The sequence below is a fragment of the Geobacillus sp. CAMR5420 genome, assembly GCF_000691465.1.
Taxonomy (GTDB): Bacteria; Bacillota; Bacilli; order Bacillales; family Anoxybacillaceae; genus Geobacillus; species Geobacillus thermoleovorans.
The window spans coordinates 1-57290 of the sequence record NZ_JHUS01000029.1; the positions used below are offsets into that span (position 1 = coordinate 1).

The 57290-nt window shown below is 53.4% G+C and carries 62 protein-coding genes, 1 pseudogene and 1 other annotated feature (1 of these 64 running past the window's edge); of the genes and pseudogenes, 58 read left to right on the plus strand and 5 right to left on the minus strand.

Annotation, left to right across the window (positions count from 1 at the left end):
* Positions 1 to 125 precede the first annotated feature (125 nt).
* Positions 126 to 1079 carry a heme A synthase gene (locus DI44_RS11025; protein ID WP_011230580.1) on the minus strand — a complete coding sequence of 318 codons (954 nt, stop codon included), beginning with the start codon at positions 1077 to 1079 and terminating at the stop codon, positions 126 to 128.
* Positions 1080 to 1459: 380 nt separating this feature from the next.
* Here DI44_RS11025 and cyoE point away from each other — a divergent pair, with 380 nt between their 5' ends.
* The 8 genes from cyoE (at position 1460) to DI44_RS10985 (ending at position 8296) form a co-directional block, all read left to right on the plus strand.
* Positions 1460 to 2389, plus strand: coding sequence for a heme o synthase (gene cyoE, locus DI44_RS11020; protein WP_011230581.1), 930 nt, complete (start codon positions 1460 to 1462; stop codon positions 2387 to 2389).
* Positions 2390 to 2466: 77 nt separating this feature from the next.
* Positions 2467 to 3537, plus strand: coding sequence for a cytochrome c oxidase subunit II (coxB, locus tag DI44_RS11015; RefSeq protein WP_033025030.1), 1071 nt, complete (start codon positions 2467 to 2469; stop codon positions 3535 to 3537).
* 22 nt (positions 3538 to 3559) lie between these two features.
* Entirely contained in the window at positions 3560 to 5431 is a 1872-nt protein-coding gene (gene ctaD, locus DI44_RS11010) for a cytochrome c oxidase subunit I (RefSeq protein WP_033025031.1), read from the plus strand.
* Positions 5431 to 6051: a cytochrome c oxidase subunit III gene (gene ctaE / locus DI44_RS11005; protein ID WP_011230584.1), complete on the plus strand. Its 621-nt coding sequence runs from the start codon at positions 5431 to 5433 to the stop codon at positions 6049 to 6051. Before ctaD ends, ctaE begins: the two co-directional genes overlap by 1 nt.
* A 4-nt stretch (positions 6052 to 6055) precedes the next feature.
* A complete protein-coding gene (gene ctaF, locus DI44_RS11000) occupies positions 6056 to 6388 on the plus strand; it encodes a cytochrome c oxidase subunit IVB (RefSeq protein ID WP_011230585.1) in 333 nt (110 codons plus the stop codon).
* A gap of 102 nt (positions 6389 to 6490) precedes the next feature.
* On the plus strand, positions 6491 to 7393 hold the full coding sequence (gene ctaG / locus DI44_RS10995; protein ID WP_033025032.1) for a cytochrome c oxidase assembly factor CtaG: 903 nt from the start codon (positions 6491 to 6493) through the stop codon (positions 7391 to 7393).
* Between the two features lie 48 nt (positions 7394 to 7441).
* Positions 7442 to 7897 (plus strand): DUF420 domain-containing protein, encoded by a 456-nt coding sequence (locus tag DI44_RS10990; RefSeq protein ID WP_033025033.1) that lies wholly within the window; start codon positions 7442 to 7444, stop codon positions 7895 to 7897.
* Between the two features lie 93 nt (positions 7898 to 7990).
* On the plus strand, positions 7991 to 8296 hold the full coding sequence (locus DI44_RS10985) for an Asp23/Gls24 family envelope stress response protein (RefSeq protein WP_011230588.1): 306 nt from the start codon (positions 7991 to 7993) through the stop codon (positions 8294 to 8296).
* Between the two features lie 26 nt (positions 8297 to 8322).
* Here DI44_RS10985 and DI44_RS10980 read toward each other — a convergent pair whose 3' ends face one another.
* Complete coding sequence (locus DI44_RS10980) at positions 8323 to 8682, minus strand: YugN family protein (protein WP_011230589.1); 360 nt, start codon at positions 8680 to 8682, stop codon at positions 8323 to 8325.
* A 175-nt stretch (positions 8683 to 8857) separates the two neighbouring features.
* Between DI44_RS10980 and DI44_RS10975 the strand changes: the two genes are divergently transcribed.
* From DI44_RS10975 to DI44_RS10945, 7 genes are all read left to right on the plus strand, one after another.
* On the plus strand, positions 8858 to 9283 hold the full coding sequence (locus DI44_RS10975; RefSeq protein WP_023634054.1) for a CBS domain-containing protein: 426 nt from the start codon (positions 8858 to 8860) through the stop codon (positions 9281 to 9283).
* Between the two features lie 123 nt (positions 9284 to 9406).
* Entirely contained in the window at positions 9407 to 10414 is a 1008-nt protein-coding gene (locus DI44_RS10970; RefSeq protein ID WP_011230591.1) for a CAP domain-containing protein, read from the plus strand.
* Between the two features lie 80 nt (positions 10415 to 10494).
* Complete coding sequence (locus tag DI44_RS10965) at positions 10495 to 10878, plus strand: YlbD family protein (RefSeq protein ID WP_014195361.1); 384 nt, start codon at positions 10495 to 10497, stop codon at positions 10876 to 10878.
* A gap of 12 nt (positions 10879 to 10890) precedes the next feature.
* Positions 10891 to 11124 carry a YlbE-like family protein gene (locus tag DI44_RS10960; RefSeq protein WP_011230593.1) on the plus strand — a complete coding sequence of 78 codons (234 nt, stop codon included), beginning with the start codon at positions 10891 to 10893 and terminating at the stop codon, positions 11122 to 11124.
* Between the two features lie 40 nt (positions 11125 to 11164).
* Positions 11165 to 11533, plus strand: coding sequence for a hypothetical protein (locus DI44_RS10955; RefSeq protein ID WP_031205768.1), 369 nt, complete (start codon positions 11165 to 11167; stop codon positions 11531 to 11533).
* 140 nt (positions 11534 to 11673) lie between these two features.
* Positions 11674 to 12120 (plus strand): YlbF family regulator, encoded by a 447-nt coding sequence (locus DI44_RS10950; protein ID WP_011230595.1) that lies wholly within the window; start codon positions 11674 to 11676, stop codon positions 12118 to 12120.
* 16 nt (positions 12121 to 12136) lie between these two features.
* Positions 12137 to 12406: a YlbG family protein gene (locus tag DI44_RS10945; RefSeq protein WP_011230596.1), complete on the plus strand. Its 270-nt coding sequence runs from the start codon at positions 12137 to 12139 to the stop codon at positions 12404 to 12406.
* A 59-nt stretch (positions 12407 to 12465) separates the two neighbouring features.
* On the opposite strand, the gene DI44_RS10940 is transcribed toward DI44_RS10945, so the two are convergent.
* Entirely contained in the window at positions 12466 to 12855 is a 390-nt protein-coding gene (locus DI44_RS10940; protein WP_011230597.1) for a hypothetical protein, read from the minus strand.
* Positions 12856 to 13251: 396 nt separating this feature from the next.
* Between DI44_RS10940 and rsmD the strand changes: the two genes are divergently transcribed.
* On the plus strand, positions 13252 to 13848 hold the full coding sequence (gene rsmD / locus DI44_RS10935; RefSeq protein WP_011230598.1) for a 16S rRNA (guanine(966)-N(2))-methyltransferase RsmD: 597 nt from the start codon (positions 13252 to 13254) through the stop codon (positions 13846 to 13848).
* Positions 13814 to 14308 carry a pantetheine-phosphate adenylyltransferase gene (gene coaD / locus DI44_RS10930; RefSeq protein WP_011230599.1) on the plus strand — a complete coding sequence of 165 codons (495 nt, stop codon included), beginning with the start codon at positions 13814 to 13816 and terminating at the stop codon, positions 14306 to 14308. Before rsmD ends, coaD begins: the two co-directional genes overlap by 35 nt.
* A 139-nt stretch (positions 14309 to 14447) precedes the next feature.
* Here the strand turns inward: coaD and ylbJ are convergent, their stop codons facing one another.
* A complete protein-coding gene (gene ylbJ / locus DI44_RS10925) occupies positions 14448 to 15683 on the minus strand; it encodes a sporulation integral membrane protein YlbJ (protein ID WP_011230600.1) in 1236 nt (411 codons plus the stop codon).
* Between the two features lie 133 nt (positions 15684 to 15816).
* Here ylbJ and DI44_RS10920 point away from each other — a divergent pair, with 133 nt between their 5' ends.
* Both DI44_RS10920 and DI44_RS10915 read left to right on the plus strand, forming a co-directional pair.
* On the plus strand, positions 15817 to 16605 hold the full coding sequence (locus tag DI44_RS10920; RefSeq protein ID WP_011230601.1) for a patatin-like phospholipase family protein: 789 nt from the start codon (positions 15817 to 15819) through the stop codon (positions 16603 to 16605).
* Positions 16602 to 17621 carry a SepM family pheromone-processing serine protease gene (locus DI44_RS10915; protein ID WP_015374352.1) on the plus strand — a complete coding sequence of 340 codons (1020 nt, stop codon included), beginning with the start codon at positions 16602 to 16604 and terminating at the stop codon, positions 17619 to 17621. The genes DI44_RS10920 and DI44_RS10915 overlap by 4 nt, the downstream gene beginning before the upstream one ends.
* On the opposite strand, the gene DI44_RS10910 is transcribed toward DI44_RS10915, so the two are convergent.
* Positions 17594 to 18814: a nucleotidyltransferase gene (locus DI44_RS10910; RefSeq protein WP_014195366.1), complete on the minus strand. Its 1221-nt coding sequence runs from the start codon at positions 18812 to 18814 to the stop codon at positions 17594 to 17596. The two genes, DI44_RS10915 and DI44_RS10910, sit on opposite strands and share 28 nt — an antisense overlap.
* A gap of 309 nt (positions 18815 to 19123) precedes the next feature.
* On the opposite strand from DI44_RS10910, the gene DI44_RS10905 reads away from it, so the two are divergent.
* From DI44_RS10905 to DI44_RS10725, 39 genes and pseudogenes are all read left to right on the plus strand, one after another.
* A complete protein-coding gene (locus DI44_RS10905; RefSeq protein WP_011230604.1) occupies positions 19124 to 19663 on the plus strand; it encodes a YceD family protein in 540 nt (179 codons plus the stop codon).
* 145 nt (positions 19664 to 19808) lie between these two features.
* Entirely contained in the window at positions 19809 to 19982 is a 174-nt protein-coding gene (gene rpmF / locus DI44_RS10900) for a 50S ribosomal protein L32 (protein WP_011230605.1), read from the plus strand.
* Positions 19983 to 20148: 166 nt separating this feature from the next.
* Entirely contained in the window at positions 20149 to 20904 is a 756-nt protein-coding gene (locus DI44_RS10895; RefSeq protein ID WP_033025035.1) for an enoyl-CoA hydratase/isomerase family protein, read from the plus strand.
* A 69-nt stretch (positions 20905 to 20973) separates the two neighbouring features.
* Positions 20974 to 21552, plus strand: a complete 579-nt coding sequence (locus tag DI44_RS10890; protein WP_011230607.1) for an RsfA family transcriptional regulator — start codon at positions 20974 to 20976, stop codon at positions 21550 to 21552.
* Positions 21553 to 21621: 69 nt separating this feature from the next.
* Entirely contained in the window at positions 21622 to 22542 is a 921-nt protein-coding gene (locus DI44_RS10885; RefSeq protein WP_014195370.1) for a 2-dehydropantoate 2-reductase, read from the plus strand.
* Positions 22535 to 22921: a DUF3397 domain-containing protein gene (locus DI44_RS10880; protein WP_011230609.1), complete on the plus strand. Its 387-nt coding sequence runs from the start codon at positions 22535 to 22537 to the stop codon at positions 22919 to 22921. The genes DI44_RS10885 and DI44_RS10880 overlap by 8 nt, the downstream gene beginning before the upstream one ends.
* An 82-nt stretch (positions 22922 to 23003) precedes the next feature.
* Positions 23004 to 24632 carry a bacillithiol biosynthesis cysteine-adding enzyme BshC gene (gene bshC, locus DI44_RS10875; RefSeq protein ID WP_011230610.1) on the plus strand — a complete coding sequence of 543 codons (1629 nt, stop codon included), beginning with the start codon at positions 23004 to 23006 and terminating at the stop codon, positions 24630 to 24632.
* Positions 24633 to 24910: 278 nt separating this feature from the next.
* Positions 24911 to 25843: a 16S rRNA (cytosine(1402)-N(4))-methyltransferase RsmH gene (rsmH, locus tag DI44_RS10870; protein ID WP_011230611.1), complete on the plus strand. Its 933-nt coding sequence runs from the start codon at positions 24911 to 24913 to the stop codon at positions 25841 to 25843.
* A gap of 95 nt (positions 25844 to 25938) precedes the next feature.
* Positions 25939 to 26295, plus strand: a complete 357-nt coding sequence (gene ftsL / locus DI44_RS10865) for a cell division protein FtsL (protein WP_011230612.1) — start codon at positions 25939 to 25941, stop codon at positions 26293 to 26295.
* Between the two features lie 6 nt (positions 26296 to 26301).
* Positions 26302 to 28512, plus strand: coding sequence for a penicillin-binding protein (locus DI44_RS10860; RefSeq protein WP_011230613.1), 2211 nt, complete (start codon positions 26302 to 26304; stop codon positions 28510 to 28512).
* 71 nt (positions 28513 to 28583) lie between these two features.
* On the plus strand, positions 28584 to 30518 hold the full coding sequence (locus DI44_RS10855; RefSeq protein ID WP_011230614.1) for a stage V sporulation protein D: 1935 nt from the start codon (positions 28584 to 28586) through the stop codon (positions 30516 to 30518).
* 113 nt (positions 30519 to 30631) lie between these two features.
* Positions 30632 to 32101: a UDP-N-acetylmuramoyl-L-alanyl-D-glutamate--2,6-diaminopimelate ligase gene (locus tag DI44_RS10850; protein WP_014195372.1), complete on the plus strand. Its 1470-nt coding sequence runs from the start codon at positions 30632 to 30634 to the stop codon at positions 32099 to 32101.
* A complete protein-coding gene (locus DI44_RS10845; RefSeq protein ID WP_011230616.1) occupies positions 32098 to 32559 on the plus strand; it encodes a hypothetical protein in 462 nt (153 codons plus the stop codon). The genes DI44_RS10850 and DI44_RS10845 overlap by 4 nt, the downstream gene beginning before the upstream one ends.
* A complete protein-coding gene (mraY, locus tag DI44_RS10840) occupies positions 32538 to 33512 on the plus strand; it encodes a phospho-N-acetylmuramoyl-pentapeptide-transferase (protein ID WP_011230617.1) in 975 nt (324 codons plus the stop codon). Before DI44_RS10845 ends, mraY begins: the two co-directional genes overlap by 22 nt.
* A complete protein-coding gene (gene murD, locus DI44_RS10835; RefSeq protein ID WP_013145847.1) occupies positions 33513 to 34868 on the plus strand; it encodes a UDP-N-acetylmuramoyl-L-alanine--D-glutamate ligase in 1356 nt (451 codons plus the stop codon). It begins immediately after the preceding gene.
* A 53-nt stretch (positions 34869 to 34921) separates the two neighbouring features.
* Positions 34922 to 36022 carry a stage V sporulation protein E gene (gene spoVE, locus DI44_RS10830; RefSeq protein ID WP_011230619.1) on the plus strand — a complete coding sequence of 367 codons (1101 nt, stop codon included), beginning with the start codon at positions 34922 to 34924 and terminating at the stop codon, positions 36020 to 36022.
* 212 nt (positions 36023 to 36234) lie between these two features.
* Positions 36235 to 37020 carry a cell division protein DivIB gene (gene divIB / locus DI44_RS10825; protein ID WP_011230620.1) on the plus strand — a complete coding sequence of 262 codons (786 nt, stop codon included), beginning with the start codon at positions 36235 to 36237 and terminating at the stop codon, positions 37018 to 37020.
* Positions 37001 to 37705: a DUF881 domain-containing protein gene (locus tag DI44_RS10820; RefSeq protein ID WP_011230621.1), complete on the plus strand. Its 705-nt coding sequence runs from the start codon at positions 37001 to 37003 to the stop codon at positions 37703 to 37705. The genes divIB and DI44_RS10820 overlap by 20 nt, the downstream gene beginning before the upstream one ends.
* 28 nt (positions 37706 to 37733) lie before the next feature.
* The gene (locus DI44_RS10815) at positions 37734 to 38450 is read left to right on the plus strand and encodes a DUF881 domain-containing protein (RefSeq protein ID WP_015374360.1); all 717 of its coding nucleotides are present in this window, start codon (positions 37734 to 37736) and stop codon (positions 38448 to 38450) included.
* A gap of 1 nt (position 38451) precedes the next feature.
* Entirely contained in the window at positions 38452 to 38814 is a 363-nt protein-coding gene (locus DI44_RS10810) for a small basic family protein (RefSeq protein ID WP_011230623.1), read from the plus strand.
* A gap of 195 nt (positions 38815 to 39009) precedes the next feature.
* Positions 39010 to 40278 (plus strand): cell division protein FtsA, encoded by a 1269-nt coding sequence (ftsA, locus tag DI44_RS10805; protein ID WP_031205778.1) that lies wholly within the window; start codon positions 39010 to 39012, stop codon positions 40276 to 40278.
* Between the two features lie 27 nt (positions 40279 to 40305).
* Positions 40306 to 41439 carry a cell division protein FtsZ gene (ftsZ, locus tag DI44_RS10800; RefSeq protein ID WP_011230625.1) on the plus strand — a complete coding sequence of 378 codons (1134 nt, stop codon included), beginning with the start codon at positions 40306 to 40308 and terminating at the stop codon, positions 41437 to 41439.
* Between the two features lie 377 nt (positions 41440 to 41816).
* Positions 41817 to 42731 carry a sigma-E processing peptidase SpoIIGA gene (gene spoIIGA, locus DI44_RS10795; protein WP_014195377.1) on the plus strand — a complete coding sequence of 305 codons (915 nt, stop codon included), beginning with the start codon at positions 41817 to 41819 and terminating at the stop codon, positions 42729 to 42731.
* Positions 42732 to 42783: 52 nt separating this feature from the next.
* Complete coding sequence (gene sigE, locus DI44_RS10790; protein ID WP_011230627.1) at positions 42784 to 43503, plus strand: RNA polymerase sporulation sigma factor SigE; 720 nt, start codon at positions 42784 to 42786, stop codon at positions 43501 to 43503.
* A gap of 120 nt (positions 43504 to 43623) precedes the next feature.
* The gene (sigG, locus tag DI44_RS10785; RefSeq protein ID WP_011230628.1) at positions 43624 to 44403 is read left to right on the plus strand and encodes an RNA polymerase sporulation sigma factor SigG; all 780 of its coding nucleotides are present in this window, start codon (positions 43624 to 43626) and stop codon (positions 44401 to 44403) included.
* A gap of 97 nt (positions 44404 to 44500) precedes the next feature.
* The gene (locus DI44_RS10780) at positions 44501 to 44743 is read left to right on the plus strand and encodes a YlmC/YmxH family sporulation protein (RefSeq protein WP_025039063.1); all 243 of its coding nucleotides are present in this window, start codon (positions 44501 to 44503) and stop codon (positions 44741 to 44743) included.
* A gap of 247 nt (positions 44744 to 44990) precedes the next feature.
* Positions 44991 to 45815, plus strand: coding sequence for a peptidoglycan editing factor PgeF (pgeF, locus tag DI44_RS10775; protein WP_011230630.1), 825 nt, complete (start codon positions 44991 to 44993; stop codon positions 45813 to 45815).
* Positions 45812 to 46486, plus strand: coding sequence for a YggS family pyridoxal phosphate-dependent enzyme (locus tag DI44_RS10770; RefSeq protein WP_033025036.1), 675 nt, complete (start codon positions 45812 to 45814; stop codon positions 46484 to 46486). The genes pgeF and DI44_RS10770 overlap by 4 nt, the downstream gene beginning before the upstream one ends.
* A gap of 13 nt (positions 46487 to 46499) precedes the next feature.
* Positions 46500 to 46928, plus strand: coding sequence for a cell division protein SepF (locus DI44_RS10765; protein WP_011230632.1), 429 nt, complete (start codon positions 46500 to 46502; stop codon positions 46926 to 46928).
* A 3-nt stretch (positions 46929 to 46931) separates the two neighbouring features.
* The gene (locus DI44_RS10760; RefSeq protein ID WP_011230633.1) at positions 46932 to 47204 is read left to right on the plus strand and encodes a YggT family protein; all 273 of its coding nucleotides are present in this window, start codon (positions 46932 to 46934) and stop codon (positions 47202 to 47204) included.
* A gap of 122 nt (positions 47205 to 47326) precedes the next feature.
* Positions 47327 to 48100 (plus strand): RNA-binding protein, encoded by a 774-nt coding sequence (locus tag DI44_RS10755; RefSeq protein WP_033025037.1) that lies wholly within the window; start codon positions 47327 to 47329, stop codon positions 48098 to 48100.
* Positions 48101 to 48178: 78 nt separating this feature from the next.
* Positions 48179 to 48691, plus strand: coding sequence for a DivIVA domain-containing protein (locus DI44_RS10750; protein ID WP_011230635.1), 513 nt, complete (start codon positions 48179 to 48181; stop codon positions 48689 to 48691).
* A 97-nt stretch (positions 48692 to 48788) separates the two neighbouring features.
* Positions 48789 to 49009, plus strand: a binding site (T-box leader).
* A 53-nt stretch (positions 49010 to 49062) separates the two neighbouring features.
* Positions 49063 to 51837 carry an isoleucine--tRNA ligase gene (gene ileS / locus DI44_RS10745; protein WP_033025040.1) on the plus strand — a complete coding sequence of 925 codons (2775 nt, stop codon included), beginning with the start codon at positions 49063 to 49065 and terminating at the stop codon, positions 51835 to 51837.
* A 560-nt stretch (positions 51838 to 52397) separates the two neighbouring features.
* Positions 52398 to 53572 (plus strand): annotated as a pseudogene (locus DI44_RS0117030) (hypothetical protein).
* Positions 53572 to 53718, plus strand: coding sequence for a hypothetical protein (locus DI44_RS18980; RefSeq protein WP_198527191.1), 147 nt, complete (start codon positions 53572 to 53574; stop codon positions 53716 to 53718). Before DI44_RS0117030 ends, DI44_RS18980 begins: the two are co-directional and overlap by 1 nt.
* Before the next feature lie 45 nt (positions 53719 to 53763).
* Positions 53764 to 54159 (plus strand): hypothetical protein, encoded by a 396-nt coding sequence (locus tag DI44_RS10740; protein ID WP_011230640.1) that lies wholly within the window; start codon positions 53764 to 53766, stop codon positions 54157 to 54159.
* A 112-nt stretch (positions 54160 to 54271) separates the two neighbouring features.
* Complete coding sequence (locus DI44_RS10735) at positions 54272 to 56290, plus strand: ABC transporter permease (RefSeq protein WP_033025043.1); 2019 nt, start codon at positions 54272 to 54274, stop codon at positions 56288 to 56290.
* Positions 56274 to 57140 carry an ATP-binding cassette domain-containing protein gene (locus DI44_RS10730; RefSeq protein ID WP_011230642.1) on the plus strand — a complete coding sequence of 289 codons (867 nt, stop codon included), beginning with the start codon at positions 56274 to 56276 and terminating at the stop codon, positions 57138 to 57140. Before DI44_RS10735 ends, DI44_RS10730 begins: the two co-directional genes overlap by 17 nt.
* On the plus strand, positions 57133 to 57290 hold the 5' portion of the coding sequence (locus tag DI44_RS10725) for a hypothetical protein (protein ID WP_033025045.1). 475 nt of this gene lie beyond the right edge of the window; only the first 158 of its 633 coding nucleotides appear in the window; the start codon lies at positions 57133 to 57135; its stop codon lies off the right edge, out of view. Before DI44_RS10730 ends, DI44_RS10725 begins: the two co-directional genes overlap by 8 nt.

Sequence of the window (57290 nt, forward strand, 5' to 3'; positions counted from 1 at the left end):
TCACCCTCTCCTACTCGATTGCTCTATATACGTGCTGACTGCTTCTGCTGCACGATAGGTTGTGCCTATCTTGAAGACAGACAACCTTTTGGGTCAGCCCCTTTTGGTTTGCTGACCGACGAACGTCATTTCAACGTCGCCGGCGCCGCTTCCCCAGCTGAATGGTCGGCGGCTTTTACCGGCGCGCGGCGGGTGCGGAGCGCCAAAAGCAATAAATAGCTGAGCACACCGAACAGGCAGGAAATGAAAAAGGCATGCGCCAAGGCAATGTATAAATTCAGCTGCGTAAAAACGACAAGCGCTCCAGTCGTCATTTGCGCGAGCACGAGCAAAAGGGCGATGAGCCATCCGTAGTAGATGACCGGCTGCCTGCGGTAATGGCGGACGGCATGTATCGCGGCGGCGGCGATCCAAATGATGATGACAGCAGCGGCCAATCGATGGCCCATCTGCACCCATTCATGAAACTGAACCGGGAGGAGGCGCGTTTTCGCGCAAAGCGGCCAGCTCGGACAAGCGAGGCTGGCGTTCGTATGGCGCACGAGCGCTCCGGTGTAGACGACGATGTATGAGTATATGGTGATGCCGTAAATATGAAACCGCATTTTGCCGTCAAGCGAAAGCGAAGCGGCGGAAAACGTTTTGTCGATTTCAAAAATCAATAGCGTCAATAGCAGCACAGCGGCAAACGAAATGAGCGAAATGCCGAAATGCAAGGCGAGGACGAAATCGGACTGCCCCCACACGACCGCGGCGGCGCCGATCAGCCCTTGCAAGACGAGAAAGACAAACGATATGACCGCTAAAAACTTCGTCTCCTGCACATGGCCAATGGCTCTCCATGCCCAGATGGAAAGGATGAGCACCATGATGCCGGCAAGGCCGGAAACGAGTCGATGGCTCAGCTCGATGATGAGCTCAGGCGTAATGTGATCCGGCACCCATTGGCCGTTGCACAGCGGCCATGATCGGCCGCATCCCATGCCGGAGCCGGTTTTGGTCACAAGCGCTCCGCCAATTAAAACAAACAACATTGCCAACGTGGTTGCCGAGGCAAACCATTTCAGTGAACGTTGCAAAATCTTCACCTTCTTGTATTGAGAAATTGTGATTTTGTCCATATTAGTAAAGTGATGGATTTTATTGCAGCCAACCGTGTCGCTAAGCCAAGTCTATTTTACACGATGGCGCCGGGAAACACAAAATGACGTTTGCATATTGAATAAGTCGATTAAGTTTGCTAGAAATATTAATGGGACAAGCGAATGAACCGTTTGGGGCATACGGATTCAAAAATTTGACACAAATTATTCAAAAAAAGTTCACATGATGAGGAAAAAATGTGATTTAATATAAAGAGGAAACAGCCCGTTTTTGCTATTTGGCGTTGGAAAGAATTTCAGGCAACATCACGGCGCCGGCCGGGCAAGGAGCGGCGCAGCGAGGAGGAACAGGAGACATGGCCGAATTGAAAGCGGTGCACCAGGATGCGGCCGATGCCGGGCATCGCTCGCATGTGAGCGTCAAGGCAGTTTGGAGAGAGTTGTCGTCTGTTGTGAAAATCGGAATCGTCAATTCCAATTTGATTACGACGTTCGCCGGAATGTGGCTGGCGTTTTATTTTACTGGGGAACACTTTTTGGAGAACCTGCATCTTGTCTTTTTCACACTGTTTGGAGCAGCGCTTGTCATTGCGGGTTCATGCGCCATCAACAACTACATTGACCGCGACATTGATCAATATATGGAGCGGACGAAAGCACGCCCGACCGTCACCGGGACGATGGATCCGCGGCGGGTGCTTTGGCTTGGGATTGGTCTTGTCGCAATCGGCGAGATGGGCCTGCTTATGACAACGGTTACGGCTGCCGTCGTTGGATTGATCGGTATGGCGACGTACGTCTTTTTATACACCCTTTGGACGAAGCGCCATTACACGATCAACACCGTTGTCGGCAGCATTTCCGGCGCGGTGCCGCCGGTTATCGGCTGGACGGCGGTCGATCCGGAGTTTCATATTGTTCCGCTCATCTTGTTTTTGATCATGTTTTTATGGCAGCCGCCGCACTTTTTGGCGTTGGCGATGAAGCGATGCGAAGAATACCGTGCAGCCGGCATCCCGATGCTGCCGGTCGTCCATGGATTCGCCATGACGAAGCGGCAAATCATCGTTTGGGTGGCATGTTTGCTGCCGTTGCCGTTTTACTTGTTCTCGCTTGGCGTTCCATTTTTAATCGTGGCCACGCTGCTCAATGTCGGCTGGCTGCTGCTGGGATTGGCAGGTTTGAAAATGAAAGATGACATCAAATGGGCGAAGTGGATGTTCGTCTATTCGCTCAATTACTTGACGATTTTGTTCGTGGCGATGATCATCGCGACGCTTTGGTGAATTAAGATAAAATTCTTTCTTTAGTGAAAGAATTTATATACATTTATCCATCAAAGAAAGAGGGGTTTGATTAGGCTATGAACAAGGGGCTCTGTAACTGGCGCTTATTTTCCCTGTTCGGGATGATGGCGCTGTTGCTCGCCGGTTGCGGCAAACCGTTTTTATCGACGCTCCAGCCCGCCGGTGAAGTAGCGGACATGCAGTATTCGCTCATGTTGTTGAGCACATCGATCATGGTGCTCGTCATTGTCGTCGTGGCGATCATCTTCGTTTACGTTGTCATCCGCTTCCGGCGGCGCAAGGGGGAAGAAAATAAAATCCCGAAGCAAGTGGAAGGAAGCCATAAACTGGAAATTATCTGGACTGTCATTCCGATCATCCTCTTGCTCATTTTGGCCGTGCCGACGGTATCAACCACGTTTAAACTGGCCGATGTCAAGGCGATGAACGACAAAAAACGAGATAAGGATACAGTTGTCGTCAATGTTCGCGCCAACCAATACTGGTGGGAGTTTGAATATCCGGATTACGGCATTATCACGAGCCAAGATTTGGTCGTGCCGACGAATGAAAAAGTGTATTTCAACTTGATTGCGTCGGATGTCAAACATTCGTTCTGGATTCCGGCGGTCGGCGGCAAAATGGATACGAACACCGACAACAAAAACCAATTTTGGCTTGTTTTTGATCAAAAAGCGACCGATAAGGCCGGCGGCGTCTTTTACGGCAAATGTGCGGAGCTTTGCGGTCCGTCCCATGCGCTGATGGATTTTAAAGTTCGGCCGTTGCCGCGCGACCAATTTGACGCCTGGGTGAAAAAGATGCAAAATGCGAAAAAACCGGTTGTCACCGATCCGGTTGCCAAAGAAGGGGAAGCGATTTTCAATAAAAGCTGTATTGGCTGCCATGCGGTGACGCCTGTGGACAAGCGTCCGGTGCAAGCGCGCACGGCGCCGAACTTGGCGAACTTTGGCGATCGCGAACGAATCGCCGGTATTTTGGAGCATAACGAAGAAAATCTGAAAAAATGGCTGAGAGACCCGAACAGCGTGAAGCCTGGAAATAAAATGGCGGGTACATATGGCCACTTGACGGAAGAGCAAATTGATGCATTGACGAAATATTTGATGAGCTTAAAAGTGGAATAAAGCATGAGAAGGAGGTTTCACCGTGAGTACAATCGCGCGCAAAAAGGGTGTTGGCGCCGTTTTGTGGGATTATTTGACAACGGTCGACCATAAAAAAATCGCCCATCTGTACTTGATTGCCGGCGGGTTTTTCTTCCTGCTCGGCGGTCTCGAGGCGTTGTTCATCCGCATTCAGCTCGCCAAGCCGAACAACGATTTCCTTGTCGGCGGGTTGTATAACGAAGTGTTGACGATGCATGGGACGACGATGATTTTCTTGGCTGCGATGCCGCTTGTTTTCGCCTTTATGAACGCAGTCGTGCCGCTGCAGATCGGCGCGCGCGACGTCGCGTTCCCGTTTTTGAACGCTCTTGGATTCTGGATGTTTTTCTTCGGTGGTTTGTTTTTGAACTGTTCATGGTTTTTAGGCGGCGCACCGGACGCTGGTTGGACGTCGTATGCGTCGCTGTCGCTTGACTCAAAAGCGCATCATGGCATCGACTTTTATACGCTCGGGCTGCAAATTTCCGGCTTCGGAACGATCATGGGTGCCATTAACTTTCTTGTGACGATCATCAACATGCGCGCTCCGGGCATGACGTTTATGCGCATGCCGATGTTCACATGGGCGACGTTTGTGACGTCGGCGCTCATCTTGTTTGCGTTTCCGCCGCTTACGGTCGGCTTGATTTTCATGATGATGGATCGATTGTTTGGCGGCAACTTCTTTAACCCCGCTGCCGGCGGCAATACGATCATCTGGGAGCACTTGTTCTGGGTGTTCGGCCATCCGGAAGTATACATCCTTGTCTTGCCGGCGTTCGGCATTTTCTCGGAAATTTTCGCGACGTTCTCGCGCAAACGCCTATTCGGTTATTCGTCAATGGTGTTTGCGACGGTGCTTATTGCTTTCTTAGGGTTCATGGTATGGGCGCACCATATGTTCACGGTCGGGATGGGGCCGATTGCGAACGCCATCTTTGCCGTCGCGACGATGACGATCGCCGTTCCGACAGGAGTCAAAATTTTCAACTGGTTGTTTACCATGTGGGGCGGAAGCATCAAGTTTACGACGCCGATGTATTATGCGGTCGCCTTCATTCCGTCGTTCGTCATGGGCGGGGTGACCGGGGTCATGTTGGCGTCGGCGGCGGCGGACTATCAATACCATGACAGCTATTTCGTCGTTGCGCACTTCCATTACGTCATCGTCGGCGGGGTTGTGTTCGCTTTGCTCGCGGGCACGCATTATTGGTGGCCGAAAATGTTTGGCCGCATGCTGAATGAAACGCTCGGCAAAATTACGTTCTGGCTGTTCTTTATCGGGTTCCATTTAACGTTCTTTATTCAGCACTTCCTTGGTTTGACAGGGATGCCGCGGCGCGTGTTTACGTATTTGCCGCATCAAGGATGGGAGACTGGCAACTTGATCAGTACGATCGGCGCGTTCTTTATGGCGGCCGCCACGGTCATTTTGCTCATTAACATCGTGATTACAACCGCAAAAGGAGAAAAAGTGGCGGGCGATGCGTGGGGCGACGGCCGCACGCTCGAATGGGCGATCGCTTCGCCGCCGCCGGTGTACAATTTTGCCCAACTGCCGCTCGTCCGCGGGCTGGACGCTTTCTGGCTCGAAAAAATGGAAGGCAAAAACGAATTGACGCCAGCCGAACCGCTTGGCGACATCCATATGCCGAATTCGTCGTTCCTGCCGTTTGTCATTGCGTTCGGTCTGTTTGTCGCCGCCTTCGGCTTTACGTATCATAACGATGCTGGATGGGGCTTGCCGGTCGGCATTCTCGGCCTGCTCATTACGCTCGGTTCGATGTTCTTGCGCTCGGTGATCGATGATCACGGCTTCCACATCCATAAAGAAGAAGTGCTTGAACTTGAGAAGAAGGGGGCGAACGCCTGATGCATGCAGAGGAAAAATTGACGGCCGAGACGTTTCCGGCCGCGCCGGAACGCGCCACCCTTGAGGGGAAAAATAAGTTTCTTGGCTTCTGGCTCTTTTTAGGCGGAGAGACGGTGCTGTTCGCCTCTCTCTTCGCCACCTATTTGGCGCTCAAAGATAAAACGAACGGCGGCCCTTCGGCGGAAGAACTGTTCCAAATGCCGGTCGTGTTCATGGCGACGATGCTGCTGCTAACCAGCAGCTTGACGAGCGTGTATGCCATTTATCATATGAAAAACTTTGACTTTAAAAAGATGCAGCTCTGGTTTGGCATTACCGTTTTGCTTGGCGCCGGCTTTTTGGGCTTGGAAATTTACGAGTTCAATGAATATGTGCATGAAGGCCATAAGTTTACGACCAGCGCTTTCGCTTCAGCGTTCTACACGCTCGTTGGCACGCACGGAAGCCACGTCGCGTTCGGGTTGCTTTGGATTTTGACGCTCATGATTCGCAACGCTAAGCGTGGGTTGAATTTATACAACGCCCCGAAGTTTTACGTCGCGAGCCTTTATTGGCACTTCATCGATGTTGTCTGGGTGTTCATTTTTACCGTTGTATACTTGATGGGAATGGTGGGGTGAACGTATGGCGAACCAAACGAATTCAGGAAATGAGCGCATCGACTTAGCGTATCGCCGCCGGAAAAATGCGGAAGAAATGCGCCATCAAATGATTGCATTCGTTTTGATGATTTTGTTGACGCTCATTGCCTTCGCCGCCGTTGGTTACGAAGAGTTTTCCCATTGGTTTGTCGTTCCGTTTATTTTGCTTTTAGCCGCCGTGCAGGTCGCATTTCAGCTGTATTATTTCATGCACATGAGCCATAAAGGCCACGAATTCCCGGCGATGTTTATTTACGGCGGTGTGGCGGTTATGCTTCTACTTGTTTGGGCGTTTACAACAGTCGTTTGGTGGTAAGAAAAGGGGGAATCGGTTTTTGCACCGGTTTCCCCTTTTTCAATAGCCTTGGCGCGGCGTCGTATAGTATAATGGGAAAGGACAAATCAGGAGGGGATTCGTATGTTTCAATCGCTGCAAATGTTTGGCCCCGTTGCCCTTTGGAGTCCGTTTTTTTTGCTTATGTTAGCGGCGGTTGCGTTGCTGTACATGGGGATCACCGGGCCATGGCGGCAGCGTTTCGGCCTCGGTGATGCCGTTTCGGAGAAGCAGAAAGCGTATTTTTTGACCGGGATTGCGCTTCTTTATATATGCAAAGGGTCTCCGTTGGATTTGATGGGCCATTTGACGTTCACCGCCCATATGGTGCAAATGGCAGTGCTGTATTTGATCGTGCCGCAATGTTTTATTTTAGGCATTCCGGCGCCGCTTTATGAGCGAGCGTTCCGTTTCGCAGCAGTGCGCCGCGTGTTTCGGCTGTTGACAAAGCCAATTGTGGCGTTGCTGCTGTTTAACGGCTTGTTTTCGCTTTATCACGTTCCATTCATTTTTGACGCTGTGAAAATGAATATGTGGCTGCATGCGTTTGTTACCTCGGTCATTTTCGTTGCCGCGTTTTGCATGTGGTGGCCGCTTGTCAACAAGCTGCCCGATTGGCAAACGTTGTCCGGCCTAAAAAAAATGGGTTACATTTTCGCTGACGGCATGCTGTTGACCCCGGCTTGCGCGCTCATCATTTTTACCGATACGCCGCTTTATGCGACGTATACTGACCCGAAAGCATGGATGGCCGCGCTGGCTCTATGCGTTCCTCAAGGGACGCTGGCTTCGCTTGATTTGACCGGGCCGCAAATGTTTTTATCGATGTCGCCGCTCCATGATCAGCAGCTCGGCGGAGTGTTGATGAAAATCATCCAGGAAATCGTGTACGGGACGATGCTGTTCTTCATCTTCACCGAATGGTATCGGAAGGAGCGGGAGAAAGAGCCAAGCATGGATATGGAGCCGCGGCCGACCAAACTGTAAAGCGCGGTTGGCCGCCAACGATGAACAAAGAAGAAAGGGAGAGAAGCGATGGCCGTTTTACCGACAATCAGCACGAGCTGCATCGTGATCAGCGCTTTGCTTGTTGCTTATGGGTGGTATTTGATCAGCCGCAGGCGGATCGAAGCGCATAAAAAGGTGATGCTGACGGCAGCGGTGTTTGCTTTGCTGTTTTTCACCATTTACATGTCGCGGACGTTGTTTATCGGCAATACGAGCTTTGGCGGGCCGGAGAATGTCAAAGTCTATTATACGGTGTTTCTTATTTTCCATATCATGTTGGCGACAGTGGGCGCCGTATTTGGCCTTGTGACGATCTGGACGGGGCTGAAAGACAGCCACTCCCGCCATCGCCGGCTTGGGCCGATCACCAGCATCATTTGGTTTGGCAGCGCCTCAACCGGGGTCGTCGTCTATTGGCTGCTTTATGTCCTCTATCCAGGGGGCCAAACGACGTCGCTCATCAAGGCGGTGCTCGGTTTTTAACCGGCGGGCAAGGAGCAAGGGCAGCGGCGGTTGCATAGCATAGAATACAACACGCCTATATAGACGTGATTTTGTGCAGCGGGGGGGAAGGCGGTGAACACGTTTCGCTATCGGAAACGGAGCGCCGTAGAGGCGACGCTATTGACAATTGTCATGATGTGTGTGCGCGGCCAGACGGAGGTCGCCCTTGACGATTGTGAGGTGTTCATCACCGTTGCTCAAGGCGGGCGGTGCCGCGTCACGGTAAAGATGTCCATTCGATATGGGGCGCCGGTGATGGAAGTTTGCCGCCAGCTGCAACAGCATATTGCCGAGGAGATCGCCGCGATGACGCCATATGTCGCCGAGGCGGTCGACATTGTTGTCAAACGGCTTGTCATGCCGGAAAAAAACGCATGAGAACCGCGCTCTCATGCGTTTTTTGATTATTCTTTGATTTTTTCAAGCTCGCTTTTGACCTGCGCCAACACGTTTTGGCATTGGCTGACAAGAGAGGACGGAAAATGCTCATCATCGCCGTATTCGACGCCGTGTGGATAGTAATGTTTCCCTAAAATCGGCGTGAGCAGCTTAATGAGTGCATAGCGCGAATCGACGTTTCCCTCAATGGCGTATCCTTGAACGCGCAAATAGTAGGTGCCTTCTTTCACGACGTATTTCCGGTCGTATGTGACCCGTTCATAATCCCATTGCGCCGCGCGTACAAAGCCGAGGCGCTCCATAATGTCATCAAGGCGGGATAGTTCGACCGTCTGATTTTCCAGTCCGGTATTTTCAAACTTCATCCTTCTTCCTCCTAACAACACAGTATGTAAAAGCGCCAAACAGGAAATCATCCCCTCATTTATAATAGTACGAAAACGGTTTGCTTTTCAACGAATTGTTTGCCGTTGTTTCCGTTTCGCTCGCATTTTTTTGTGTGATCCGGCGCACAATACGGGTAGAAAGGAGAGACGAAGAATGCAAACGGTACGGGACGTCATGTCAACGGATGTGCAATATTGCACCCCCCTTGACAATCTCTACGAAGCGGCGGTAAAAATGCGCGATTTCAACGTTGGGGCGATTCCGATTGTCGATGACGGCCGCCTTGTCGGAATGATTACCGACCGCGATATTGTCGTGCGCGGCATGGCTGAAAAACGTCCTGGTTCGACTGCGGTGACGGAAGTGATGAGCCGCGATCTCGTCACGCTTTCTCCGGACGATTCGGTGCAAAAGGCAGCAGATATGATGGCACGTCACCAAATTCGCCGCCTCCCGGTCGTAGAAAACGGGCGTTTGGTCGGCATCATCTCGCTCGGCGATTTGGCGACGAACCGCTATTCTGATGAACGCGCGGGTCGTGCGTTAAGCGAGATTTCCGAACAAGACGCCATCCATTGACAAATGCAACGGACACGGCTTCTTTCGAGGAGGAGCGCTCTTTTTGGGTGTCCTCTTTTTTTTGCCTCTAAAAAACGGCTATAATGGCAATAAGGAGATTGCGCAGAAAGCGGGAGTTGCCGTGTGAAATGGTTTTTCCTTTTTTTGTTTTTCTTGATTGGATTGTATTATTTTGTGCCGAGTCCGCCGCCCCCGAGCCCCCCGGAGCAGCCAGAGACGAATCGATACATGTTGAAAGAGCCGAAGGCGACGGCCGGCATCGTTGCGTTGATCGGGCAATCGGCGCAAGAGGCGAAAAAACTGTTTGGCGCCCCAGACCGAATCGACCCGTCAGCTTACGGATATGACTGGTGGGTGTACAGCCGTCGACCCGAGTCGTACGTGCAGATTGGCATCTTGCGCGGTCGCGTCGTCACCGCCCTTGTCGGCGGAGAGAAGGTGAACGTTGAACCGTTTGCGGTCGGCCAGCGGTTGCAGACGATTTTTCAAACGATGCCGGTGCTATCGAACATTGAGATTAAGCTAGGCAACGGGACATACCGGTTTGAGCTGTCTGAACAAGATTACTCATCAAGGCCGGTTGTCAAAGTTGGCAGCGTCTACGCTCAGCTGTATGTTGACCGCTTTACCGGCGAGGTGGCGGCGATCCGCCTGATGGATGCAGAAACGTTCGTCAAGTTGCGGCCGTACGAGCTCGTTTACCGCGGCAGCCTGCCGGCGGCCGCGCCGCTGTCGGAAGAAAAGCGACAGGCTGTTGATGCGGCCAACGCGAAGCAAATTTTTGACTGGACGAATTTGATCCGCCGTCGCCATGGGCTTTCCTCTCTCATGTGGGATGACAAGGCCGCTGCCGCTGCGGAAAAACATAGCCGAGATATGCATGATCACCAGTTTTTCTCCCACGAGTCGCCGCAGTATGGCGATTTATCGAGGCGGCTTGGCGCGCTTCACATTCCGTTCCAGCTTGCCGGGGAAAATATCGCCGCCCATCAAGTCGATGGCGTTGAGGCGACCATCGGATGGCTGAACAGCCAAAACCATCGGAAAATTATGTTGAACGAAGAGTTCACCCGCTTGGGCGTTGGCGTCTACGCCGATTACTATACGCAAAACTTCTTTACGCCGCTCTAAAAATTGGGCGCACCTCTCTTTGTTGGATGCGATATGATATGGCAGATAGGCATGAGTGGACGAAAGGGATGAGAACCGCCATGGTCAAGCCTCTGCATCCTTCCGTTGAACAGTTTAAACAGTTTGTGAAAAAACATCCAAAAATCATCCAAGAGGTGCGCAGTGGCAAAAAGACGTGGAAACAAGTGTATGAGGATTGGTATTTGTTCGGGGAAGACGATGACATATGGGAGCCGTATCGGGAAACAAACGGTGCGGCAAAAGAGGAGGAAAAAGGAACGAACAAATGGCTCGATAAGCTCGCGTCTATGCTTGGACAGATCGATGCAGCCGATGTGCAAAAACATTTGGCGAACGTCCAGCAGGCGATCGCGGCGATCCAAAGCATTCTTTCCGAATTTCAAGGGGCCGGTCAAGAACAAAGAAACAAAGAAGCGCATCCGTTTTCGTTCCGCAAAGATTAAAGGGTGGTGGCGATGAGGAAAGATGTATGGCAATATGTACAAGGAACACCGATGTTGCGCGCGTTTTTGCGCGAACAGCCGCGCTGGTACCGGCTCCTTGCCCGCCGTCCGCATGAACTGTCGACGTTCCAATTGGCCGCCTTGCGCCACTATGAGCTGACGATCCCTGACAAAGTGGAAAGAATCTCCCAATCGTTGCAAATGGCGTCGCTTATGTGGCAAATGTTTAAAGCCATGCGCGACTAATCGGGCGGCCAATGGCAAAGACTAGTTTCGAAAGGGAGTGATGTCTTTGCCAAAGTGGTTTGCATGGTTTGCGGCTGTCATATTGCTTGCGGCGTATGCCTTCTTTGAGCCGGCGCCGTCGTCCTCCGCTCACGCCGAAGCAGTGGGCGGTTCGCTTCAGGTGAAGCATGAAGTGAAAGGAAGCGACGTATTCATTGAATGTGTTGCCGTCCACTTTCCGTTCCGCAAAGGGAGCGGCGGCGGACACATTAATGTCTATGTCAACGGGCAAAAAATGACGGAAGTATACACGGCCGCCTTTATCGTGCGCGGTTTGCCGAGCGGGAAACATACCATCCGTCTTGAGCTCGTCTACAATGATGGGAAAGCAACCGGCATGACGCACGAATTTGACGTCGCCATCCGATAGAGATGACGACGATCGTTTAAAAGGCGAACAGAGGCGATTCGGCACAGTCTGGATCGCCTTTTTTGTTTGCTTCTTTGCTATCTCTTTCCTTTTCATTTTCTTTTCGTTCATGGTATGATGGATAATGGAGGTGCCATTTGGTGAAGATTGCGACTCTCGAGCGCATCGAGATTTTAGATAAAGCAGAAGCGTTGGCCAAAATGATTGTCGAGTCGGACGTGGCGGACGAATACCGCCGCGCCTTTTGGCGGCTGAAGCAAGACCGCCGCGCCCAGCAGCTGATCGCTCGCTTTGTCAAGCTGAAGGAGCGCTACGAAGAAGTGCAGCGCTTCGGAAAATACCATCCTGATTACCGCGACGTGATGAAAGAAGTGCGCGAAGCGAAGCGGGAGCTCGATTTGCATGAGACGGTCGCCGCCTTTAAGGAGGCGGAGAAGGCGATGCAAGAGTTGCTTGATGAGATCAGCGTGCTGATCGGCAAAGCGGTGTCCGAACATGTGAAAGTGCCGACCGGAAATCCGTACTTTTTGTCGGCGGGCTGTTCCGGTGGCTGCGGGGCGGGCGGAAGCTGCGGCTGCCGCACATAAAAAAGGGGAAGGGACTATGTTTCCAAAACGGCAAGGGATTATCGTTTGGCTTCATTCGCTGAAATATGGGAAACAGTTGCGCAAGTTCGGCAACATTCATTACATTTCCAAACGGCTGAAGTATGCTGTTCTGTATTGTGATATGGAGCAAGTCGACCATGTAATGAAAAAGCTCGCCTCGCTTCCGTTCGTCAAGCGGGTCGAGCCGTCGTACCGCCCATTTTTAAAACTGGAATTTGAATCGAAAGGGGAGAAGGAAAAAGACTCCCCGTATCCGCTTGGATGAAGGAAAACAGCGGGTCGAAAAAAAGCCGGCACCGGCTTTTCGACCCGCTGTTTCTTTGTTTACTGCAGCGGCGGGATGAAGCGATTCATCCGCATAATGCCGATCAAATGTTGGTAATATAAATCGGGTTCAGCGAACATCGTCGATGGCTTAACATCAAGGTGAATGACGTCCATGCCCAGTTCCTTTGCGGTTTCCATAAATAGTTCGTACCGTTTGTTTGGCTTGACGGACGGATCGGGAATGCCTTCACGGCAAATGTAAAGTGGTTGGAAATCGCCGGGATCCGTCGGATGAAGGACAACGGCCAAGGAGACGACCGCCTGGCCTTTTTTCACCGTATGAAAGACAAAGAATCCGGACAAACGATGGCGGTTGGCCTTCGCCAATGCAATCAGCTCATATATATCGGAATATCCTTCGCCAAGTTCGATAAATCGTTGGATCATGAATCGTTCCCCCTTGCAAGCATCGTCCACCCTTAACTTTACCGGCCATCTTCGCGAATTGCAATCAAAAAAAAACCTTGCGGAAATGAATCCGCAAGGCCCTTTCCAGTTCCTTGCCTCCGCGCAGGGCGGAACAAGGATCGGAAAGAATAAAGAAAAGGGAGAGGAGAAACCGGAGGAAGAACTTATGGGGAAACGTAAGTCTTCTCCGTCACTGGCAACAACGCGTCAAGCGTGTTGCCATTACTCATTATGGACCGTTTGCCGATTTCTATACATGAATGGCGAAAAAATTCCGTAGTTTGACGATCATCAACTTTATGGTAAGATTACCATGAAAACAACGAATCAAATGGATGACAAGGCCACCTTGAAACGGTGAATTGGGTGAAGGCGATGAGAGTCATTTCCGGGACATGCAAAGGACGGCGTCTGCAAGCGGTTCCAGGGATGTCGACGCGGCCGACGACCGATAAAGTCAAAGAAGCGATATTTAATATGATCGGGCCATATTTCTCAGGCGGCAACGGTCTTGATTTGTTTGCTGGCAGCGGCGGCTTGGGCATCGAGGCGCTCAGCCGAGGAATCGAGCGCGTCATTTTCGTCGATCAAGACAGGAAAGCGGTGCAGACGGTCCGAAAAAACGTGGCGGCCTGCGGGCTTGAGAAGCGGGCGGAAATTTACTGCAACGACGCCGAGCGGGCGCTGAAGGCGGTAGCGAAGCGCGGCCTCCGCTTTGCGGTTATTTTCCTTGATCCGCCGTACAAAGAGAAACAGTGGCCGACGTTGCTGTCGTCGATCGCCGGGCGTCAGTTGCTGGAACCGCACGGCGTCGTCGTCGCTGAACACTCGGCGGAGGCGGAGCTGCCGGAGGAGGTCGGCGGCCTGACACGATGGAAGCGGGAAACATACGGTATCACCGGTGTGACGATTTATAGATGGGAAGGGGATGGAAGCGATGGCGAGCATTGCGGTTTGCCCCGGGAGCTTTGACCCTGTGACGTACGGGCATTTGGATATTATTAAACGAGGGGCGAAAGTGTTTGATCAAGTGTATGTGGCGGTGTTGAACAACTCGTCGAAAAAGCCGCTGTTTACTGTCGAGGAGCGGATCGAGCTGCTTCGTGAGGTGACGCGGACGCTTCCGAACGTCCATGTCGAAGCGTTTCACGGCCTGCTTGTTGATTACGCCCGCAGCAAAAAAGCGAATGCCATTTTGCGCGGCTTGCGCGCTGTGTCCGATTTCGAATACGAAATGCAAATTACGTCGATGAACCGCGTTCTTGATGAAAACATTGAAACGTTTTTTATGATGACGAACAGCCAGTATGCGTTTTTAAGCTCGAGCATCGTCAAAGAAGTGGCGAAATACAACGGCGATATTTCCGAGCTCGTGCCCCCGGTTGTTGAGCAGGCGCTGAAGCGGAAATTTGCGTCCACGGCCGCTGATTGACGCTTCCTTATGAAAGCCGCTTAAGCGAACATTGCAGTCGGCGCCGGCCCGGTTTTGCCGTCAAGGGCGGCTCACGGCTGAGACGACGCGAACCGCCCCGATGGCTTTTTGCTGCCAAAAAGCTGGGCGCTCAAGCGTCTTATGAGCGCCCGCGCGATTTACTGACCGCCTTGATGACGAGCCATATATAAAGGCAAAGGAACAACAGTGTCAGGAGCGGCCCGTATTGCTGCAGCAACCGCCAGCCTTCATTCCAAGCGCTGTCTTTTGCGGCGTGAAGAAACGCTGGGATGTGGGTCGGCATTCCGCCGGCTGTTTTGATGTACAACGGTTTCCAAAGCAAGTATGTAAAGGAAGCGGCAAACACTCCGTGCAGCAAGCGCGCGATGAAAAACGGCTGAAAGCGGATGTTCGCTTCGGCGAGAATGCTGGCGACTTGCGCTTGGACGGAAAAACCGCCAAAAGCGAGGACGAAGCTTGTGGCCACTGCTTTTTCCATCAGCATCGCCTCATCGGTCTGACTGATCATTTGGCTGCCGAGTGTAATTTCAAACAAGCCGGAAAACACTGGGATGTCAAGCTGCTCCGGCAGCTGGGCAAGGCGGAGCAGATGGCGCAGCAATGGGGCAAGCTGTTCGGTCAAATGCATCATATACAGAAGTTTATTCATAACCGAAAAGAGAATAATAAAACCGCCGATCATTAACAGTGTTTGGACAGAAGAGCGCACGGCGTCGCCAAGAAGTTTGCCAAGCGGCTGTTCGTTTTTCAGTCGCGTGCGGTGCAGTGTGCGCAGCGCATACGGGAGCGAAAATGAGCGTGGCTGCCGCTTCGATTGCCTCCGTTCTTTTCGGATGCCGTGAAAGCGCATGATCAGCCCAACGCTAATGTTTCCTAAATAGTGGGAAACGGCCAGCACAAGGCCGAGTTGCGGGTTGTTGAAAAATCCCGCTGATACAGCTCCAAAAATAAAAAGTGGGTTGGATGAATTGGTGAACGACGAGAGCCGTTCGGCTTCAATCGTCGTCAGCTGTTTTTCCTGGTACAGGCGGGCGGTCAGCTTGGCTCCAGACGGGTAGCCGGACGCCATTCCCATGGCCCAGGCGAATCCGCCGACGCCCGGGACGCGAAACAACGGGCGCATGAGCGGCTCGAGCAAGACGCCAAGGAAGCTGACGACGCCGAAGCTGATGAGCAGCTCCGAGACGATAAAAAACGGCAAAAGCGATGGAAAGACGACCTCCCACCACATATTTAAACCGCGAATGGACGCTTCAAGCGACTGTTTTGGATAGCAAATGAGCGAAAACGCAAACAAGGTGGCGGCGGAAGCGAGCAATACGGTTTTCCATTTCGCCCCCCAATTTTGTTTCACTTTTCCCCCCCCCTTTTTTTTGCCGTGCGGTTTCTTGTAGTACAACCTCATATAACCTAATATACGAGCATAGGGGGGCGTTTTAGACCATAAGATGAAAGCGGATAGCGCTGCGACAAAGGGGGGAGGAGGCGTGCCGCCAAAAGTCGGATTGGCGCTCGGGTCGGGAGGAGCGCGCGGGTTCGCCCATCTTGGGGTATTGAAAGTGCTCGAGGAGGAGCATATTCCGATTTCCTATTTGGCCGGCAGCAGCATCGGCGCGCTCGTCGCCGTCCTTTACGCAAGCGGCCATGGCCTCCATCGTCTCTATCGGTTGGCTCAATCGTTTCGACGCAACGATTTTCTTGACTGGACGGTGCCGAAAATGGGACTGATCGCTGGCGAGCGCATCACGCAGTTTATTCGCTTGTTGACGAAAGGGAAACGAATCGAGGAGATGTCCCCGCCTGTGGCTGTTGTCGCCGCTGATTTGCAGACAGGGGAGAAAGTCGTGTTTCGGCAAGGGGAAGCAGCCCAGGCGGTGCGGGCGAGCATCTCGATTCCTGGCATTTTTGTGCCGGCGGAGGTGAATGGCAGACTGCTTGTCGACGGCGGCGTCGTTGACCGGGTGCCAGTGTCGGTCGTCCGAGCGATGGGAGCGGATATTGTCATCGCCGTCGATGTCTCTCCGCTCAACACAAAGGCGGAAATTGCGTCGATCGCCGATGTCATTTGGCAGAGTCTCGATATTTTGCAAGCGGAACTGGTAGCTCACCGTCAGCTCGCCTCAGACGTTATGATCCGGCCGCGAGTCGAACAGTATAGCTCGCGGGCGTTCAAGGATATTGAGGAAATCATCGCTCGCGGGGAAGAGGAGGCGCGGAAGCAAGTGGGAGCGATCCGTCAAGCGATCGAACAGTGGAAGGAGCCATCACACGAATGAAAAAACGGACGTATATTGCCCTGTTTTTCTTTGGCGCCGCCCTCACCTTTCTGCTTATTTTTATGAAGCTGCCGTATTATGTGACGATGCCGGGAAGCGCGCAAAGTTTAAAGCCGCTCGTTCACGTGGAAAACGGCGACCGCGATAAGGGAACGTTTATGCTTACGACGGTGCGGATGGGGCGGGCGAATGTGATAGCGTATTTGTTTGCCCATATCCGCCCTTTTTATGAGCTTCATCCGGTCGAGGAAATCAAGCAGGAAGGGGAGAGCGACAAGGAATATACGATGCGCCAGCTTGAGCTCATGGAACAGTCGAAGGAAGCGGCGATCGTCGTCGCTTATCGCCACGCCGGAAAGCCGGTGTCGTATGAACCTCATGGCGTTTATGTCATGAGCGTCCTCCCTGATATGCCGGCCGCCGGCCGTCTAGAGACCGGCGATCGCATCGTCGCGATCGACGGAAAGCCGCTCGGCACATCGGAGCAGATGGTCAACTACATTCTCGGAAAACAAGCGGGTGATCGCGTCCGCGTCGCATTCATTCGCGGCCGGAAGCGGCAGGAAACAGAGCTCGAGCTGAAGCCGTTTCGACAGCACCCGAACCAAGTCGGCCTTGGGGTGACACTCATGACCGATTATGACGTCCGCACCGACCCGCCGGTTGACGTGGAGTCGGAACAAATCGGCGGACCGTCGGCTGGGCTCATGTTTTCACTTGAAATTTACAACCAACTTGTCGATGAAGATATTACAAAAGGTCATAAAATCGCTGGCACCGGAACGATTGATCTTGACGGAAACGTCGGGCCGATCGGCGGTGTTTCGCAAAAAGTCGTGGCCGCTGACCGCGAAGGAGCCGAGGTGTTTTTCGCCCCGAACGAACATGGTGCGCCGACGTCGAACTATCGCGAGGCGGTGCGGACGGCGAAAAAAATCGGGACGCATATGAAAATCGTCCCGGTCGATACGTTCGACGAGGCAGTTCGTTATTTGCGTTCGATGCCGGAAACGTAAATCGGCGCCGTGGCGTATTCTTCTTTCAGCGCGGCGCTGTAGAGCGGCTCCGGAAAAGCGGCGGCGTACACAGCTGCCGCTCTTTTTTCTTGCTCATAAAGAGAGTCGCCGTTGAGTTTGGATGCTCTGGCGACGAGCGGGAGCGCAGCGCTTTTTTTCACCTGCTTTAAGTAGCGGCGGCCGGCTTCACTCATGCCGAGCAGCCGGATATAGGTCGGGTTGGCCGCTTTGGCTTGCTCCTCCTTTGTGAAATTCGTCAACACATGCGCACATAGGCGTTGCAGCCTTGTCCAGGTGTATCGCTTCGTTTTGACGGCGGCAATGAAGGCGGCAAACGTTTCGGCGTGGGCGATGTGTTGCTTCAGCCGGTGTTCGATCCCTTCCTCCACGCCGGCGATGCGGCGCAAGTCGGCCTCTGTGGCGGTCAACAGCCGATATTTTAGGAGCGGAAAATACACTTCCCAATCGTGAAAGCGCCCGTATGTCTCCCGATATTGGCGGAGTTGTTCGAGCGCAGCGGGCGGAACGTACGCCGCGATCGACTCGAGACGACCGGTTTGTCGCAATGTTTTCCGCAGGCTGGTGGCGCTCGCAATCGACGGGTGGGAAAATGATTCGTCATGATAGCCGGCGGCCAGCCGCGGAATCGTGCGTGGCATCATCGCCAGCTTGTTTTGCCAAATGGCTTTCACATACGCAAAACCAAGCACGTTGTTTGGCTTGGACAAATCAAGCGGAGCGGCGCCGAACTTTTGCCACGCTTCAGCGGCGGCTTTCGGAAAGCTTTGTCCGCGCGCCAGCCCGGTGCGGATGAGGGAATCGAACGTTTCCTTCTGTTCAAGCCATGTTTTGGCCGCGGATAAAAAAGCGGAAATTTCCCCCGATTCGCTGCCAAAGCAAAGCTCTTGGCAGCCGATCGCCGCAAGCAGCTGCACCGCCCCATGTGCGAACTGTTCAGCCGCTTGCACAGCGAAGGCGTACGGCAGCTCGATGACCACATCTACGCCGGCGGCGAGCGCCATTTTTGCCCGCGCCCATTTGGAGACGATGGCCGGCTCACCGCGCTGCAAGAAGTTTCCGCTCATGACGGCGATCAAACAGTCCGCATCTGTCTTTTGTCTCGTTTCGTTCAAATGGTGGAAATGACCGTTGTGAAACGGGTTGTATTCCACGATCACGCCGACGGCTTTCACCTTTTTTCGCTCCTTTCATGGCGATTCGCGCGGCTTGGCCGCAACGAAATGGCTGTCTATTCTATCTGAACTTAGTATGGAATAGAAAGCGGCGAAGATCAACGGCAACATGCGGTGAGGACAGCAAAAGAAACGAAGCGGTCGACCGTTTTCCGATGTCCGCGCGCCGACCGTGCATGTTCAAAATGGCATTTGGAAATGATGGGAGTATGCCGTTCTTTTCCCAAGGAATGAGTGGTTGTAAAGAAAAAACATTGACAAAACTAGAAACGAAACGTATAATTTTATTCGTTGCCTTGAGGTGATGATATGAAATGGACGGTCCAACAGCTTCGCCGTTTTCAACATAAGGAAATGGCGATTGATGAGACGGTCGATGTGTCCGATTTAAAACAAATTGACACGTTGATCCGCGATATTTCGCCGGTGCACGTCCGAGGAAAAGCGGATGTCGGGTCGACAAAATTCACGTTTCATTTGACGTTGTCCGGAACGATGGTGTTGCCTTGTTCGCGGACGCTTGTCGATGTGACGTATCCGTTTTCCATTCAGACGACGGAGACGTTTTTTGCGGATGGCAGCGGCATCGTGAAGACCGATGAGGACACCCATATGGTGGCGGGGGACACGATTGATTTGAATCCCATCATCCGCGAGTTGATTTTGCTTGAAATCCCGTTGCAGCTGATCGCCGAAGGACCGGTTGCCGGCGGAGCGCCGCAACATGGGGAAGGATGGGACGTTCTGTCGGAAGAAGAATGGGAGAAAGCGATGCAAGAGCGGGAAAAGAAAGTAGATCCTCGCCTTGCAGGGCTGGCCAAGTTTTTCGAGGAAAAACGAGAGGAATGATCGTGAGTCGGCGTTGCCGGCCGATGGCGCCGAATATTGCGCACCGTCCGGCAGCCGCCTTGTGTGCCGGCGGACGGCGGCCTCGAGGTTGACTGATTCGCCGGCATGGATATGCCAAAATGCGCCCGACAAGGAGGTGGGAATGATGGCAGTACCTTTTAGAAGAACATCGAAAACGAGAAAACGGCTGCGCCGCACGCACTTTAAACTGCAAGTGCCAGGCATGGTGCAATGCCCGAACTGCGGCGAATGGAAATTGGCGCACCGCGTCTGCAAAGCATGCGGAACATACAAAGGAAGAGATGTCGTCAACAAATAATGGCCGACATCGAACGACAGGCTGTCCGAAAAGAGGACAGCCTTTTTGATTGTCTGCAAAAAATCAACGCTGTTCGTCTAGGCGGCAGTTTTTTTCGTCGTGAGGCAGGAAATTGAAGAGAACGCGCCCAATTCATTGATGTGATGAAGAAAGGAGAGACGTGCTGATGGAAGCAATGTTGGAGCATCATGACGGCATTGCACTGTTTACGATTTGCCGTCCAGAGAAACGGAATGCGATCAATTTTGCCGTGATGGGGGCGCTTGAGGAGGCGATGGAACAGGCGGCGGCTGATCCACAGGTGAAAGTGTTCGCCATTACCGGCGCCGGCAGCGAGGCGTTTTGCTCCGGCGGCGATTTGAGCGAGTTTGGGCATTTGCGCGGCACGGAGGCAAGACAGATGCTCATGCGCATGGGAGAGCTGCTGTACAGGCTGCTGACGTTTCCGAAGCTGACGGCCGCCCTTGTCAACGGAACAGCGATGGGGGGCGGCTGCGAGCTGGCGACCGCTTGCGATTTTCGCTTTGCCAAAGAAGGAAGCCGGATCGGATTTGTGCAAGGCCGGCTTGGCATTACAACCGGCTGGGGAGGAGCGTCGATGCTGTTTGCCAAACTTCCGTACGGGCGGGCGCTTGACTTATTGCTGCGCGCCGAGCCGATGACGGCGGAGGCGATGGAAGCGTGCGGTTGGGTTGACGCCATCCTGCCAGCCGAACATTGGCGCGAACAATGGCGTGAACGGCTGGCGCCTTATGCGGAGCGGTCGCTTTCCGTCTTGCAGGCATATAAGGCCGCAGCCGGCGAAAAATGGCGAACAGCTTGGTTTCGAGAGCGGTTTTTCGCCGAGATCGCCCGTTGCGCCGAGCTGTGGGGGTCGGCTGAACATGAACAGGCATTGCGTCCTTTTTTGTGTAAGAAGTAATTTTTTCCTTCTACCGTTTCTACTAGCCGCATACATATAATGACAAAGCGGCGATAAGGGGGGAAGGGGATGACGGGAGTACGTCAAGATGCATGGACGAAAGAAGAGGATGAGTTGTTGGCGAATGTTGTGCTTCAGTATATTCGCGAAGGCGGCACCCAGCTGGAGGCGTTTGCCGAAGTCGGGCGGCGCTTGTCGCGGACGGCGGCAGCGTGCGGATTTCGCTGGAATTCGTGCGTTCGCAAGCAGTACAAGGAGGAGATCGAGCAAGCCAAGCAAGAACGGAAGATGCGAAAAAAAGAAACCCCATCAACAAAGGAAAGCGAGGGGCAGGAGAAGGTGGAAGCGGCAGTCAAAAGCCATTTGTCATGGGCGGAAGTGCTGGCCTTTTTGCAAGCTGAGGAGCAAAAGGCGCGCGACGCTCGACGGACGGCCGATGAAAACCGGGCGCTCAAAAACGATATGGAGCAGCTGCAGCAAATGGTAACGAAGTTGCAAATGGAAAAAGAATCGCTGCAAAAACAACTAGCTGCGATCCAGGAGGAGTATAAAACGCTGCTTTCCATTATGGAGCGGGCGCGCAAAATGGTGACAGACAGCGGGAAACCGGCTCCGAATGCAGTGGCTGAAGGCGTCGACGAAGGGTAAAGGCTGGCTTTTCGCCGGCTTTTTTTCTTAACGGAAGAAGAAGATCTCTGCTAAAATAAGGCTAACGCCATGTTGCAAGAAAGCGGGGGAGAAGGATTGAACATTGGGATTGTCGGCGGCGGAGCAGTCGGATTGCTGCTCGCCGCTTATCTTGGGCGGCGCCATGGGGTGACGGTCTATACGAGGCGTCCGTCCCAAGCAAGGCAGCTTGCCGAGCATGGTGTGGCGCTAAAAAAAGATGGCGAGACATCGGTCGTGGCGGTGCGCGCGCAGCCGTTTGCTGGAGCGGAGCTGGACGAGCCGCTCGTGTTTGTGACCGTCAAACAGTACGATCTCGCTTCCGTCTGTGCGCAAATCGACGCGTTTCGCCGCGTTCGCACGCTCGTTTTTTTGCAAAACGGCATGGGGCATCTCGAGCAGTTGACGATGTTTGCCGACAAAAATGTCCTCGTCGGCGTCGTGGAGCATGGCGCAATGAAGTTAGATGACCGGACGGTGGCGCATACGGGCGCCGGAAAGCTGACACTTGCTTCCCGCTACGGTTCACTTGGCGACGCCCGGGAGCTTCGGGAAGGGGAGCGCGGCTTTCCGATCGAATGGGCCGATGATTGGGAGCGCATTCTTGTGGACAAGCTTGTCGTCAACGCCGTCATCAATCCGCTCACCGCTCTATTGCAAGTGAAAAACGGAGCGCTGCTAGAAACGGCTCCGTACCGCGATATGATGAGGCAGCTGTTTGATGAGGTGCGGAACGTGCTGCCTCTTGAAGACGCCAATCGGGCGTGGGAGCGCGTCGTCCGCATATGCCAAAAAACAGCGGACAACTATTCGTCGATGTATATGGACTTGGCGAACGGGCGCCGGACGGAGATTGACGCCATTTTGGGCTATGTGTTGAAACAAGGGGAGGCGCGCGGCGCTATGCTGCCGGTCGTCCGCTTTGTCTTTTGCGCGGTGAAAGGGAAGGAAGGGAGAGAGACGGATGGGTGATTGGCTCGCTTCAACGCTGGCGACGTTTGTGACCGCGCCGCTTCTGCTGTTTTTGCTCGTCTACTTCGGAGCACGCTTGGTCGGCAGGCGGAGGCGGGCAGCGTTTTACGCCGCGGTCAACGCTGCGACTGTTTTTTTCATCGCCGCTGTCTATTTTTTGCTGACAGTGCTGTTTGGGAAATCGTACTTCGTTCCTCTTCTTCTCTTTTTGTTTGGTCTGCACGCGGCGATCGCGCTTGGCTATTGGCGGAAAAAGGCGGACTTTCGGTTGCGGACGGTGTTCCGCGTCTTTTGGCGGGCGAGTTTTCTCATTTTTGCCTCCCTTTACGCCGGGCTGCTTGTATACGGAATGGCCATTCGCGTTGCGATGAGCCTTTAGTGTGGCCGAGCAAGCCTTTTTTCTCTTGGCAATAAACGTGCTATACTCATGAAAGAATACATAAGAAAGGGAGTTTTTAGCCATGGAAGTTCGCGAAATTCCGTTGCCAGCAGCGACGAAATTGGCGGCTGATTACATAACCGGCGCGTTTCCAGCAGAGAGCGGCTTCGCTTATGCCCAGGCGGACGATGAAGCGTTTTGTCGGCGGTTGGCCTATTTGCAAGGAAGAACCTATGACCGAGAAGGGCTTGCCGACTATTTGCGTGCTTATCACCGGCGCTTCTCGGCGAGTGTGGCTACGATGGCAAACATTGAGAAACTGCGCAATGAGCGAAGCGTCGTCATTGTCGGCGGGCAGCAAGCCGGGCTGTTGACTGGGCCGCTGTATACGATTTATAAGATCATCACCATCATCCAGCTTGCCAAAGAGCAGGAACGAAAATTGGGCGTGCCGGTCGTGCCGCTGTTTTGGATCGCCGGCGAAGATCATGACATCGCGGAAATCGATCATGTCTATGTCGTTGAGGAAGGAGAAGTAAAAAAAGCAGCGTACCCACACAAAACGAACGAAAAACGGATGGCCGCCGATGTGCTGCTGGACCGGATGGCTGCGAAAGAGTGGATCGAGCGCGTCGTCAAAACATATGGGGAAACGGACGTGACGAATGAGCTGCTCTTCTTTTTGTCATCGTGTCTTGATGAGGCGCGCACGTTTGTCGACTTTTTTGCCGCCATTGTGCTCCGGTTGTTCGCTGATCACGGTTTAGTTGTTTTGAACGCTGGCGATGCGGCGGTGCGGCCGCTTGAGCGCCGCTTTTTCGCTGCGCTCATTGAACGCCATCGCGATGTGACGGCCGCGGTGCTCGCTCAGCAAGAGGCGTTGCGCACGCTCGGATATGCGCCGCTGATTGAAATCGGTCGTGACGCGGCCAACTTGTTTTATTACGACGGCCGTGAACGTTCGCTTTTGCAGTATGATGAGGAACGCGGCCTGTTTCACAATAAAGCGGGAACTCTCGTTTGGACAAGAGAAGAGCTGCTTGAGCTTGCCGAAACGAATCCGGCCCGTTTAAGCAACAATGTCGTCACCCGTCCGCTCATGCAAGAGCATTTGCTGCCGACGCTCGCTTTCGTTGCCGGACCGGGGGAGATCGCTTATTGGGCGGAATTGAAAGAGGCGTTCCCGCTTTTCGACCTAGAAATGCCTCCAGTCGTGCCGCGTCTGCAGGCGACGATTGTCAGCCGTTCGCTGCAAACCGACCTGTCCGATATCGGTCTTGAGGTGGCTGATGTATTGACTGGGCGGCTCGATGAAGCAAAGCGGGAGTGGCGGGAGGCGACCGCTCAAGCGCCGCTTGCTTCGGCGTTTGCCAAAGCGAAGGCGGACATTGACGCGGCGCACCGGCCGCTTCGTGAGCTTGGGGTGGCGATTGACCGCGGATTGGAGGGATTGGTGGCGAAAAATGCCGCCATCCTTCAGGCGCAAATCGAGTTTCTTCAGCACGCGCTCGAGCGGGCGCTGTTGCGCAAACATGAGACGGAGTGGCGGAAATTTTGGCGCATCGAGACGTCGCTTCGGCCGAACGGCGCGCTCCAGGAGCGGGTTTGGAACGTGTTTTATTACATCAACCGCTACGGATTTGATTTTGTAGAAAAACTTTTGGCCATTCGCAGTCCTGGCAATGGAATGCATAAAATTGTATATATGTGAGGCTTTTTCAAAGAAAAAGTCGAAAAGAAACATCCTGCTTTGAGCAGGATTTTCTTTTTTGTGAAATGAATTGTAAAAAAACAACATTCATTAAATGGAAATAAAAGTAAAGGGGTGAAGCCGCCAGGATGGCTGTGATTGGCCCGTCCGACAAAAAGAAACAAAAAAGGACGTTTTTTTACAAAAAAAGCTAAAATTTTGTCCATCTTTGCGATATAATAAGGAGGCGGCCACTGGCCGATGTGAGTGTGGCTTTACGCAACGAAGGTGGTGGACATGTGTTTCAACATACAACAGTGTTGCTGAAAGAGGCAGTCGATGGGCTGAACATCCGCCCTGACGGCATTTACGTCGATTGTACGCTGGGCAGCGGCGGCCATAGCGAATATTTGCTCTCCCGTTTGTCGGAACATGGGAAGCTGTTTGCCTTTGACCAAGACGAAGCCGCCATCATGCATGCGCGCGAACGGCTCGCCCGCTACGGCCGGCAAGTGCAGTTTGTGCACCGGAACTTCCGGTTTTTGCAAGAGGAGCTTTCGGCGCTTGGCGTCAAGTCCGTCGACGGCGTCTTGTTTGATTTGGGTGTTTCTTCACCGCAGCTTGACGAACCCGAGCGCGGCTTCAGTTATCAGCACGATGCGCCGCTTGATATGCGGATGAACCGCAAGCAGCGGCTGACGGCGGCGGAGATTGTCAACTGCTGGCCATACGAGGAGCTCGTCCGCATCTTTTTCCGTTACGGCGAAGAGAGGTTTTCGAAGCAAGTGGCGCGCAAAATCGAGGAAGTGCGCCGCACGAGGCCGATTAAAACGACGGGGGAGCTCGTTGATGTGATCAAGGCGGCGATTCCCGCCCCGGCTCGCCGCAGCGGCGGACACCCGGCCAAACGCATTTTTCAGGCGCTCCGCATCGCGGTCAACGACGAACTTGAGGCGTTTCGCGAGGCGCTCGAGCAGGCGATCGAACTGCTTGCACCCGGTGGACGGGTGAGCGTCATTACGTTTCATTCGCTTGAAGATCGCATTTGCAAAGAAACGTTTAAAAAGGCGAGCGAAAGTCCGCCATTGCCTCCGGGGCTTCCGGTTCTCCCCGACGACTACCGCCCCGTGCTGAAAATCATTACAAAAAAACCGATCGTTCCTTCCGAGGAAGAGCTCGAACGAAACCACCGCGCCCGTTCGGCCAAACTCCGCATTGCCGAAAAGCTGTAGATGACGAAAATAGCGGGGAAACACAACCAATTTCAATGCGGGCGCCGCCCATTGCGGCGAAAAACGAATGCATGGAGAAACAGGAGGGGAAAAATGTGAACGATGCAGCAGTCAAAGTCGCGCGTGAACAACGACATCCGGCGGCACCGCCAAGCCCGAAGACGCGGCGGAAGCAGCGCTTTCGCCTGTCGCTGGCTGAAAAGATGCTATTTGTGTTGTTTTTCTTGTTTGTCTTCTATGCGGCGGTTCATATCGTCTCGAACCAAGTGCGCATTTACGAATTGAACAAAGGGGTGCAAAAGCTCGAGGCGTCGATTGACGAGCAGAAAAAGGAGAACAATGACCTATATGTCGAGGTGCAACGGCTGAGCGCGTACGAGCGCATTTTGCAAAAGGCAAAAGAGCTCGGTTTGTCGCTCAACGAAAACCATGTGAAAGTTGTGCAGGAATGATCGGCGATGGAGGCAAGAAAGCATCGCAACACCCATCAGGGAGCGTTCATCCTGTTTTGCCTGTTCGGCTTTCTCTTTTCTCTGTTGTTCGCCCGCTTTGTGCAGCTTGAATGGACCGGCAAAGCGGACGGCCAAACGCTGGCTGTGATCGCGGAGCGGCAGCATCAACAAACGCGGACGATCAAGGCGAAGCGCGGAACGATTTTCGACCGCAACGGCGCCATTTTGGCTGAAGATGTACCGTCGTATACGGTTGTGGCCATTTTGGATCCGAAGATGACAACCGATCCAGATCATCCGCACCATGTGGTCGATCCGAAAAAAACAGCGGAACAACTCGCCCCGTTGCTTGGCATGGACGTCGAGGCGATGGAACGCATTTTGACCAAAAAAGCGAAGCAAGTCGAGTTTGGGGCCTACGGCCGCAACATCAGTTTTGAGCTGAAGCGAAAAATCGAAGCGCTCCATTTGCCAGGCATCGCTTTCATCCGCGACACGAGCCGGTTTTATCCGAACGGCATGTTTGCGTCGCACGTCATCGGCTATGCGCAAAAAAATGCAGCCAACGAAACGGTCGGCAAAATGGGAGTGGAAAAAGAGCTTGACCGGTATTTGCGTGAAGAAGACGGCTATGTGTCGTTTGCCGGCGACATAAACGGCTTCCGCCTCCCCGGGGGGAAAGAGCGCATTGTCAAGCCGGACAATGGGGCAAACGTCTATTTGACGATTGACGGAAAGATTCAATCGTTTTTGGAAGATGCGATGAACAGCGTCGAGAAGCAATACAAGCCGAAAAAAATGATCGCCATCGTCGCTGATCCAAAAACAGGGAAAATTTTGGCGATGGCGACGCGTCCGAGCTTTGACCCAAACAAGCGTGATATTACGAACTTTTTAAATGACGCCATTTCCTATCCGTATGAGCCGGGATCGACGATGAAAGTGTTCACGCTCGCGGCGGCCATCAACGAAGGAGTGTATAACGGCAACGAAACGTATCGCTCCGGTTCCTACAAAGTGGGGCCGAACACGATCCGCGACCATAACGATGTCGGCTGGGGGACGATCACGTTTAATGAAGGGGTGCAGCGCTCTTCAAACGTCGCCTTTTCGATTTTAGTGAAAGAAAAGCTTGGTGAAGATCGGTTTTTGCAATATTTGCACCGTTTCCATTTTGACCGGAAAACGGGCATCGATTTGCCGAACGAAGCGGTCGGACAAATCCGCTATCGCTACCCGATTGAACGAATTACGACCGGATTCGGCCAAGGGACATCGGTGACGCCAATCCAGCAAATCCAAGCGGCGACGGCGATCGCCAACGATGGGAAAATGATGAAGCCGTATGTCATCGAGAAAGTCGTCGACCCAGACAGCGGCAAAGTCGTGCTCGATCATGGGCCGACCGTGGTCGGCGAGCCGATTACGGCGGAAACCGCGCGCAAAGTGCGCGCCATTTTAGAGACGGTCGTCACGTCCGAGCACGGCACCGGCCGTCCGTACCAAATCAACGGCTACCGCGTCGCCGGCAAAACGGGGACGGCGCAAATTCCGTCGGCTTCCGGGGGCTATTTGACCGGACGGGAAAACTACATTTTTTCGTTTTTAGGCATGGCGCCGACGGATGATCCGAAGCTTCTCATGTATGTCGCGGTCCAACAGCCGCACCTCGATGTGACTGAAACCGGAGCGGCGCCGGTGTCGCAAATTTTTACGACGGTGATGAAAAGCAGTTTGCAATATTTGCATATTGAACCGAACGGGGAAAAACGAATGAAAGCAAAGACTGCCCAACCGCAGGCGCTTGATTCATGGATCGGCCAGCCGGCGGCTTCGGCAGCAGAGCAGCTGAAGGAAAAGGGATATGTGCCGGTCGTGATCGGCCGCGGCAAATATGTTGAGCAGCAGCTTCCGCAAGGCGGCGATCACGTTCTTTTGGGCGAACGGGTCGTGTTGAAAACGGACGGGGCGGCAACGATGCCGGATTTGCGCGGCTTCTCGCTGCGCGACGCTATGAAAGTGGCTCATATACTCGGCTTGCGGCCGAGCACGAAAGGGACCGGCTATGTCGTCAGCCAAAACATTCGTCCGGGAGCGGAGGTGCGCAAAGGCGATTATTTAATTGTTGAATTGGCTCCGCCGCGCCAATGGGAGAAAGAGGCGGCGGAGAAGGAGAAAGAGGCGGCTTTACGGAAAGAAGCCGAGCCGCATGAATGATTTTTGCCGTTCTATAACGGGGCGTACAAGCATATAGTGGAACGAGCCCACCATGAAGGAGGTTCCGCCATATGCGCGTATCGTACGTTACCGTGCGCAAGCGGTTGACGATCGTGTTTTTGATCGGGATTTTGATCTTTGCCATTATCGATCTCCGTCTCGGCTACGTCCAATTTTGGCTCGGCGATCTATTAGCGGAACGGGCGAAAGGGCTATGGGGCCGGAACATTCCGTTTGAGCCGAAGCGAGGCGAAATTTTGGACCGCAACGGCGTCCCGCTGGCGACGAACATGAGCGCGCCGACGGTGTATGTCATTCCGCGGCAAGTCAAAAACCCGGCAGAGGCGGCGAAAAAGTTGGCCGGGGTGCTGGGCGGTTCGATCGAATCCATCTATAAACAAATCACGCAAAAAACGTCGATCGTCCGCCTGAAAGAAGGGCGGAAAATTTCCGATGAAAAAGCGGCGAATGTGCGCTCCCTCGACTTGGATGGGGTGTATATCGCGGAAGATACGAAGCGCTACTATCCGTTTGGCAGCTATTTGTCGCACGTGCTCGGCTTCACCGGCATTGACAACCAAGGGCTCACCGGGTTGGAGCTGTATTATGACAAGGAACTGAGGGGCGAGCGCGGCTCCGTGCAGTTTTATTCCGATGCGAAAGGGCGGCGCATGCCCGATATCGCTGATGACTATACGCCGCCGACTGACGGCTTGAATTTGGTGTTGACGATCGATTCGCGCATTCAGACGATCATTGAGCGCGAACTTGACATCGCGGAGGCGAAATACAATCCGGACGGCATCATCGCGATCGCCATGGACCCGAACACCGGTGAAATTTTGGCGATGGCGAGCCGGCCGACGTTCAATCCAGCGGATTACCGGAGCGTTCCTCCGGAAATTTACAACCGCAACTTGCCGATTTGGAGCACGTACGAACCGGGATCGACGTTTAAAATCATTACGCTGGCCGCAGCGCTTGAGGAACATAAGGTGAATTTGCTGAAAGACCATTTCTTTGACCCGGGCTACGCCAAAGTAGCCGGCGCTACGCTTCGCTGCTGGAAAAAAGGCGGCCACGGAGATCAGACGTTTTTGGAAGTCGTGCAAAACTCGTGCAACCCGGGGTTTGTCGAGCTTGGCGAGCGGCTTGGAAAGGAGACGTTGTTTCGTTACATTAAGCAATTCGGTTTTGGTGAGAAAACGGGCATCGACTTGCAAGGCGAAGGAACAGGCATTTTGTTTGATTTGAAACGGGTCGGGCCGGTGGAACTGGCAACGACGGCGTTTGGCCAAGGAGTGTCGGTGACGCCGATCCAGCAAGTCGCTGCCGTGTCGGCGGCAATCAATGGCGGTATTTTGTACACTCCGTACATTGCCAAGCAGTGGGTCGACCCGGAAACAGGAGAGATCGTCCGCCGCAACACGCCAAAAGCGAAACGGCGCGTCATTTCCGAGGAAACATCGAAACAAGTCCGCTACGCACTTGAGAGCGTCGTCGCTCAAGGAACAGGGAAAAAGGCGTATGTCGAAGGGTACCGCGTCGGCGGCAAAACGGGAACGGCGCAAAAGGCGCAAGGCGGCCGCTATTTGCAAAACAACCATATCGTTTCGTTCATCGGCTTCGCTCCGGCGGATGACCCGAAGCTTGTCGTGTACGTCGCCGTCGACAACCCGAAAGGAACGGTTCAGTTCGGCGGCACGGTCGCTGCCCCGATTGTAGGAAAAATTATGGAAGATAGTTTGCGCACGTTGGGCGTGAAGCCCCGCAAAGACCAGCTCGAGAAGGAGCGCGACTGGAACGAGCCGAAAGTCATTGAAGTGCCAAACTTGATCGGAATGACAAAAAATGATTTGCAAGAGCAGCTTTTTGACTTAAAATTAGATGTTAGTGGCGAGGGAGATGTCGTTGTTGAACAATCCCCGAAGCCAGGGGCGAAAGTGAAAGAAGGTTCAACGGTCCGCATTTATTTGGCGAAACGCGAAGCGGTAGAAGAACGGTAAGACGAACGCGCAAGGGGCGACCGATGCGATGACACATCGGGTTGGTTGTGCCCCTTTTTCCGCTGTCTGCCTAACGGAGCGGACGATTTCGAAGCGAAAGGGATGAACGAAATATGAAACTGCTGACGCTGCTGTCACACTTGCCCGGTTTTTGGGTGCACCATGGAGGCAATCCCGATATCGTGGCGCTCGAAATGGACTCGCGCCGCGTTGCCTCCGGTTCTCTCTTTTTTTGCCTTAAAGGGTTTACAGTAGACGGACACGACTTTGCCGAGGAAGCGGTGGCGCGCGGAGCGGCGGCGATCGTGGCCGAGCGGCCGCTTTCCGTTGATGTTCCCGTCGTTCTTGTGTCGGACAGCCGGCGGACGATGGCGATTTTAGCGGACGCGTTTTACGGGCGGCCGACCCACCGCCTACATTTAATCGGAGTGACAGGCACAAACGGCAAGACGACGACAACGTCGATCATCGAACAAATCGCGAGAAAAGCCGGCAAGAAAACAGGGCTCATTGGCACGGTTCACATCAAGGTCGGCGACCGCTCCTATCCGGCGGCCAATACGACGCCGGAGTCGCTCATTTTGCAGCGCATGTTTAAACAGATGGTCGATGAAGGAGTGGAGTTTGTCGCCATGGAAGTGTCGTCGCACGCGCTGCACCAAGGGCGGGTGCATGGCTGCGATTACGATGTGGCCGTCTTTACGAACTTAACGCAAGACCATTTGGATTATCACGGGACAATGGAAGAATATCGGAACGCCAAAGGGCTTTTGTTTGCCCAGCTCGGCAACCGCTACGACGAACGGCGGCCGAAATTTGCCGTTCTCAATCATGACGATCCGGTTTCGCAGTATTATAAACATATGACGGCCGCGCCGATCGTCACATACGGGATGAGGGAAAAAAGCGATGTGATGGCGGAACAGATCCGCATGACCGCAGGCGGCATGGCGTTTCGGCTTTGCACGCCGCACGGATCGGCGGCGGTCGAAACGAAACTTGTCGGCTCGTTCAATGTCTATAACATTCTCGCCGCTGCCGCTGCCTGCCTTGCCTCTGGCTTTTCGCTTGAAACGATCGCCGCGGCGCTTGCGGATGTCGAGCCGGTGCCGGGGCGGTTTGAAACGGTTGATGAAGGGCAAAACTTTACGATCATCGTCGATTACGCCCACACGCCGGACAGTTTAGAAAATGCCTTAAAAACGGTGCGCCAATTGGCGAAGCGAAACGTGTATGTCGTCATCGGCTGCGGCGGCGACCGCGACCCGTCGAAACGGCCGCTCATGGCGCAGGTGGCGGTGCGGTATGCGGATGTCGCTATTTTTACCTCCGACAATCCGCGTTCGGAAGACCCGAAGCAAATTTTGCGCGACATGGAAGCGGGAGTAAGCGCTGAGATCGGAAAGCATGTGACGATTCCTGACCGTGAAGAGGCGATCCGCTACGCCATTGGCCAGGCGCAGGAAGGCGATGTTGTGTTGATTGCCGGCAAAGGGCATGAAACGTATCAAATCATTGGCAACGATGTGATTGAGTTTGACGATCGCGCTGTTGCCCGAGCGGCAGTGAAGGAGAGAGGATGACCATGATCGCATACAGGACGGTGCAATCGATGGCGGTGGAGGCGCGCGGCATTGTTGATGAAACGATCCGCTTTCACGCCGTGTTCGTCAACCCAGCCAAACAAGTGAAAAAAGGGTTGTTCGTTCCGCTCGAAAACGGGGCGGAAACATTGAAAACGGCGATTGAACACGGAGCGATCGCTTCATTTTGGCGTCTGGGAGAGCCGTTGCCGCGCTACATTCCAAATCAATTTCCGATCTTTTTCGTTCCGTCGCCGCTCGAGGCGGCAGCGGCATTGTTCGAGCGATACTTGGAGCAAGACCGTGCAGAGGGTGTGCAGTTTTTCTTCGCTCTTCCTGAAGACAGCCCCCTTGCTGGCGAGGCTGTGCGCCGCCGACTGGCGGAATTGGAGAAGCGATGGCTGGACGCTCGGCCGTTTAAAGGATGTGACGATGCATGCCAGAACAAGCGATCGTGATTGCCATGGCGGTTTCCTTTCTCATCACTGTCGTTTTGTCGCCGCTGTTCATCCCGTTTTTGCGGCGGTTGAAATTCGGACAAAGCATCCGCGAGGAAGGGCCGAAGTCGCATCAAAAAAAATCAGGCACGCCGACGATGGGCGGCATCATGATTTTGTTGGCGATTGTGGCGACGACCTTATGGATCACACCAAAAATCGCCGGCTTGTCGACGAGGACGTATTTGCTGTTGTTGGTCACCGTCGGCTATGGGGTGCTCGGCTTCCTCGACGATATGATCAAAGTCGTGATGAAGCGAAATCTTGGCTTGACGAGCCGGCAAAAATTTATCGGCCAGCTCCTTATCGCAGCCATCTTTTTTGCCGTCTACCGCCAAAGCGGCTTTTCGACGGTGTTACATATTCCCGGCGCCGATTGGTCGGTCGACCTCGGATGGGCGTACGGCGTGCTCTTGTTGTTCATGCTTGTCGGCGGTTCGAACGCTGTCAACTTGACCGACGGGCTTGACGGGCTGCTTGCCGGAACGGCGGCGATCGCCTTTGGCGCTTATGCCGTCTTGGCTTGGAATCAAGGCCAGTACGATGTCGCTGTATTTTGCGTCGCTGTTGTTGGCGCCGTGCTTGGCTTTTTAGTGTTTAACGCCCACCCAGCGAAAGTGTTTATGGGCGACACCGGCTCGCTCGCACTTGGCGGGGCGATCGCCGCTGTCGCTGTCCTGACGAAGCTTGAGCTGTTGCTTGTCATCATCGGCGGTGTGTTTGTCATCGAGACGCTGTCGGTCATCATTCAAGTGGCTTCGTTCAAAACGACGGGACGGCGCGTGTTCCGCATGAGTCCGCTTCATCATCATTATGAGCTTGTCGGCTGGTCAGAATGGCGGATCGTTGTGACGTTTTGGGCCGTCGGCCTTTTATTTGCGATGCTAGGAATTTATATCGAGGTGTGGATGTAATTGAAACCGACTCGTTTTTATCAACATCGTCGTGTGCTTGTCATTGGATTGGCGAAAAGCGGAGCGGCGGCAGCTCGGCTTCTTGCGGAGTTAGGCGCTAAGGTCGTCGTCAATGATCAAAAGCCGCTTTCGGAAAACATGGAGGCCAAGCAGCTTGAACCGCTGGGCATTCGCGTCGTTTGCGGCGGTCATCCGCTTGAACTGCTTGATGAGCCGTTTGACCTTGTCGTGAAAAACCCGGGCATTCCGTACACGAACCCGATGGTGAAAAAGGCGCTTGAGAAGGGGCTTCCGGTTGTGACCGAAGTGGAGCTTGCTTATCACATTTCCGAAGGGCCGTTTATCGGCATCACCGGGTCCAACGGAAAAACGACGACGACGACGCTCATTTACGAAATGTTAAAAGCGGACGGCCAAGATCCGCTGCTTGCCGGCAACATCGGCCTTGTCGCCTGCGAGGTGGCGAGGGAAGCGAAGCCGGGGCAATGGCTTGTCACGGAACTGTCTTCGTTCCAGCTTGCCGGCATTGACAAGTTTCGCCCAGCCATTGCGGTTTTGCTCAATATTTTCGACGCCCACTTGGACTACCACGGAACGAAAGAGGCGTATGCAGCGGCAAAGGCGAACATTTTCCGCAATCAAACGGAGCGCGATTATGCCGTCGTCAATGCCGACGATCCGCTCGTGATGAACATTGCCTCCTCGGTTCGATCGCAAAAAGTGCTGTTTTCGGCGACGAAGCTTCTTGGCGAAGGGGCGTACGTTCAAGATGGCGCCATCTATTGGAACGGTGATCCAGTTATCAGAATCGCTGACATCGTTCTTCCTGGACAGCACAATTTGGAAAACATTTTAGCGGCGGTGGCGGCCGCCAAGCTGGCCGGCGCCAGTGATGAGGCGATCCGCCAGGTGCTGGCGACGTTTTCCGGCGTGAAACATCGGCTTCAGTATGTGGCGGAAATTGACGGCCGGCGGTTTTACAACGACTCGAAAGCGACGAACATCTTAGCGACGCAAAAGGCGCTTTCAGCGTTTGCCGGCGAGCCGGTCATTTTGCTCGCTGGCGGGCTTGACCGCGGCAATGAGTTTGATGATCTTCTCCCGTATTTGCAACAGGTGAAGGCGGTCGTACTGTTCGGCCAGACGGCGGATAAAATCGGCCGCATCGCCCAAAAAGCGGGAATAGAAACGATCCGATATGTCGATAATGTGGAAAAAGCCGTCCCGGTTGCTTTCGAGCTTTCCGAACCGGGCGACGTCATTTTGCTCTCTCCAGCATGCGCCAGCTGGGATCAATACAAAACTTTCGAGGAGAGAGGGGACATTTTTATCAATGCCGTGCATAAGTTGAAATAGAGGGAAAGGGACAGCCCTTCCCCTCTAGTTTACAAAAATAGAGGTGTTGGGCATTGCCGCGGAAAAAGTCTGCGCCGGATTTTTTGCTCATTCTTTTGACGTTTTCGCTCTTGGCCATCGGACTTATTATGGTGTACAGCGCGAGCGCCATTTGGGCGGAATACAAATTCAACGATTCGTTTTTCTTCGCCAAGCGCCAGCTATTGTTTGCGGGCGTCGGCATTATCGCTATGTTTTTTGTCATGAACATCGATTATTGGGTGTGGCGCGACTGGTCGAAAGTGCTGCTTGGCGTCTGTTTTGTGCTGCTCGTTCTTGTGCTCATTCCCGGCATCGGCATGGTTCGCAACGGGTCGCGCAGCTGGATCGGCGTCGGGGCGTTTTCGATCCAGCCGTCCGAGTTTATGAAGCTGGCTATGATCGCTTTTTTGGCCAAATATTTATCGGAAAACCAAAAAAAAATTACGTCATTTAAACAAGGACTGTTGCCGGCGCTTTTGCTTGTGTTTGCCGCGTTCGGCATGATTATGCTGCAGCCGGACTTAGGAACGGGCACCGTTATGGTTGGTACGTGCGTGACGATGATTTTCGTCGCCGGCGCCCGTCTCAGCCATTTTGCCGGGCTTGGCGTTTTGGGGCTCGCTGGGCTTGCCGCCCTCATCCTGTCGGCTCCATATCGAATCAAGCGGATTACATCGTTTTTAAACCCATGGGAAGATCCACTTGGAAGCGGATTTCAAATCATCCAGTCGCTGTACGCCATTGGGCCGGGCGGCTTGTTCGGCCTTGGGCTCGGGCAGAGCAGACAAAAGTTTTTTTACTTGCCGGAGCCGCAAACCGACTTTATTTTCGCCATTTTAGCTGAAGAGCTCGGCTTTATCGGTGGTTCACTCGTTCTCCTGCTCTTTGCTCTTCTTCTTTGGCGCGGTGTGCGCATTGCCCTTGGCGCCCCTGACTTGTACGGAAGTTTTTTGGCGCTTGGCATTATTTCGATGATCGCGATTCAAGTGATGATCAATATCGGCGTTGTGACGGGACTGATGCCCGTTACCGGCATCACGCTCCCGTTTTTAAGCTACGGCGGATCGTCGCTGACGTTGATGTTGATGGCCATCGGCGTGCTGCTTAATATCAGCAGGCATGCCCGGTATTAGGCAAGCGGCGGATGTCCGCCGTTTTTTTGGCGTCTCTCGAACGCAGCCCATCGTCGAACGGTGCCGGCAAATGCGATAAAAACAGGCTCTCTCTTGCATTCATTTGTGATATAATGAAAATAAGTGCAAAAACAAAGAAACGGCAGCGGATGCCGTTTGTTTTTATACCGGTCGTTTCAGCGCGGGCTTTGAAGAAGAAAGCGGGGAATGCGATGGAAAAGGGAAAAGTCGTCGTCTTGGAGGACCGCGTGCCGAAACTGAAGGAGCGGCGCCGCCAGAAAGCGAACCGCCGGCTCATTGCGTACTTATCTTTCTTTTTTCTATTTATTTTGTGCGTCCTTTACTTCCAGTCGCCGCTTGGCGCTGTCGGGCATGTGGAAGTGAGCGGCAACCGTCATCTCACAGCGGAGCGCATCATCAGCTTAAGCGGCATTACGAAGCGGACAAGCTTTTGGAAAGTGAATGAACAAAACGTGGAAAAAAAGCTCACTCGCCATCCAGAAATTAAGGAGGCCACAGTGGAAAAACAGCTGCCGAACACGATCGCCATCCACGTCCGCGAATGGCGGCGAATCGCTTATGTGTATGACCGGCAAACGTTTTTTCCATTGCTTGAAAACGGGCGGCTGTTAAAGCAAGAAGGGACGAAGACGGCGCCAAGCGATGCGCCGGTGCTTGTCGGCTGGAAAGACGGCGACGCCATTGCTGAAATGACGGGGCAGCTCGCCGAACTGCCCGCGGCCGTGCTGGGCGCCATGTCGGAAATTCACTACAAGCCGACGAGGGAATATGAAGACCGCGTCATCGTCTACATGAATGACGGTTATGAAGTAAGCGCGACAATCCGGCAATTTGCGGACAAGCTGTCGCATTATCCTGCGATTGCCGCCGCGCTTGACCGAAACGTCAAAGGAGTCATTCATTTGGAAGTCGGCAGCTATTTTGTTCCTTACTCCCCCCCGAAAAAGGAGGATGGCGATGAAACGACAAGCCCGTAGCCGCCTCCTGCTGACGTTGATCTGCTTGATCTTCGGCGCCATGCTCGGGTTCTCGTACCAACATGCGAAAAACGAAGCATCCCGCCGCGAATGGAGCGACAGCGAGTGGAAAAAAGAGTACGAATATCGCTCGGCGCTTCTTGCTTTGCAAAAAGAAAACCGGTCGCTCAAGCAGCAGCTTGTCAAAAAGCAGGAGGAGCTGGCTGCGTGGGAGAAGAAGCTGGCCGAGGAGCAGGAGAACGAGGCCGGATTGGCAAAAGAAGCGGAACAGCTGCGCATGCATGTCGGAAAAGCGAGGGTGAAAGGGAAAGGTGTAGCAGTCACCCTTTCCGATTCCTCTTATATCCCCTCTGAAGCGAGCGCTACCAATTATATCGTTCATGAACAGCACGTATGGAAAGTTGTTCACGAGTTGCTCATTTCCGGCGCCGAAGCGGTCGCTATTAATGGGCAGCGCATTTCCCACCGTTCATACATCGTCTGCAACGGCCCAGTCATTGAGGTCGATGGAACGCAGCATGCCGCTCCGTTTGTCATTTCGGCCATTGGCAATCCGGACGTGCTCATGTCCGCTCTAGAGCTTCCCGGCGGCATCGTCGACGAACTTGTCGAAGACCATATCGACGTAAAAGTGGAAAAGCAAGGAGCGATCGTGTTGGATCCGGTGTTTGCGCCCGAGCCGTAAAACGGGCGGAAAGGGGCGGTGAAGCGCATTGGAACGGAAAAATCGATTCTATTTTGCCGGCGTAGCTGCCATATTCGGTGTGATGCTGGCCGTCGGGCTTCGGACGACGCTGCATCCGGAAGGACGCGACACGCGCGACATTTGGGAGTTGCGCGCCGATTTGACAAAAGAGCAGAAGCTTGAACAACGGCTGCTTGAGGAGCTAGAGAGTTACGAGGAAACATTGCGCCGCTACCGTCGGGAACACGAGGCGGGCGGCGCGACAGAGCTTGAAGCGACAGTCGCGAAGCTGAGGGAAGAAGCCGGGCTGACAGAAGTGAGAGGAAGCGGTCTCGTGTTGACGATCGCGCCGCTTTCGGCGGCCGGCTACGTTGGTCCGGCCGTTGCCGCCGTATCGCCCGAGCTATTGCAACGGTTAGTGAATGAGTTGAACAAATACGGGGCGAAAGAAATCGCCATCGACGGTGAGCGACTGACGAACCGGACGGCCATTCGCGATGTCAATGGCGCAACGAAAGTCGGGAGCCGCTCAGTGAGGCTGCCAGTCGAAGTGAGAGCAATCGCCGATGATGCGGACAAGCTGTACAGCGGGCTCGCCGTTTCGCCGATCCGCGATGATTTCGCCGTGGAAAACTTGGAGCTGTCAATATCCAAGCCCCAGCCGCTCGTTGTCATTCCGCCCGCGGCTAGCCGCCCTGATGTGAAATACATGGAGACAGAAAACGGCGGCAAGGAGGAGAAATAGCATGTGGCTTCCGCTTCTCGGATTGCTTCTTGGGTTTGCCATCGGCGTTTTCGCCGGCTGGGAAGTTCCCGATGAATATTCCAATTATTTGTCGATTGCCATTTTGGCCGCCTTTGATACATTAATCGGAGGATGGCGCGCCCACCTGCAGCGGACGTACGACGAAACCGTATTTATAACCGGGTTTTTTTTCAACATTGTTCTGGCCGCAACTTTAACTTTTCTTGGGGTGCATCTTGGTGTAGACTTGTATTTAGCGGCTGTGTTCGCCTTCGGCGTCCGCTTGTTTCAAAACATTGCCATCATCCGCCGCCTTTGGCTTGCTGAGTGGGCCAAGCGGCGGTACAATCGCGAAAAAAGTTAGGCAAAAGACAGGGAAAGTGTTTTCGCGTGTTGAATTATATAGGGTAAAACAAAATATAGTGTTGTTGCGAAACTCGCAAACTAGACATAGACCAATAGACAAAGAGATGGGAAATTTCAGCCGAAAAAGGAGGTGTCGCTGCTTACTGAAACGCCGGCCGGCACCGGCGCGTTTTTAGTAGGCAGATGCCAAAAAATGAGCAGCAATGAGATCGTCGTTAGCCTGGATGTCGGAACATCGAGCGTGAAAGTCATCATCGGGGAAATGCTAGGCAGCTCCATCAATATTATCGGGGTGGGCAATGTCAAAGCGGAAGGGCTCAAAAAAGGGGCGATTGTTGATATAGATAAAACGGTGCAGTCGATCAGACGGGCCGTCGAGCAAGCGGAGCGGATGGTCGGTTTATCGATCCGCCGTGTGATCGTCGGGGTGGCCGGCAGCCATATTCAGCTCCATGACTGCCACGGCATTGTCGCCGTCGCGAGCGAAAACCGGGAAATCAGCGATGAAGATGTCGCCCGCGTCATCGATGCCGCGCAAGTTGTCTCTATTCCTCCCGATCGGGAAATCATCGGCGTCGTTCCGCGCCAGTTTATCGTCGACGGGTTGGACGGCATTCATGATCCGCGCGGCATGCTCGGCGTTCGCTTGGAAATGGAAGGCACTATGGTGACTGGTGCGAAGACGGTATTACATAATCTTCTTCGCTGTGTGGAGCGGGCAGGCTTGGAAATCAGCGATATTTGTCTTCAGCCGCTGGCGGCCGGTTCGCTCGTGCTGTCCGATGACGAACGGCATTTGGGGGCGGCGCTCGTTGACCTGGGAGGCGGCTCGACAACGGTCGCTGTCTTTGAGCAAGGGACGTTGCAAGCTGTCTCTTCGCTGCCGGTCGGCGGGGAGCACATTACGAAAGACTTGGCCATCGGATTGCGGACGACAACGGACGATGCCGAAAAAATCAAACTGAAGCACGGACATGCATTTTACGACTACGCTTCGGAGGAAGAAGTGTTCAGCGTGCCGATCATGGGCACCGATCAACACCAGCAGTTCAGCCAGCTGGAGATCGCCGATATTATTGAGGCGAGACTGGAAGAAATTTTGCAAATGGTTCAGCAGGAAGTGCGTCGTCTCGGGTTTCGCGATCTCCCCGGCGGCTATGTGCTGACCGGCGGCGTCGCCAATATGCCAGGGTTGCTTGAGCTGGCCCACGTCGTTTTAGGGACGAGCGTCCGCATTGCCATGCCGGATTATATCGGTGTGCGCGACCCGCAGTATACGATCGGCGTTGGCTTGCTCAAGTTCGCCTACCGGCAGGCGCAGCTGCAAGGGAAAACGGTCCCGGTTGCCGTTGCGGTGGAGCCGGTCGAGCGCTCCTCGCCAAAACAGCAGTCGAAACCGAAAAAGAAAGAAGACCATTTTGGGAAGAAGGTCAAGAGATTTTTTGGTTCTTTCTTTGAATAGAGATTGAAATTTTAGGAGGATTTGGCCATGTTGGAGTTTGAGACAACAGTCGATCAGTTGGCAACGATCAAGGTGATTGGAGTCGGGGGCGGCGGCAACAACGCCGTCAATCGGATGATTGAGCATGGGGTGCAAGGTGTAGAGTTTATTGCGGTCAATACGGATGCACAGGCGCTCAACTTGTCGAAGGCGCCGATCAAGCTGCAAATCGGGGCGAAGCTGACACGCGGCTTGGGCGCGGGAGCAAACCCAGAAGTTGGAAAAAAAGCAGCTGAGGAGAGCAAAGAGCAAATTGAAGAAGCGCTTCGCGGCGCCGATATGGTGTTTGTCACCGCTGGCATGGGCGGCGGCACGGGAACTGGCGCTGCCCCGGTCATCGCCCAAATTGCGCGCGAGTTAGGGGCGCTTACGGTCGGCGTTGTTACGCGCCCGTTTACGTTTGAGGGGCGCAAGCGGGCGACGCAGGCCGCAAGCGGCATCGCCGCCATGAAAGAGGCGGTCGATACGCTCATCGTCATTCCGAACGATCGATTGCTTGAGATTGTCGACAAAAATACGCCGATGCTTGAGGCGTTCCGTGAAGCGGATAACGTATTGCGCCAAGGGGTGCAAGGCATTTCCGATTTGATCGCCGTGCCGGGGTTGATCAACCTTGACTTCGCTGATGTGAAGACGATCATGTCGAATAAAGGTTCGGCATTGATGGGGATTGGCATCGCCAGCGGCGAAAACCGAGCTGCTGAGGCAGCAAAAAAAGCCATTTCCAGCCCGCTGTTGGAGACGTCGATCGACGGCGCGCAAGGGGTGCTCATGAACATCACCGGCGGCATGAACTTAAGTTTGTACGAAGTGCAGGAGGCTGCCGACATCGTCGCTTCGGCGGCCGACCAAGAAGTGAACATGATCTTCGGCTCCGTTATTAATGAGAACTTAAAGGACGAGATCATCGTGACGGTCATTGCGACCGGATTCAACGAAAACGTCGCTTCGCAGCCGCGGCCGCCGCGCATTGGCATCGGCACTGTGCCGAAAGCGGCGCCGGCGCCAAAGCGGGAGAAGCGCGAAGAGCCGATACAAGACTATGCGGCGCTCCGCTCGGGGCAAGCAGAAGATCCGCTTGACATTCCCGCTTTCTTGCGCAACCGCAACCGCCGCCGCTAGATGGCGAAACGAGGGTGTCCCAAAAGCAACGGGACACCCTTTCTTCATCACAAGATGCATGCACGAACGTGCACGAAGCACTTTGGTGAAACAATATATTGTATCTCTCTTAAAGAAAGACGATCTTTTGAGACAGCCTCGCTTTTCCGATTAGGACCAAAAACTTCTCGCGTTGGCCGCCCGCTCTCTCGCAACGAAAGGGCGAAAAAGAGAAGGCGGGCTAGGCTTTCGTGCCGGCCGATTTGATCCGCCGTGGTTCCCCCTGTTTTGACAAAACATCTCCTTTTTCACCGCCACCGATTGACAGACTTTCCCTCGCAAGGTGCTATATACTTGTTTCAGACAAAGCCGATATGGGCGGGGGAGGGGCTTGACGGTTGGTCGTCTATCTCGATGTGATTTGGCTGTTGAACGTCTGTTTTGACGCGTTGCTTCTTTGGCTGACGGCGCTCATGCTCAAGCGGCCGATCGTCTGGTGGCGTCTGTTGGCTGGGGCGTTGATCGGTTCGCTGCTTGTCATATTGCTGTTTACCCCGTTTTCCGCCATCGCCCAGCACCCGTTGGTAAAAGTAGCTGTTTCCGTGTTGATCGTGTGGGCCGCCTTCGGGTTTAAGCGCCCGCGCTATTTGCTTGAGAATATGCTGGCGTTTTACTTTGCCACGTTCGCCGTCGGCGGCGGCATGCTGGCGGTTCATTATGTTTTCGCGCACCAACTGTCCGTCCGCCAAGGAATGCTTCTCATGCATCATCCCGGAGCGGGCGATCCGGTCAGTTGGCTGTTTGTTGTCATCGGGTTTCCGGTTTTATGGCTTTTTTCTCGCCGAAGGGTGGAGGCGATTCGCGAAAAAAAACTGCGGTTTGAATATATCATTGAGGTCAAGATCGTATGGGACGGGCGGCCGCTTATGCTGCGCGGCTTGATTGACAGCGGCAACCAGCTCGTCGATCCGTTGACAAAAACGCCGGTGATGGTAGTCGAACAGGAAAAAGCAAAGGCCGTGCTTCCTGAGGAGCTACTGGGTTGTCTCAGCTCTCCCATGATGCTGGCTTCCCCGCCGGAGCGGTGGGTCCATCGCCTCCGTCTCATTCCGTACCGTGCGGTCGGCAGCGGTCCACAAATGATGGCGGCGGTTAAGCCAGACCGCATTATGCTGCGGTACGAAAACGAATGGTTGGAAGTAGCGCAAGGGCTTGTGGCGCTAAGCGCTGATCCGCTGTCGACGGATGGGGAGTACGACTGCATCGTCCATCCGAAAATGGTGCAGGCGGGAAGAAAGCTGACCGCTTCGTAGGTTTTGTTAGTATATCATACTCACTTTTGATCCGTTTAGAAGGGGGATTTTCATGAGAAAATGGAAACTTCGCTTCATGAACTGGCTGTATAAGCTTTTGGCCAAGCTTGGCCTGAAGGCGGATGAAATTTATTATATCGGAGGCAGCGAAGCCCTCCCGCCGCCGCTGACAAAGGAAGAAGAGGAGCAGCTGATTGCCAGGCTCGCCGCCGGTGATGACACGGCAAGATCGCTTTTGATCGAACGCAATTTGCGTCTTGTCGTCTACATTGCGCGCAAGTTTGAAAACACCGGCATTCACATTGAAGATTTGATCAGCATTGGAACGATCGGCCTCATTAAGGCGGTCAACACGTTCAACCCAGAGAAGAAGATCAAGCTGGCGACATACGCGTCGCGCTGCATTGAAAACGAAATTTTAATGTATTTGCGCCGCAACAACAAAGTGCGGGCGGAAGTGTCGTTTGATGAACCGCTCAATATCGACTGGGATGGCAACGAGCTGTTGCTTTCCGACGTGTTGGGAACGGATGACGACGTGATTACGAAAGATTTGGAAGCGGATGTCGACCGGCGCTTGCTCTTAAACGCCTTGCGCCAGCTGAGCGACCGCGAGAAGCAAATTATGGAATTGCGTTTTGGCCTCTCCGGCGGCGAAGAAAAGACGCAAAAAGACGTCGCTGATTTGCTCGGTATTTCGCAATCGTACATATCGCGGCTCGAGAAGCGGATCATTAAACGGTTGCGCAAAGAATTCAATAAAATGATGTAGCGGGCGGCGGGAGCGAAATTCCGCCGCCTTTTTCCGCGTCGGACAGGCTGTGCATATTTTTCCCTTCCAAGGAGATACTGAAAATTGACGACTTAGCATCTCCTGATGGGAGGGAACAACTTGACGAGGAACAAAGTCGAGATTTGCGGCGTAGACACTTCGAAGCTTCCCGTCCTCAAAAATGAGGAAATGCGTGAACTGTTTCGACGGATGCATGAGGGGGATTTGGAGGCAAGAGAAAAATTAGTAAACGGCAACTTGCGCCTCGTGTTGAGCGTCATTCAGCGCTTCAACAACCGAGGCGAATTTGTCGATGATTTGTTTCAAGTCGGCTGCATCGGACTTATGAAATCGATTGATAATTTTGACCTCAATCAAAACGTGAAGTTTTCCACTTACGCCGTGCCGATGATCATCGGCGAAATCCGCCGCTATTTGCGCGACAACAACCCGATCCGCGTTTCGCGCTCGCTGCGCGACATCGCCTACAAAGCGTTGCAAGTGCGAGAGCGGCTCATGAGCGAGACGGCGAAAGAACCGTCAACCGAGGAAATTGCCAAAGAACTCGGCGTCGCCCATGAGGAAGTGGTTTTTGCCCTCGATGCCATTCAAGATCCTGTTTCGTTGTTTGAGCCGATTTACAACGACGGCGGCGACCCGATTTATGTGATGGACCAGCTGAGCGATGAGCGCAACCGTGACAGCCAATGGATCGAAGAAATCGCCTTGAAGGAAGGGCTTCGGCGGTTGAATGAGCGGGAAAAAATGATCATCCGTAAACGCTTTTTCCAAGGAAAGACGCAAATGGAAGTGGCCGAGGAAATCGGCATTTCCCAAGCGCAAGTGTCGAGGCTCGAAAAAGCGGCGATCCGGCAAATGAATAAAAACATCCAAGTATGACAGGCTGCAGGTGCAGCCTTTTTCTTTGGCACATAACTGCACATTTGGCTTCATATAGATGAAAAAGAGGGAGAGAGGAAAGGCGGGGAGAAAAACCGTGATGAGAATTTCCGAATTTCAGACGAAAGATGTCGTCAATGTAGCCAATGGGAAGAAGCTTGGCAATATTGGGGACATTGATATTGATTTAGATACTGGAAAAATCCGCTCGCTCATTATTTTAGGCGCCGGAAAGATGCTCGGGCTGTTCGGCCGCGAAGAGGCGGTCGTCATTCCATGGCAGAACATCGTCAAAATCGGAGCCGATGTTATTTTAGTCCGCCTTCATGATTCCGATTAAACGGCTGGTGCAACGATTGGCCCCGTCGCTTGCAACGCGGCAGGACGATGTTGCAGACCTTTCCGCTTTTCGTGGGCAGATCGGCTATGCCGCCAGCGCGGTTTTCGGGCGGCAATAAGGGTTGGACAATTTCTGCGGCAATGTTTCGACAAAATCATAAATAAAGGTTATCATGGACAAACAAACTATGATAAAATAGGAAAAAAAGTGATAAAAAACTACAAAAAACAGCGTGAGGTTGACGCGAATGCCGGACATTTTTCAACAAGAAGCCCGCGGCTGGCTCCGCTGCGGTGCGCCTCCGTTTGCTGGAGCCGTCGCTGGATTGACGACGAAACATGGCGGGGAGAGCAAAGGGCCGTTCGCTTCGCTGAATATGGGGCTGCACGTCGGCGACGATCGCACGGTTGTTGTCGCCAACCGCGGGCGTTTGGCGCAATGGCTCTCATTCCCGCTTGAGCGATGGGTATGTTGTGAACAAGTGCATGGCGCCGACATTCGGAAGGTGACGAAAAACGAACGGGGGAACGGAGCGCAAGATTTCGCCACGGCGGTTCCAGGGGTCGACGGGTTGTATACAGACGAAGCGGAGGTGTTGCTCGCGCTTTGTTTTGCCGATTGTGTGCCCATTTATTTTGTGGCGCCATCTGCTGGGTTAGTCGGCCTTGCTCATGCCGGGTGGCGGGGAACGGCCGGCGGCATCGCTGGTCACATGGTGCGGCTTTGGCAAACGCGCGAACACATCGCGCCGAGCGACATCTATGTTGCCATCGGACCTGCCATCGGTCCGTGCTGTTATACGGTTGACGACCGTGTCGTGGACAGTCTGCGCCCGACGCTTCCTCCGGAAAGCCCGTTGCCATGGCGGGAAACAAGCCCAGGGCAATATGCGCTCGACTTAAAGGAAGCCAATCGGCTTCAGTTGATCGCGGCTGGCGTTCCGAACAGCCATATTTATGTGTCAGAACGCTGTACAAGCTGTGAGGAAGCGTTGTTTTTTTCCCATCGCCGCGACCGCGGAACGACTGGAAGGATGTTGGCGTTTATCGGCCGAAGGGAGGAGACGGCATGACGGTGCGCGACAACTTGGCGGCCATTCGCCGAGAAATCGAGGCGGCCTGCGCTCGCGTCGGCCGCGATCCGGCCGGCGTGCGCATCGTGGCGGTCACTAAATATGTCGATGCCGAGCGGGCGATGGAGGTGCTTGACGCCGGCATTGCCGACCTCGGCGAAAACCGCTCCGACCAATTGATTGAAAAGCATGCACGGATCGGAAATCAAGCGACGTGGCATTTCATTGGGACGCTTCAGTCGCGCAAAGTCAAAGACATTATTGATAAAGTCGATTACATTCATTCACTCGACCGCTTGTCGCTCGCGAAAGAAATTGAAAAACGGGCGGTGCGGCCAGTAAAATGTTTTGTGCAAGTGAACGTGTCGGGGGAAGTGACCAAACACGGGCTCGCCCCCGAAGAAACGATTCCGTTTATTGAACAACTTCGCGCCTTTTCGCGCATCGAAGTCGTCGGATTGATGACGATGGCGCCGCACACGGACGACGAAGCGGTATTGCGCGCTTGCTTCCGCCGATTGCGGATGCTGAAGGAACACGTTCAGGCGATGGGAATGGCCCATGCGCCATGCACCGAACTGTCAATGGGCATGTCAAACGATTACACGATCGCCATCGAGGAAGGAGCGACGTTTGTGCGCATAGGCAGCGCGCTTGTTGGATCATTGTAGGAGGTGAAACCGGATGGGATTGATGAAAAAATTCCGTGATTATTTTTTAGAAGAAGACTACGAAGACTATGAAGAAGAATATGAGGCGCCACAGCCGGAAGAAGAGGCGCTGCCGAAGACGGCAGGCAAGGCGAACGTCGTCAGCCTGCAAAGCGTGCAAAAATCGGCGAAAGTCGTGCTTGCTGAGCCGAGGGTGTATGCGGAGGCGCAGGAGATCGCCGACCATTTGAAAAGCCGGCGCGCGGTCATCGTCAACTTGCAGCGCATCCAGCATGAGCAGGCGAAGCGGATCGTCGACTTTTTAAGCGGCACGGTGTACGCCATTGGCGGCGACATTCAGCAAGTCGGCACAAAAATTTTTTTATGCACCCCGGAAAACGTCGACGTCAGCGGCTCGATTTCGCTCGACGGCGAGGATGACAGACCGATGAAGAGGTGGTAGCTGTTGGATTATGTACTCACGTTTTTGACGACAGTGATTCAAGTGTACTCGTATGCGCTGATCATTTATATTTTAATGTCATGGTTTCCCAATGCGCGCGAAACGCGGTTCGGACAGATGTTGGCCGCTATTTGCGAGCCGTATTTAGAGCCGTTTCGGCGGGTCATTCCGCCGCTTGGCATCATTGACGTCTCCCCAATCGTCGCGTTTATCGTTCTTGAATTCGCGACGAGAGGGCTTCACGCCCTGTTCGACATTCTTCAGTCGCAGTTTTAACTTCGTTTTGCGCGCACGGCGCCGCCGCTCTCCGCCCGGCAGGCAAAAAGGCGGAAGGGCGAAACTCGCAGAGAGGAATCCGTTGTGGGTTCCTTTCTTCCATGAAAGCAAGGTGACGTCGAGTGGAGCTGTATCAGCATTTTCGCAAAGAGGAACATCCGTTCATTGATCAAGTGCTCGAGTGGAAGGAGATGGTGAGCCGTCAGTACGCTCCGAAGCTGACCGATTTTCTCGATCCGCGCGAGCAGCAAATCGTGCAAAGCATCGCCGGCGGTGCGGAAGATGTGCGCGCGTTCTTTTTCGGCGGCGCCCCGTTTGTCGAGCGGAAGCGGGTGTTTCTCGCTCCGCCGTATATCGACCCTGAGGAAGAGGATTATGGCATTGTACTGTTTGCCGTCCGCTATCCGGCGAAATTCGTTTCCCTTGAACATCGCGACGTGTTGGGGGCGCTGATGTCGCTTGGCTTGCGGCGCGGCAAGTTTGGCGATATTCTCATTCGGGATGGGGAAATTCAGTTTTTTGTTGCTGCTGAAGTCGCCGACTACGTCCGCTTGCATGTCGAAACGATCGGCAAAGCTCCGGTTGCGCTTGAGCCGCTTCCGTTGTCGGCAGCCATGCCGCTTGCCGAAACGTGGGAGGAAGGAACGGTCACGGTGTCTTCTCTAAGGCTCGATGCTGTGCTCGCTCAGGTGTTTCGCCTTGCGCGCGAGAAAGCGCGTGCGCTTGTTGAAAGCGGGCTTGTCAAAGTCAACTGGAAGGTGGTGGACAAGCCGGATTTCCTCTGCGGACCGGGCGATGTCCTGTCGGCGCGCGGTTTTGGCCGCTGCAAGCTGTTTTCGGTGGAAGGGCCGACGAAAAAAGAGCGCTGGCTCGTTCAGATTGGCCGACAAAAATAAGCAAATGACGGCAGGAAATCGGCAAACCATGTCGAATGAAAGTGAAGAAAAGGAATGATGGAGACGGAGGTGGCCGTTGTGCCGTTGACGCCATTGGATATTCACAACAAGGAATTCAGCCGCGGGTTTCGTGGGTACGATGAAGACGAAGTGAACGAGTTTCTCGATCAAGTCATTAAAGACTATGAAATGCTCATCCGTGAAAAAAAGCAGCTGGAAGAAAAAGTGGCCGAACTGACGGAAAAGCTGAACTACTTTGCGAACATTGAAGAGACGCTCAATAAGTCGATTCTTGTTGCACAGGAAGCAGCGGAAGAAGTGAAGCGGAATGCGCAAAAAGAGGCGAAGCTGATCATTAAAGAGGCGGAAAAAAACGCCGAGCGCATCATCAGCGATGCATTAGCGAAATCGCGGAAAATCGCCCTCGAGATCGAGGAGCTGAAGCGGCAGTCGAAAGTGTTCCGCGCCCGTTTCCGCATGCTTGTCGAGGCCCAGCTCGATATGATCAACAGCCGCGATTGGGACGAGTTGATGGAGTATGAGGCGCCGGATTTGGAAGAAGGGGCGAGAGAACCGCTGTCACAGCCTTGACGAACCGAAGACGTTTCGGTTATAATAATTGGCAAAAATCGCCGCATCAGCCGCCGTGGGAGGCGGTTGGCTTTTTTCAGGATGAATAGCGAAATAGCCATCGACGATGAAAGGGACAGTAGCTCTTGTACGACCGGTCGCAGCGAGCCGGGGATGGTGGAAGCCTGGCATCGGCGCAAGAGTGAACATCACCCTGGAGTTCCATGCCGAACATCAAGTAGGCCATGGCGCGTCATTCCCGTTACGAATGAAAAGAGGGCTGTGCGTCGTTTGCATGGCCAAGAAGGGTGGTACCGCGAGACCGTTCTCGTCCCTTGCCGGGGGGAGAACGGTTTTTTATTTGGAATCTATCGTTCGAAGGAGGAGCAAGGATGGATTACAAAGAAACGCTGCTCATGCCGAAGACCGACTTCCCGATGCGCGGCAACTTGCCGAAGCGGGAGCCGGAAATGCAAAAAAAATGGGAGGAAATGGACATTTACCGGAAAGTGCAGGAGCGGACGAAAGGACGGCCGCTGTTTGTTCTGCATGACGGCCCGCCGTATGCCAACGGCGACATTCATATGGGTCATGCGCTGAACAAAATTTTAAAAGATATCATCGTCCGCTACAAATCCATGAGCGGCTATTGCGCCCCATACGTGCCGGGCTGGGATACGCACGGCTTGCCGATCGAAACGGCCCTTGCCAAGCAAGGAGTTGACCGCAAATCGATGAGCGTCGCCGAGTTCCGCAAGTTGTGCGAGCAATATGCGTATGAACAAATCGACAACCAGCGCCGGCAATTCAAGCGGCTCGGTGTGCGCGGCGACTGGGACAACCCATACATTACGCTCAAACCGGAGTACGAAGCCCAGCAAATTAAAGTGTTTGGCGAAATGGCGAAAAAAGGGCTCATCTACAAAGGGTTGAAGCCGGTCTATTGGTCGCCGTCAAGCGAATCGGCGCTCGCCGAAGCGGAAATCGAATATAAAGACAAGCGCTCGCCGTCGATTTATGTCGCCTTCCCGGTGAAAAACGGCAAAGGCGTGCTTGAGGGCGATGAGCGAATCGTCATTTGGACGACGACGCCGTGGACGATTCCGGCGAACTTGGCGATCGCGGTTCATCCGGATTTGGATTACCATGTTGTCGATGTCAGCGGAAAACGGTATGTCGTCGCCGCCGCCTTGGCGGAATCGGTGGCGAAAGAAATCGGTTGGGACGCATGGTCGGTCGTCAAAACGGTCAAAGGAAAAGAGCTTGAATACGTCGTGGCGAGACATCCGTTTTATGAGCGCGACTCGCTTGTTGTGTGCGGCGAACACGTCACGACCGACGCCGGCACGGGCTGCGTCCATACGGCGCCGGGCCACGGGGAAGACGACTTTCTCGTTGGGCAAAAATATGGGCTTCCGGTCCTTTGTCCGGTTGATGAACGCGGCTACATGACCGAGGAAGCGCCGGGATTTGCCGGGATGTTTTACGAAGACGCCAACAAGGCGATTACACAGAAGCTTGAGGAAGTCGGCGCTTTGTTGAAGCTTGGGTTTATCACCCACTCGTATCCGCACGACTGGCGGACAAAGCAGCCGACGATTTTCCGGGCGACAACGCAATGGTTTGCATCGATCGATAAAATCCGCAACGAGCTGCTTCAAGCGATTAAGGAAACGAAATGGATTCCGGAGTGGGGGGAAATCCGCATCCACAACATGGTGCGCGACCGCGGCGACTGGTGCATTTCCCGCCAACGCGCCTGGGGGGTGCCGATTCCGGTCTTTTACGGCGAAAACGGTGAACCGATCATCACCGATGAGACGATTGAGCATGTGTCGAACCTGTTCCGCCAATACGGGTCGAACGTCTGGTTTGAGCGCGAGGCGAAAGACTTGCTGCCGGAAGGATTCACCCATCCGTCGAGCCCGAACGGCATCTTTACGAAAGAAACGGACATTATGGATGTCTGGTTTGACTCCGGTTCGTCGCACCAAGCCGTGTTGGTCGAACGCGACGATCTCGTGCGTCCGGCTGATTTGTACTTGGAAGGCTCCGACCAATACCGCGGCTGGTTCAACTCATCGCTGTCCACCGCCGTTGCCGTCACCGGCAAAGCGCCGTATAAAGGCGTGTTGAGCCATGGCTTTGTCTTGGACGGCGAAGGGCGGAAAATGAGCAAGTCGCTCGGCAACGTCGTCGTGCCGGCGAAAGTGATGGAACAGTTTGGCGCCGACATTTTGCGCCTTTGGGTCGCTTCGGTCGACTACCAAGCGGACGTGCGCATCTCCGACCATATTTTAAAACAAGTGTCGGAAGTGTACCGGAAAATCCGCAACACGTTCCGGTTTATGCTCGGCAACTTGTTCGATTTCGATCCGAACCAAAACGCCGTGCCGATTGGGGAGCTTGGCGAAGTCGACCGCTATATGCTGGCGAAGTTGAACAAGCTGATCGCCAAAGTGAAAAAGGCCTATGACAGCTACGATTTCGCCGCGGTTTACCATGAGATGAACCATTTCTGCACCGTCGAGCTGAGCGCGTTTTACTTGGATATGGCGAAAGACATTTTGTACATCGAAGCGGCCGACTCGCGCGCCCGCCGCGCCGTGCAGACGGTGCTCTATGAGACGGTCGTCGCGTTGGCGAAGCTCATCGCGCCGATTTTGCCGCATACCGCCGATGAAGTGTGGGAGCATATCCCGAATCGAAGAGAAGACGTGGAAAGCGTCCAGCTCACCGATATGCCGGAGCCGATCGCGATCGACGGCGAAGAAGCGCTGCTGGCGAAATGGGATGCGTTTATGGACGTGCGCGATGACATGTTAAAAGCGCTCGAGAATGCGCGCAATGAAAAAGTGATCGGCAAATCGCTGACGGCCAGCGTCATCGTCTACCCGAAAGACGAGGCGCGGAAGCTATTGGCGTCGCTTGATGCCGACTTGCGCCAGCTTCTCATCGTTTCCGCCTTTTCGATCGCCGATGAGCCGTATGACGCCGCGCCGGCCGAAGCCGAGCGGCTCGACCACGTGGCCGTCCTCGTCCGCCCGGCGGAAGGCGAGACGTGCGAGCGGTGCTGGACGGTGACTCCAGCTGTCGGACAAGATCCGTCCCACCCGACGCTTTGCCCGCGCTGCGCGCACATTGTGAACGAACATTATTCGGCATAACAAAAGCGGCAGGCTGCCTTCCTGGCGGCCTTGCCGCTTGCTTTTGGTGGAGGAAAAAACCAAAACGATGGTGTAAAAAGCGCAAAGGGATCAGGGGGGTTGTCAAGAAAAAGTGCAGAATGTTGCAGTGTATAAATTTATATACATGCTCATTGAAAACTTAACATTTGACTTCTCCTGCAACGAGCTTCCTCCCCCATGGCGCAGCCTGCGGGTTGAGCCTACAAGATTTTTAGAGGAAATGATGCAGCGCTTAGGGTGTGCAGGATAACGGAGAGGTTAACTCTTCATGTTGCATGTATATAGTTGTGTAGTTGAATCAATTCTATAGTTGAACGAATTCTGTCAAACTCCGTGTCTCATGAGCCTCCGTCGCATTTACTCCATTATCTTCGACCACACGTTTGCTTAAAATTATAAGGTTTATAGCGCAATTTTCCTATTATTTGTGAATATACTGTTAATTTCCATGTAAAAGGTTGACATCTTCTTCTTCTTTTTTTATAATGCCATTGAATTTTACAAACATTTCAAATTCATGATTAGAGAGGGCATTCCATATGAAATGGGTGTTCATTTCAAGAATGGCGTCCCGCTTAAAAGCAGAAGCTAGTTTCATATTCGTATTTTCTGGGGTTTTGATGTTTGTTTGCCTCAATCCCCATACCACCAATCCAGCGGAATGGATCTTATATACGAAATATTTGGTTCCGATTGGAATGGCTGTCTGGCTGCTCTTCAGCTTCCGTTTGCATGTTTCGTTGTTCACTTCGACTCCAATTCACTGGATCGCGATGAACGACATCATTCGAAACCCACAAAAGATTGTCTTCTGCCAAGCTTTGATCGCGTTTGTTTGTTTTTTCGTTTTGCAAATGGCCTTGGCCGGGATCATCGCCGGTGCGGTGGTGATCAACTATTCAGCGGGTTGGGATCTTTTCGCTTTTCTGTTTCCACTATATGTGATCCATTTTCTTCTTCCATTTCTATGGGCGTGGATGATTGGATTGTCCACAGGCGCTGTTTACGCCTATCATTCTTCGAAAAAAGCGATGTTGCTCGTTGGTGTGTTTGTTTTGTGGATCATCGTGCTGTTTTCTTTGGAATATCGCAATCCATCCTTCTCCTTGTGGGGAAACCATCGTTGGCCTTACATTGACCCGTTATTCAGCCTAACCTTCCAAAAAGAACGCGTGCTGATCAAATTGGCGTATATTCTTTCTTCCATCGCCGTTTATGGCGTTTTTCGAAGCATGCGGCGATCCTTCGCGGGGCTTGCGGCTAGTGTGACTCTCGTTATTTTCGTAACATTTTTCCTTCAACATGCACAATCAAAATTCCAGTTGGATGACATTCTGTTGGCAAACCAATCATCCCAAAAAGCATCAACACCACAAACCTTTCGCTGTACGACAGCACGGTGGCTGACGGAAACTACACGTTTTATGTTGATCCGTTCTTGAACGTCAATGGCACTCCGGCAACCAAACATATTCAGGAGTTGGCTGCGTTTTTCATCCCATACCGATTGTTCGAAAACGAACAGATCAGTCTCTTTGCCGGCTTATATTTAATGGAAAAACTACATATTCCATCTATCGGATATGAACACAGATTAGCAGAAAAAGCCTCCATTAACTCAACAGCGTGGGAACACTACAAGGCATTATCGATGAAAGAAAAAGAAAACATACTGATTCATCTAGTACAAGAAAGGGGGAAAGGAGACAGATGATGGAATTAAAAAACGTGACCATTAAGCACCATCGCCAACTTATTTTGCATCATTGTTCCGTCAATCTTCCTTCCCAATCCATCATTCTAGCCAACATCGTTATTGGTTCCATAGCCTCTTACGAAATGAAGCTGGAACCGCAGTAAAGACGAGAACAAGCGATATAATATTTGGAGAGGAGAAGGGATAACATGATCGTGAACCGAAAAAAGAAATGGAAATCAAAATGGGCATCTTTATCGCTTGCAGCAGCAGTAATAGCCACTGCCGGTGCAGCGGGAGCAGAATCCGCAACAGCCTTTTTAGATGGGTCAAGTACTTACAGCAATACAAAAACTATTAGAGCAAATACAAATGGTACAGGGAATATTCATGCTGTAAATAATGGTGCCAATACCCAAACGAGAGGCTATGCTTACAAATCGATTGATTGGTGGCCCGACAGCGTCGTCGCCTCCACCAACTGGCTCAATCCTAGGCAAGAAGAAACGCGCAATTTTACACAACAAGAAGGCGATAAATATTATGGCCAAATTGTTGGTCAAACGGTTGGTTCAAGAGGATACGTGACCATTACGGTCAAATAACGATGCCGAATCCGGATGATAAAGGAGTCAGGGATACGCGTAAAAAATAAAGCGGTCCCTGACCGCATTTTTTCTTTTGTCAACTTCTTGGAAAGAAAGCGGTTGATCGGCGATGAGGTGGAAATGGCTGTTTGTTTTTTATTGGAAACGATTGTTGAAAAGCAAGTTATACATTGGTGCTAGTTTCTCTTTTTTTCTTTTGCTGGCCGTACGGTTTACACTATTTTTTACCGATCCGTACAATATGGAGAGTTATGGGGATATCCCTCATGAAGTGTTCATGCTTGTTCAAATCGTTTCGCTCTTTTACATCGTGTGGTTCTACCTTCTCTACTCCAACGAACTTCGTTACGGCGTTTCGTCATGGTTCGCCGACGGCTACCGGATTTTGCTGGAGAAAATGAGCGCCTTGCTTGCGGTTCATGCGCTGTGCCAAGGGATCATGCTGATGATGAGCTGCGGCGTTTTTTCAATCGTGTATCTCTTCGTTGGGGTGGAGCCTTCGGATCTGTATTTGTCGCTGCTTCGGTTTCTCGCCGTCTATCAGTTTGGACCGCTCGTGCTCACCGTCCTGTACGGCGTCATCATCGCGCTGCTGTTGGAAACGAAAAAGGTCAGTTTTTTCGCTATGTTGCTTGTATGGATCCTGACCGGACCGATGACGACGGAGCTGTTCATCGATCTGTCCAAAACTGTTCATGCCCGCGACTGGGCGTCGCTGCTGTTTATCGGAAAACACGCGATTCAACGAGCGTATGATTCCTACATCGGGTTTGAGGTCGACCGCGGCGGGGAATGGAAATGGGCCGCGTGGTTTCTTTCCCTTGTCGGGTTGGCGTTGTTGTCGTCGATCCGCTTTACGCAGACGAGAAAGGAGCGAAACGCCGTCTTGAAAGCATTTCTCGTCTTCCCGTTTCTGATCGTCCTAACCGCCTACCACTCCTTGCAAACAAACACCAAGGCGTTCACCCGGGCCGATCAGACGACCGAACTTGAGGAGTACCGTCGAATGCCGCAAACCATCAAGGCCGATTTGCGCTACCGTATCCAGTCGTATGACATTTCTTTGCATGGATCGCGTGCGGTCGTGCGCGTGGCCTTGTCCCAGTTGGACACGAACCGGCCCACGTTTCAACTGTACCATTTGTATCCGCTCCACTCGATTGAAGCGGACCATCAGCCCGTCAAGTTTACAAGAAACGGCGATCTCGTGACCGTGTGGCTGCCGAAACGCACCTCGACGCTCACGTTTTCGTATGAGATCGTCGATACAGCTCTCATCCCGTACACCAATGGCCGTATCGTTCTGTTGGCTGATCGAGCGTGGTATCCGAAAAAACGAGCTACACACATGTATCGGACCTACGAATATCGAGTAGCGGGAACGAGAGCTTGGGGCGGGGCATTCACCGATCAATTCTTTCCGGACGAAACATATACGTTTACCTTGAACGTAGACGGCGATGTGCTGTTTTGCAATGTGCCAAAGCGGGGGACGGTTTACCGAGGGAAGGCGCAAGCGGTCACCTTGATCAAAGGGCAAGGGCATCAACTCGTCGATCAAGGATATGAGATCACCTACCCGGCCGATTGGCCGCACATGGCGGAACGGGCGCCGACGGTCATCCACCAGATGGAAAAAACATTCCGTCATGTACAACAAATCGCATCAACGGCGGTTTCATCGTTGCCGAACAAGATTGTCTTCTCTAGTTTCGGACTGTCCTCCTTTCTCGCAAACGATCATCTTGTATATAACACAAATGACTTATATGGGATCGATCAATATATTATGGAACAAAATTTTTACGAAAAAATACTTCGGCTTTCCGTACCGCCGAAAGGATCGCGGATCATGTACAACGAGTGGATTTCGCTGGCCACCCGCTGGTTGATGCAAAAAAATGACCTGCCGGTGATCGACTGGAGCTCCAAAAGTGAGTGGTTCGAGTCGCAGCCGTCATCCGTCAAGAAGCAAATTGAAGCCATTTATCAAGCGTTTCAGCCGCTGGATGTCGACCAAAAACAACAATGTTTGCGGACATGGTATGCGAACATGGATGACGGTTGGACATGGGACCGCATCTTTGAGATGATGCAGGAGGTGAACGGCGTTGGCGGTCGTCATTGAAGGATTGACGAAAATCGTGAAAAAGAAGCCGATTTTATCCGATGTCTCCCTCACCCTCTCCGGCGTGTACGGCTTGCTGGGACCAAACGGCGCCGGCAAGACGACGTTGATGCGCATTGTGGCCGGACTGTTGGAGTTCAATGCCGGACAGGTGTTGCTGGGGGAGGAACGGATCAGCACCGGCACGAGAGTAAAACGGGTAAACGAGATCGGCTATTTGCCGCAAGAGTTTATGATGTACCCGGAGCTGACGATGTATGAAGTGCTTGAGCATCTCGCTGTCTTGCAAGGTGAACATCCCGCCGCCTGCCGATCCAAAATCGAGAAGGTCATCGAACAAGTCAACTTGTCTTCGCACATCAACAAAAAAATGCGCGAGCTGTCCGGCGGCATGCGGCGGCGGGTGGGCATTGCCATGCTGCTGCTTCGGGAGCCGTCCATCCTCCTGTTTGACGAGCCGACGGCCGGGCTTGACATCCGTGAGCGCGTACGGTTTCGCAATTTGTTGAAGCGGCTGGGGCACGATCATACGATCGTCATCTCTTCGCATCTTGTCGAGGACATTGAATTTCTGTGCACCAAAATCGGGGTGTTGGACCGCGGCACGGTGCTGTTTGAAGGCAGCCCGGACGAGCTCAAGCAAAAAGCCGCCCCTTATACGTATGAGTTGGAGGTGCCGTTTGCGGAACTCGACTCGATCATGGCCACCAACGAAGTCGTGCAAATGAGCGAAGAGCCTTCCCACGTCGTCGTGCGCGTCTTGTCCGAAGAGCCGATCGGTCGGCGCGTCGCCCCGCGGCTGATGGACGGATATTTGGCGTTGTTGAAAGAGGCGGAAGCGCATGGATAAAAAGACGATCGCCCATCATTTTTCTTTTGACCGCCGCTTGCTCGGCCGATTGTACTGGTTTCCGTTTCTCGTCTATGGGCTGTGCGTCGGGTTGATGGGGATCTTGTCCGCCCGCTCCGACGAACCGTTTTTGCCGTACACCGTCATCCA

Bases quoted from the DNA above. Each gene is read 5' to 3' on its own strand.
- DI44_RS10885 (WP_014195370.1), top strand. From the start codon at position 21,622: ATGTTGCAAGAAAGCGGGGGAGAAGGATTGAACATTGGGATTGTCGGC.
- DI44_RS10945 (WP_011230596.1), top strand. From the start codon at position 12,137: ATGTTTCCAAAACGGCAAGGGATTATCGTTTGGCTTCATTCGCTGAAA.
- DI44_RS10955 (WP_031205768.1), top strand. From the start codon at position 11,165: ATGTCTTTGCCAAAGTGGTTTGCATGGTTTGCGGCTGTCATATTGCTT.
- DI44_RS10845 (WP_011230616.1), top strand. From the start codon at position 32,098: ATGACCATGATCGCATACAGGACGGTGCAATCGATGGCGGTGGAGGCG.
- divIB (WP_011230620.1), top strand. From the start codon at position 36,235: ATGGAAAAGGGAAAAGTCGTCGTCTTGGAGGACCGCGTGCCGAAACTG.
- DI44_RS10820 (WP_011230621.1), top strand. From the start codon at position 37,001: ATGAAACGACAAGCCCGTAGCCGCCTCCTGCTGACGTTGATCTGCTTG.
- DI44_RS10940 (WP_011230597.1), bottom strand. From the start codon at position 12,855: ATGATCCAACGATTTATCGAACTTGGCGAAGGATATTCCGATATATAT.
- DI44_RS10770 (WP_033025036.1), top strand. From the start codon at position 45,812: ATGACGGTGCGCGACAACTTGGCGGCCATTCGCCGAGAAATCGAGGCG.
- ftsA (WP_031205778.1), top strand. From the start codon at position 39,010: ATGAGCAGCAATGAGATCGTCGTTAGCCTGGATGTCGGAACATCGAGC.
- DI44_RS10905 (WP_011230604.1), top strand. From the start codon at position 19,124: ATGAAATGGACGGTCCAACAGCTTCGCCGTTTTCAACATAAGGAAATG.
- ctaG (WP_033025032.1), top strand. From the start codon at position 6,491: ATGTTTCAATCGCTGCAAATGTTTGGCCCCGTTGCCCTTTGGAGTCCG.
- DI44_RS10855 (WP_011230614.1), top strand. From the start codon at position 28,584: ATGCGCGTATCGTACGTTACCGTGCGCAAGCGGTTGACGATCGTGTTT.
- ctaE (WP_011230584.1), top strand. From the start codon at position 5,431: ATGCATGCAGAGGAAAAATTGACGGCCGAGACGTTTCCGGCCGCGCCG.
- DI44_RS10890 (WP_011230607.1), top strand. From the start codon at position 20,974: ATGACGGGAGTACGTCAAGATGCATGGACGAAAGAAGAGGATGAGTTG.
- DI44_RS10860 (WP_011230613.1), top strand. From the start codon at position 26,302: ATGGAGGCAAGAAAGCATCGCAACACCCATCAGGGAGCGTTCATCCTG.
- rsmD (WP_011230598.1), top strand. From the start codon at position 13,252: ATGAGAGTCATTTCCGGGACATGCAAAGGACGGCGTCTGCAAGCGGTT.
- DI44_RS10740 (WP_011230640.1), top strand. From the start codon at position 53,764: ATGATCGTGAACCGAAAAAAGAAATGGAAATCAAAATGGGCATCTTTA.
- cyoE (WP_011230581.1), top strand. From the start codon at position 1,460: ATGGCCGAATTGAAAGCGGTGCACCAGGATGCGGCCGATGCCGGGCAT.
- DI44_RS10965 (WP_014195361.1), top strand. From the start codon at position 10,495: ATGGTCAAGCCTCTGCATCCTTCCGTTGAACAGTTTAAACAGTTTGTG.
- coxB (WP_033025030.1), top strand. From the start codon at position 2,467: ATGAACAAGGGGCTCTGTAACTGGCGCTTATTTTCCCTGTTCGGGATG.
- coaD (WP_011230599.1), top strand. From the start codon at position 13,814: ATGGCGAGCATTGCGGTTTGCCCCGGGAGCTTTGACCCTGTGACGTAC.
- bshC (WP_011230610.1), top strand. From the start codon at position 23,004: ATGGAAGTTCGCGAAATTCCGTTGCCAGCAGCGACGAAATTGGCGGCT.
- DI44_RS10895 (WP_033025035.1), top strand. From the start codon at position 20,149: ATGGAAGCAATGTTGGAGCATCATGACGGCATTGCACTGTTTACGATT.
- mraY (WP_011230617.1), top strand. From the start codon at position 32,538: ATGCCAGAACAAGCGATCGTGATTGCCATGGCGGTTTCCTTTCTCATC.
- DI44_RS10880 (WP_011230609.1), top strand. From the start codon at position 22,535: ATGGGTGATTGGCTCGCTTCAACGCTGGCGACGTTTGTGACCGCGCCG.
- DI44_RS10990 (WP_033025033.1), top strand. From the start codon at position 7,442: ATGGCCGTTTTACCGACAATCAGCACGAGCTGCATCGTGATCAGCGCT.
- DI44_RS10810 (WP_011230623.1), top strand. From the start codon at position 38,452: ATGTGGCTTCCGCTTCTCGGATTGCTTCTTGGGTTTGCCATCGGCGTT.
- DI44_RS10850 (WP_014195372.1), top strand. From the start codon at position 30,632: ATGAAACTGCTGACGCTGCTGTCACACTTGCCCGGTTTTTGGGTGCAC.
- ftsZ (WP_011230625.1), top strand. From the start codon at position 40,306: ATGTTGGAGTTTGAGACAACAGTCGATCAGTTGGCAACGATCAAGGTG.
- rpmF (WP_011230605.1), top strand. From the start codon at position 19,809: ATGGCAGTACCTTTTAGAAGAACATCGAAAACGAGAAAACGGCTGCGC.
- DI44_RS10735 (WP_033025043.1), top strand. From the start codon at position 54,272: ATGAGGTGGAAATGGCTGTTTGTTTTTTATTGGAAACGATTGTTGAAA.
- pgeF (WP_011230630.1), top strand. From the start codon at position 44,991: ATGCCGGACATTTTTCAACAAGAAGCCCGCGGCTGGCTCCGCTGCGGT.
- DI44_RS10975 (WP_023634054.1), top strand. From the start codon at position 8,858: ATGCAAACGGTACGGGACGTCATGTCAACGGATGTGCAATATTGCACC.
- sigE (WP_011230627.1), top strand. From the start codon at position 42,784: ATGAGAAAATGGAAACTTCGCTTCATGAACTGGCTGTATAAGCTTTTG.
- DI44_RS10765 (WP_011230632.1), top strand. From the start codon at position 46,500: ATGGGATTGATGAAAAAATTCCGTGATTATTTTTTAGAAGAAGACTAC.
- DI44_RS10915 (WP_015374352.1), top strand. From the start codon at position 16,602: ATGAAAAAACGGACGTATATTGCCCTGTTTTTCTTTGGCGCCGCCCTC.
- ctaF (WP_011230585.1), top strand. From the start codon at position 6,056: ATGGCGAACCAAACGAATTCAGGAAATGAGCGCATCGACTTAGCGTAT.
- DI44_RS18980 (WP_198527191.1), top strand. From the start codon at position 53,572: ATGGAATTAAAAAACGTGACCATTAAGCACCATCGCCAACTTATTTTG.
- DI44_RS10960 (WP_011230593.1), top strand. From the start codon at position 10,891: ATGAGGAAAGATGTATGGCAATATGTACAAGGAACACCGATGTTGCGC.
- DI44_RS10980 (WP_011230589.1), bottom strand. From the start codon at position 8,682: ATGAAGTTTGAAAATACCGGACTGGAAAATCAGACGGTCGAACTATCC.
- ileS (WP_033025040.1), top strand. From the start codon at position 49,063: ATGGATTACAAAGAAACGCTGCTCATGCCGAAGACCGACTTCCCGATG.